The organism is Varibaculum vaginae (assembly GCF_900604285.1).
Classification (GTDB): domain Bacteria; phylum Actinomycetota; class Actinomycetes; order Actinomycetales; family Actinomycetaceae; genus Varibaculum; species Varibaculum vaginae.
In genome coordinates, this window is record NZ_UWNY01000001.1 from 1036918 (window position 1) to 1094588 (window position 57671).

53 protein-coding genes, 3 rRNA genes, 1 other RNA gene and 1 pseudogene (1 of these 58 running past the window's edge) are annotated in these 57671 nt (G+C 50.7%); 41 read left to right on the top strand and 17 right to left on the bottom strand.

Annotated features, from left to right (window positions below; translation table 11 throughout):
- Positions 1 to 55 precede the first annotated feature (55 nt).
- The 16 genes from mraZ to rrf all read left to right on the top strand — a co-directional run bounded on the left by mraZ (position 56) and on the right by rrf (position 22701).
- Complete coding sequence (gene mraZ / locus EFB02_RS04410) at positions 56 to 487, top strand: division/cell wall cluster transcriptional repressor MraZ (RefSeq protein ID WP_122820663.1); 432 nt, start codon at positions 56 to 58, stop codon at positions 485 to 487.
- Positions 488 to 609: 122 nt separating this feature from the next.
- On the top strand, positions 610 to 1596 hold the full coding sequence (rsmH, locus tag EFB02_RS04415; protein WP_122820355.1) for a 16S rRNA (cytosine(1402)-N(4))-methyltransferase RsmH: 987 nt from the start codon (positions 610 to 612) through the stop codon (positions 1594 to 1596).
- 1 nt (position 1597) lies between these two features.
- Positions 1598 to 2023 carry a cell division protein FtsL gene (gene ftsL / locus EFB02_RS04420; protein ID WP_122820356.1) on the top strand — a complete coding sequence of 142 codons (426 nt, stop codon included), beginning with the start codon at positions 1598 to 1600 and terminating at the stop codon, positions 2021 to 2023.
- Between the two features lie 6 nt (positions 2024 to 2029).
- Positions 2030 to 3976 (top strand): peptidoglycan D,D-transpeptidase FtsI family protein, encoded by a 1947-nt coding sequence (locus tag EFB02_RS04425; RefSeq protein WP_122820357.1) that lies wholly within the window; start codon positions 2030 to 2032, stop codon positions 3974 to 3976.
- A 42-nt stretch (positions 3977 to 4018) separates the two neighbouring features.
- Entirely contained in the window at positions 4019 to 5551 is a 1533-nt protein-coding gene (locus EFB02_RS04430) for a UDP-N-acetylmuramoyl-tripeptide--D-alanyl-D-alanine ligase (protein WP_122820358.1), read from the top strand.
- Positions 5551 to 6663 carry a phospho-N-acetylmuramoyl-pentapeptide-transferase gene (gene mraY / locus EFB02_RS04435; RefSeq protein ID WP_122820359.1) on the top strand — a complete coding sequence of 371 codons (1113 nt, stop codon included), beginning with the start codon at positions 5551 to 5553 and terminating at the stop codon, positions 6661 to 6663. Before EFB02_RS04430 ends, mraY begins: the two co-directional genes overlap by 1 nt.
- Entirely contained in the window at positions 6642 to 8099 is a 1458-nt protein-coding gene (murD, locus tag EFB02_RS04440) for a UDP-N-acetylmuramoyl-L-alanine--D-glutamate ligase (RefSeq protein WP_122820360.1), read from the top strand. Before mraY ends, murD begins: the two co-directional genes overlap by 22 nt.
- Before the next feature lies 1 nt (position 8100).
- Positions 8101 to 9447 (top strand): FtsW/RodA/SpoVE family cell cycle protein, encoded by a 1347-nt coding sequence (locus EFB02_RS04445; RefSeq protein ID WP_122820361.1) that lies wholly within the window; start codon positions 8101 to 8103, stop codon positions 9445 to 9447.
- The gene (murG, locus tag EFB02_RS04450; RefSeq protein ID WP_122820362.1) at positions 9437 to 10558 is read left to right on the top strand and encodes an undecaprenyldiphospho-muramoylpentapeptide beta-N-acetylglucosaminyltransferase; all 1122 of its coding nucleotides are present in this window, start codon (positions 9437 to 9439) and stop codon (positions 10556 to 10558) included. The genes EFB02_RS04445 and murG overlap by 11 nt, the downstream gene beginning before the upstream one ends.
- A complete protein-coding gene (gene murC / locus EFB02_RS04455) occupies positions 10555 to 11976 on the top strand; it encodes a UDP-N-acetylmuramate--L-alanine ligase (protein ID WP_122820363.1) in 1422 nt (473 codons plus the stop codon). Before murG ends, murC begins: the two co-directional genes overlap by 4 nt.
- Entirely contained in the window at positions 11963 to 12853 is an 891-nt protein-coding gene (locus EFB02_RS04460) for a cell division protein FtsQ/DivIB (protein WP_122820364.1), read from the top strand. Before murC ends, EFB02_RS04460 begins: the two co-directional genes overlap by 14 nt.
- A gap of 143 nt (positions 12854 to 12996) precedes the next feature.
- Positions 12997 to 15894 carry a leucine--tRNA ligase gene (locus EFB02_RS04465; RefSeq protein ID WP_122820365.1) on the top strand — a complete coding sequence of 966 codons (2898 nt, stop codon included), beginning with the start codon at positions 12997 to 12999 and terminating at the stop codon, positions 15892 to 15894.
- Between the two features lie 87 nt (positions 15895 to 15981).
- A complete protein-coding gene (locus EFB02_RS04470; RefSeq protein WP_122820366.1) occupies positions 15982 to 16989 on the top strand; it encodes an aldose 1-epimerase in 1008 nt (335 codons plus the stop codon).
- A gap of 533 nt (positions 16990 to 17522) precedes the next feature.
- Positions 17523 to 19062: ribosomal RNA gene (locus EFB02_RS04475) — 16S ribosomal RNA — on the top strand.
- Between the two features lie 285 nt (positions 19063 to 19347).
- A 23S ribosomal RNA gene (locus EFB02_RS04480) occupies positions 19348 to 22427 on the top strand.
- Positions 22428 to 22584: 157 nt separating this feature from the next.
- A 5S ribosomal RNA gene (gene rrf, locus EFB02_RS04485) occupies positions 22585 to 22701 on the top strand.
- Together the 16S, 23S and 5S rRNA genes form the textbook arrangement of a ribosomal RNA operon.
- Before the next feature lie 470 nt (positions 22702 to 23171).
- Here the strand turns inward: rrf and EFB02_RS04490 are convergent.
- The 5 genes from EFB02_RS04490 to glgX form a co-directional block, all read right to left on the bottom strand.
- Positions 23172 to 24380 (bottom strand): HRDC domain-containing protein, encoded by a 1209-nt coding sequence (locus EFB02_RS04490; RefSeq protein ID WP_122820367.1) that lies wholly within the window; start codon positions 24378 to 24380, stop codon positions 23172 to 23174.
- Positions 24377 to 24952, bottom strand: coding sequence for a DUF3000 family protein (locus EFB02_RS04495; RefSeq protein WP_122820368.1), 576 nt, complete (start codon positions 24950 to 24952; stop codon positions 24377 to 24379). The genes EFB02_RS04490 and EFB02_RS04495 overlap by 4 nt, the downstream gene beginning before the upstream one ends.
- Positions 24953 to 25132: 180 nt before the next feature.
- Positions 25133 to 26932: a malto-oligosyltrehalose trehalohydrolase gene (gene treZ / locus EFB02_RS04500; protein WP_122820369.1), complete on the bottom strand. Its 1800-nt coding sequence runs from the start codon at positions 26930 to 26932 to the stop codon at positions 25133 to 25135.
- Entirely contained in the window at positions 26933 to 29452 is a 2520-nt protein-coding gene (treY, locus tag EFB02_RS04505; RefSeq protein ID WP_122820370.1) for a malto-oligosyltrehalose synthase, read from the bottom strand. It abuts the gene before it with no gap.
- Positions 29453 to 29469: 17 nt separating this feature from the next.
- Positions 29470 to 31602 carry a glycogen debranching protein GlgX gene (gene glgX / locus EFB02_RS04510; protein WP_122820371.1) on the bottom strand — a complete coding sequence of 711 codons (2133 nt, stop codon included), beginning with the start codon at positions 31600 to 31602 and terminating at the stop codon, positions 29470 to 29472.
- Positions 31603 to 31784: 182 nt separating this feature from the next.
- On the opposite strand from glgX, the gene EFB02_RS04515 reads away from it, so the two are divergent.
- A complete protein-coding gene (locus EFB02_RS04515; RefSeq protein ID WP_122820372.1) occupies positions 31785 to 32450 on the top strand; it encodes a hypothetical protein in 666 nt (221 codons plus the stop codon).
- Positions 32451 to 32472: 22 nt separating this feature from the next.
- Positions 32473 to 33396, top strand: a complete 924-nt coding sequence (locus EFB02_RS04520) for a serine hydrolase (protein ID WP_122820373.1) — start codon at positions 32473 to 32475, stop codon at positions 33394 to 33396.
- A 30-nt stretch (positions 33397 to 33426) separates the two neighbouring features.
- Here EFB02_RS04520 and EFB02_RS04525 read toward each other — a convergent pair whose 3' ends face one another.
- Both EFB02_RS04525 and EFB02_RS04530 read right to left on the bottom strand, forming a co-directional pair.
- On the bottom strand, positions 33427 to 34002 hold the full coding sequence (locus EFB02_RS04525; protein ID WP_122820374.1) for a hypothetical protein: 576 nt from the start codon (positions 34000 to 34002) through the stop codon (positions 33427 to 33429).
- 123 nt (positions 34003 to 34125) lie between these two features.
- Positions 34126 to 34980, bottom strand: coding sequence for an ADP-ribosylglycohydrolase family protein (locus EFB02_RS04530; protein WP_122820375.1), 855 nt, complete (start codon positions 34978 to 34980; stop codon positions 34126 to 34128).
- A 267-nt stretch (positions 34981 to 35247) separates the two neighbouring features.
- On the opposite strand from EFB02_RS04530, the gene EFB02_RS04535 reads away from it, so the two are divergent.
- Entirely contained in the window at positions 35248 to 36402 is a 1155-nt protein-coding gene (locus EFB02_RS04535) for a pyridoxal phosphate-dependent aminotransferase (RefSeq protein ID WP_122820376.1), read from the top strand.
- Between the two features lie 63 nt (positions 36403 to 36465).
- On the opposite strand, the gene EFB02_RS04540 is transcribed toward EFB02_RS04535, so the two are convergent.
- Both EFB02_RS04540 and EFB02_RS04545 read right to left on the bottom strand, forming a co-directional pair.
- Complete coding sequence (locus EFB02_RS04540; protein WP_122820377.1) at positions 36466 to 36702, bottom strand: hypothetical protein; 237 nt, start codon at positions 36700 to 36702, stop codon at positions 36466 to 36468.
- Positions 36703 to 36902: 200 nt separating this feature from the next.
- Positions 36903 to 37487 carry a TetR/AcrR family transcriptional regulator gene (locus EFB02_RS04545; protein ID WP_122820378.1) on the bottom strand — a complete coding sequence of 195 codons (585 nt, stop codon included), beginning with the start codon at positions 37485 to 37487 and terminating at the stop codon, positions 36903 to 36905.
- A gap of 106 nt (positions 37488 to 37593) precedes the next feature.
- Between EFB02_RS04545 and EFB02_RS04550 the strand changes: the two genes are divergently transcribed.
- The 4 genes from EFB02_RS04550 (at position 37594) to EFB02_RS04565 (ending at position 41573) form a co-directional block, all read left to right on the top strand.
- Positions 37594 to 38358 carry an ABC transporter ATP-binding protein gene (locus EFB02_RS04550; protein WP_122820379.1) on the top strand — a complete coding sequence of 255 codons (765 nt, stop codon included), beginning with the start codon at positions 37594 to 37596 and terminating at the stop codon, positions 38356 to 38358.
- The gene (locus EFB02_RS04555) at positions 38355 to 39482 is read left to right on the top strand and encodes an ABC transporter permease (protein WP_122820380.1); all 1128 of its coding nucleotides are present in this window, start codon (positions 38355 to 38357) and stop codon (positions 39480 to 39482) included. Before EFB02_RS04550 ends, EFB02_RS04555 begins: the two co-directional genes overlap by 4 nt.
- A gap of 1124 nt (positions 39483 to 40606) precedes the next feature.
- Positions 40607 to 41140, top strand: a complete 534-nt coding sequence (locus EFB02_RS04560) for an RNA-dependent RNA polymerase family protein (protein WP_500466447.1) — start codon at positions 40607 to 40609, stop codon at positions 41138 to 41140.
- Positions 41141 to 41375: 235 nt separating this feature from the next.
- The gene (locus EFB02_RS04565) at positions 41376 to 41573 is read left to right on the top strand and encodes a hypothetical protein (protein WP_122820382.1); all 198 of its coding nucleotides are present in this window, start codon (positions 41376 to 41378) and stop codon (positions 41571 to 41573) included.
- Between the two features lie 224 nt (positions 41574 to 41797).
- Here the strand turns inward: EFB02_RS04565 and EFB02_RS04570 are convergent, their stop codons facing one another.
- A complete protein-coding gene (locus tag EFB02_RS04570; RefSeq protein WP_122820383.1) occupies positions 41798 to 43162 on the bottom strand; it encodes a sensor histidine kinase in 1365 nt (454 codons plus the stop codon).
- Positions 43163 to 43166: 4 nt separating this feature from the next.
- Positions 43167 to 43868 carry a response regulator transcription factor gene (locus EFB02_RS04575; RefSeq protein WP_122820384.1) on the bottom strand — a complete coding sequence of 234 codons (702 nt, stop codon included), beginning with the start codon at positions 43866 to 43868 and terminating at the stop codon, positions 43167 to 43169.
- 142 nt (positions 43869 to 44010) lie between these two features.
- Here EFB02_RS04575 and EFB02_RS04580 point away from each other — a divergent pair, with 142 nt between their 5' ends.
- The 9 genes from EFB02_RS04580 (at position 44011) to EFB02_RS04620 (ending at position 49523) form a co-directional block, all read left to right on the top strand.
- Positions 44011 to 44775 carry an ABC transporter ATP-binding protein gene (locus tag EFB02_RS04580; protein WP_060920723.1) on the top strand — a complete coding sequence of 255 codons (765 nt, stop codon included), beginning with the start codon at positions 44011 to 44013 and terminating at the stop codon, positions 44773 to 44775.
- On the top strand, positions 44772 to 45497 hold the full coding sequence (locus EFB02_RS04585) for an ABC transporter permease (RefSeq protein ID WP_122820385.1): 726 nt from the start codon (positions 44772 to 44774) through the stop codon (positions 45495 to 45497). Before EFB02_RS04580 ends, EFB02_RS04585 begins: the two co-directional genes overlap by 4 nt.
- 16 nt (positions 45498 to 45513) lie before the next feature.
- Positions 45514 to 46284, top strand: coding sequence for an ABC transporter permease (locus EFB02_RS04590; RefSeq protein ID WP_122820386.1), 771 nt, complete (start codon positions 45514 to 45516; stop codon positions 46282 to 46284).
- A 4-nt stretch (positions 46285 to 46288) separates the two neighbouring features.
- Entirely contained in the window at positions 46289 to 46585 is a 297-nt protein-coding gene (locus tag EFB02_RS04595) for a hypothetical protein (protein ID WP_122820387.1), read from the top strand.
- Positions 46586 to 46712: 127 nt separating this feature from the next.
- Positions 46713 to 46898: a hypothetical protein gene (locus tag EFB02_RS08745; protein ID WP_200831534.1), complete on the top strand. Its 186-nt coding sequence runs from the start codon at positions 46713 to 46715 to the stop codon at positions 46896 to 46898.
- Positions 46899 to 46997: 99 nt separating this feature from the next.
- Positions 46998 to 47459, top strand: coding sequence for a response regulator (locus tag EFB02_RS04605; RefSeq protein WP_200831535.1), 462 nt, complete (start codon positions 46998 to 47000; stop codon positions 47457 to 47459).
- A 389-nt stretch (positions 47460 to 47848) separates the two neighbouring features.
- A complete protein-coding gene (locus EFB02_RS08750) occupies positions 47849 to 48400 on the top strand; it encodes a glycoside hydrolase family 3 protein (protein ID WP_200831536.1) in 552 nt (183 codons plus the stop codon).
- A gap of 2 nt (positions 48401 to 48402) precedes the next feature.
- Positions 48403 to 48831 carry a fibronectin type III-like domain-contianing protein gene (locus EFB02_RS08755; RefSeq protein WP_200831537.1) on the top strand — a complete coding sequence of 143 codons (429 nt, stop codon included), beginning with the start codon at positions 48403 to 48405 and terminating at the stop codon, positions 48829 to 48831.
- Positions 48832 to 48935: 104 nt separating this feature from the next.
- The gene (locus EFB02_RS04620) at positions 48936 to 49523 is read left to right on the top strand and encodes an isochorismatase family protein (RefSeq protein WP_234992733.1); all 588 of its coding nucleotides are present in this window, start codon (positions 48936 to 48938) and stop codon (positions 49521 to 49523) included.
- A 74-nt stretch (positions 49524 to 49597) separates the two neighbouring features.
- On the opposite strand, the gene EFB02_RS04625 is transcribed toward EFB02_RS04620, so the two are convergent.
- On the bottom strand, positions 49598 to 49849 hold the full coding sequence (locus EFB02_RS04625; RefSeq protein ID WP_122820390.1) for a Txe/YoeB family addiction module toxin: 252 nt from the start codon (positions 49847 to 49849) through the stop codon (positions 49598 to 49600).
- On the bottom strand, positions 49846 to 50088 hold the full coding sequence (locus EFB02_RS04630; protein ID WP_122820391.1) for a type II toxin-antitoxin system Phd/YefM family antitoxin: 243 nt from the start codon (positions 50086 to 50088) through the stop codon (positions 49846 to 49848). Before EFB02_RS04630 ends, EFB02_RS04625 begins: the two co-directional genes overlap by 4 nt.
- A 323-nt stretch (positions 50089 to 50411) precedes the next feature.
- Here EFB02_RS04630 and EFB02_RS04635 point away from each other — a divergent pair, with 323 nt between their 5' ends.
- From EFB02_RS04635 to EFB02_RS04645, 4 genes and pseudogenes are all read left to right on the top strand, one after another.
- Entirely contained in the window at positions 50412 to 50648 is a 237-nt protein-coding gene (locus tag EFB02_RS04635; RefSeq protein ID WP_122820392.1) for a hypothetical protein, read from the top strand.
- A 118-nt stretch (positions 50649 to 50766) separates the two neighbouring features.
- A pseudogene (locus tag EFB02_RS08915) lies at positions 50767 to 50862 on the top strand (hypothetical protein); the annotation flags it as partial.
- 88 nt (positions 50863 to 50950) lie between these two features.
- Entirely contained in the window at positions 50951 to 51139 is a 189-nt protein-coding gene (locus tag EFB02_RS04640) for a hypothetical protein (RefSeq protein ID WP_122820393.1), read from the top strand.
- The gene (locus EFB02_RS04645; protein ID WP_122820394.1) at positions 51132 to 51338 is read left to right on the top strand and encodes a helix-turn-helix transcriptional regulator; all 207 of its coding nucleotides are present in this window, start codon (positions 51132 to 51134) and stop codon (positions 51336 to 51338) included. The genes EFB02_RS04640 and EFB02_RS04645 overlap by 8 nt, the downstream gene beginning before the upstream one ends.
- A gap of 319 nt (positions 51339 to 51657) precedes the next feature.
- Here the strand turns inward: EFB02_RS04645 and ssrA are convergent.
- Positions 51658 to 52036: a transfer-messenger RNA gene (gene ssrA, locus EFB02_RS04650) on the bottom strand.
- A gap of 185 nt (positions 52037 to 52221) precedes the next feature.
- On the opposite strand from ssrA, the gene EFB02_RS04655 reads away from it, so the two are divergent.
- Positions 52222 to 52530 (top strand): DUF3039 domain-containing protein, encoded by a 309-nt coding sequence (locus tag EFB02_RS04655; RefSeq protein WP_122820395.1) that lies wholly within the window; start codon positions 52222 to 52224, stop codon positions 52528 to 52530.
- Positions 52531 to 52659: 129 nt separating this feature from the next.
- On the opposite strand, the gene EFB02_RS04660 is transcribed toward EFB02_RS04655, so the two are convergent.
- Positions 52660 to 54054, bottom strand: coding sequence for a nicotinate phosphoribosyltransferase (locus EFB02_RS04660; protein ID WP_122820396.1), 1395 nt, complete (start codon positions 54052 to 54054; stop codon positions 52660 to 52662).
- Positions 54055 to 54196: 142 nt separating this feature from the next.
- On the opposite strand from EFB02_RS04660, the gene EFB02_RS04665 reads away from it, so the two are divergent.
- The 4 genes from EFB02_RS04665 to EFB02_RS04680 are packed head-to-tail and all read left to right on the top strand — an operon-like array spanning position 54197 to position 56693.
- A complete protein-coding gene (locus EFB02_RS04665; RefSeq protein WP_122820397.1) occupies positions 54197 to 54493 on the top strand; it encodes an ATP-dependent Clp protease adaptor ClpS in 297 nt (98 codons plus the stop codon).
- Positions 54490 to 55083: a DUF2017 family protein gene (locus EFB02_RS04670; RefSeq protein ID WP_122820398.1), complete on the top strand. Its 594-nt coding sequence runs from the start codon at positions 54490 to 54492 to the stop codon at positions 55081 to 55083. Before EFB02_RS04665 ends, EFB02_RS04670 begins: the two co-directional genes overlap by 4 nt.
- Before the next feature lie 9 nt (positions 55084 to 55092).
- Entirely contained in the window at positions 55093 to 55908 is an 816-nt protein-coding gene (gene murI, locus EFB02_RS04675) for a glutamate racemase (protein ID WP_200831538.1), read from the top strand.
- Positions 55893 to 56693 carry an MBL fold metallo-hydrolase gene (locus tag EFB02_RS04680; protein WP_234992734.1) on the top strand — a complete coding sequence of 267 codons (801 nt, stop codon included), beginning with the start codon at positions 55893 to 55895 and terminating at the stop codon, positions 56691 to 56693. Before murI ends, EFB02_RS04680 begins: the two co-directional genes overlap by 16 nt.
- Before the next feature lie 24 nt (positions 56694 to 56717).
- Here EFB02_RS04680 and rdgB read toward each other — a convergent pair whose 3' ends face one another.
- Both rdgB and rph read right to left on the bottom strand, forming a co-directional pair.
- Positions 56718 to 57377: an RdgB/HAM1 family non-canonical purine NTP pyrophosphatase gene (gene rdgB, locus EFB02_RS04685; RefSeq protein ID WP_122820401.1), complete on the bottom strand. Its 660-nt coding sequence runs from the start codon at positions 57375 to 57377 to the stop codon at positions 56718 to 56720.
- Positions 57374 to 57671, bottom strand: the 3' portion of a protein-coding gene (gene rph, locus EFB02_RS04690) for a ribonuclease PH (RefSeq protein WP_327395219.1). It continues 437 nt past the right edge of the window; 298 of the gene's 735 nt are visible here — the last part of the coding sequence; its start codon lies beyond the right edge, outside the window — the gene reads right to left on this strand; the stop codon is at positions 57374 to 57376. The genes rdgB and rph overlap by 4 nt, the downstream gene beginning before the upstream one ends.

Consider the following 57671-nt stretch of genomic DNA (forward strand, 5'->3'; position numbering starts at 1 on the left):
GGTGGGGGAAAGTGGGGTAAAGTGGAGTTATCTGGCTGGAAAGGAGGAAGTGCTTATGTTCTTAGGTACCTACGAACCTAAAATGGACGATAAAGGGCGCTTAATCCTTCCTGCTAAATTCCGGGAGCAGCTAGCCTCCGGTTTGGTGATTACCCGAGGTCAAGACCGTTGCCTCTATGTTTTTCCAGTGCGTGAGTTTGAAGAGATGTATCAAGAACTGCGCAGGGCTCCACTATCCTCCCGTCAGGGGCGCGACTATGTGCGGGTAATGCTTTCGGGGGCATCGGATGAAATCCCCGATAAACAAGGCCGCATAGTGATTCCTCCGCAGTTGCGTACCTATGCCGACTTGGGAAAACAGCTGGTGGTCATCGGTGCCGGTGCGCGAGTTGAAATCTGGAATTCCGCTTCCTGGAATCAGTACCTGGCTGAACAAGAGGAAGCTTTTTCACAAACGGGAGAGGAAGTGATTCCTGGAATGTTCTGACTTGGAGAGCCTGGTCTTTTCCCGAATGCTCTGATGCCTCTTCCCCGGTAGCAGATCTTCGGGGAAAGCCCTGGTTTTCCAAAATCTGCGTAGTAAAATCCCGAATCTCCCTAAGGAACAATATGTCGCAAAGCGTTAATTTCACTCACCAGCCGGTGCTGGCTGAGCGCTGCATTGCGCTCTTAGGGCAGGGGATTAAGCAGGTGGGAACCGAAGGGTGTGCCCTAGTCATTGATGCCACCTTGGGGCTGGGGGGACACAGTGAACTAATTTTACAGACCTATCCCCAGGTGCGCTTAGTTGGTATAGACCGAGATAAGCAGGCTTTAGCTAGGGCTTCAAAGCGTCTGCGGGAACACTCTGCGCGTTTCACGGCAGTGCACGCCACTTATGATGCTATTGATCAAGTTGCCGCGGCCTATAGCAGCGAAGAATATCCCCTTGCCGGTGTGTTAATGGATTTAGGGGTCTCCTCGATGCAGCTAGATGATACCGCTCGTGGTTTTAGCTATTCCCGCGAGGCTGACCTAGATATGCGTATGGATCAAAGTAGCGGGAAAACTGCTGCGGATTTACTAGCCGAGCTTTCAAGCTTGCAGCTGGCTGAGATCTTGCGTAAATGGGGAGAAGAAAGGTTTGCTTCCCGGATAGCTCGGGAAATAGTAAACGTACGCGAAAAAAAGCCCGTCACTTCCTCTGCGCAGTTAGTAGAAATTGTGCGGGCGGCTATTCCTGCGCCTGCCCGGCGCAGCGGGGGTAATCCGGCAAAAAGGACATTCCAAGCGCTACGGATAGCGGTTAACCAGGAGCTTAGCATCCTCGGTGATGCCTTGCCCAAAGCCTTACAGGTATTGGCGCCGGGGGGAGTCCTGGTGGTTGAGGCTTATCAATCTCTAGAGGATCGGATAGTCAAACGCGCCTTTCAGCAGGCAGTGGCACCGGCAACCCTGGACGGGATTCCACTAACTGATCCAAAAACTTTCCAATTGTTGATCAACGGAGCAGAAAAAGCCGGCGAGGCAGAAATGGAAAATAATCCTCGGGCTGCATCGGTGCGGTTGCGAGCGATTAGCAAATTAAAAGCGGAAGCAGAAAGGAACGGGGAATAAAATGGCTAATTCCGCCGCCATACGACCAGTATCGCCAATTCGCAGGAGGCCGGTTCATACCCCGGAGCTTCGTCGCCTGCAAGTAGTGGGGGAAACTCGCACTCATAACAAGCGTTCCCCGCTACTGGTGAAAATCTTCGCTGCTGCTTTGACTCTGCTGGCGTTAATCGTTTCCCCGTTACTTATCAATACGCAAATGGCGATTATTTCTTACCAAATTCATGATGATCAAGTGCAGTTGGCACAATTGCAAGAAGATAACCAAAAGTTAGAGTCCCAGGTTCAGGCAAAATCTAGCCCAGAAAAAGTCCGGGAAGCGGCTTTAGCTGACGGTTATGTGCCAGCTGGAGAAACCGGATACGTTACCCTAAAGACAGGTAAAATTGAGGGAGGCACCCCTCCGAAACAGGAAACTAAGGAACAATAGGTATCTATGACCGGGAAGAAGCGAAGCAATTCGCAGGCGAAGGGCGCTTCTTCGCAGGGTAAAAAAACTTGGTCTTTAGAGGCAGTAATCGCAAATAAAAGTGAGGGGCATTCCCCTGTGCAAGCCCCTATAAGTGCTGCTTTATCCAGCGGAGTGGCTAGGAAACGCGGACGTCTCTTGCTAGCAATGGTGTTATTTATACTGGCCATGTGTGGCGTAAGGCTCTTCGAATTGCAGGTAGTACAAGGACCAGCCTTAGCCGATGCTGCAACCGATGCGCGCACTAGTTCCACCCAGATTGTGGCCAAACGGGGCGACATTATTGACCGTAAAGGAACCGTGCTCGCCACCTCGATTGAGGTCTACAACATATCGGTGAATCAACTTCTAGTGAAGGACTATATTCATCGGGAGATAGTTGACCGTGACGGAAAAGTTGTTATCGATAAAACAAAACTGCGCGACCCCGGAAATCGCGAAAAAATCGTGGGAACAGGAGCTGCGGAAGCGGCTCGACAATTGGCGCCAATATTGGACATGAATCCTGCGGAACTGGGCGGGAAAATGGTAGGTAAAAAGGGCTTCGTTTATCTCGCAAAAAATGTTAGCGCGGAAAATTGGCGGAAAATTCGTAATCTAGCAATTGACGGTATCGACGGAGAACGACGCTATCAGCGGGAATATCCTAATGGGGCGACAGCTTCCTCAATTTTGGGCTTTACCGATTATGAGGGCGCGGGGCAGGCGGGAATCGAAGCTACCCAAAATAGTTTGCTGGAGGGAGTGCCCGGAAAAAGAACTACCGAGATATCACCTTCGGGACAAATTATTCCCGGTGGAACTGATACTTTGAAGGCTGCTAAGCCTGGGAAAACTCTGAGGTTAACTATCGATGCTGATTTGCAAAATATTGCCGAGGACGCCATCAATAGTAAAGTTTCAGAAGTTGGCGCGCAATGGGGAGCGGTAATAGTCCAACGGGTTGGAAATGGGCAGATTCTAGCGCTCGCAGATTCAGGAAATGAGCCTCCAGAACAGGTGCGTAGACGTACCTCGGGAACTACCGGTTCGCGGGCAGTGCAATATACCTACGAGCCAGGGTCAACTGGAAAATTGGTTACTTTTGCTACTGCTCTGGAACAAAAAAAGATAAATCCTTTAACTCCGATTGAGGTTCCCTACAAAATTACCATCGGAGGTCAGACTTTCCGTGATGCGGTGGAGCACCCAGCGCAAAGGATGACTGCCACCGGAGTGCTGGTGGAATCTTCAAACACCGGTACTGTCCAAATTGGGCAAATGGTTACTGATCAGCAACGCTATCAGATGATGAAGGCTTTAGGGTTGGGACAAAAAACCGGAGTCGAGATGCCGGGAGAGTCGGTAGGTGTGATTGGCAAACCCGAAGAATGGGACGGTCGCCAGCGCATGACTACTATGTTTGGTCAGGGCATGGCTTGTACCCCGATGCAGATGTCAATGACGATTTCAACTATCGCTAATCATGGAGTTTGGGTAAAACCACACCTGGTAGAGGGATATCAAGACTCCCAAGGAGTTTTGCATAAAAATAAGCAACCGGCAGCAAACCAGAAAATGGATCAAAACGTTGCCGCCACTTTAGTGCGGATGATGGAATCGGTTCCGGTTCATGAAAATGTGGCAAAGTCCGCGCAGATATCTGGGTATCGTGCTGCAGGCAAAACCGGTACCAGTGAAATTATTTCAAGTTCAGGTTCAGTAGAAGGGGTTATCGCTTCGTTTGTGGGACTGGCTCCCGCAGAAAATCCGCAAATATCAGTCTCAGTTGTCGTCTACAATCCCAAATCTGGTTTTTATGGGGGTGCGGTCGCTGGCCCGGTATTTTCGCAGGTAGCTTCGCGAGCTCTGACATTGTTAGATATTCCTCCTTCCACGGCTCAGCCGCAGTTATACCCCCTGAAAGCTTCCTAGGTATTCTGAGAAGGCATAGATCAATAACATAGGAGCGGTTAAATGTGGACACTGGGGTGGATTGCTCAGGCGCTAAACCAACCATGTAAGAATCCCGATATTAAAGTTACTGGACGGGTGGTAACCGATTCTCGTGTAGTTCAACCAGGGGATTTATATGTAGCTCGTCGCGGTGAAAACTCTGACGGACACCGCTACCTGGAAGCAGCCTTAAAAGCCGGAGCTGCGGGAGCCCTGGTTGAACGCGCAGAATTTGCCGAGCAAGCGGGGATTCCCTATGTGCAGGTTCCGGAAGCAACTCGCGCCTTAGGGTGGTTAGCGCATGCGCATCTAGCGAATTTACGTGCTAAAGGCGCAGGGAAAAAACCAGTTTGTGTGGGGATTACCGGTTCTGCGGGTAAAACTACTACCAAGGATTTATTGGCTACCTTATTGCAACTGCGCGGAGAAGTCGTAGCTCCTGAAAAGTCTTATAACAACGAGGTCGGGGTACCTTTAACTATTTTACGTGCGGATGAAACTACTGACTTCTTGGTGCTAGAGATGGGAGCATCCGGCCCAGGGCATTTGGCGCTATTAACCGCAATTGCTCCTCTGGATATGGCGATTGAATTGATGGTGGGTCACGCTCATCTGGGTGGATTCGGAAGTATAGAGGGGCTGGCACAGGCGAAGGCAGAACTGCTTTGGGGACTGCGCAACTTTCCGGGAAAGCGGTATTGGCCACTAAGTGATCCCGCTTGGCAGGAAAAACAAGTTTTTAAACAAGATGGTTATACCGATAGTTTTCCAAAAACTAACGCTATTCCCTCCCTAGCAATCCTTAATCTTAACGATGAAAGAGTACGTCAAATGGCTTCTGGGCAGGGGGTGCGCTATTTTGGGGAGTTAAAAAATGCTGCTGACCAGAAAGAAGCGAAAAATTTCGTTGGAGTATATGCTTCCCAAGTAGAGGTTGATGATCAAGGGCGAGCAGAGTTTTTAATTACTCGCGGGCATGAATCAATGAAAGTGAAATTAGGTCTGATAGGCCGGCATAATGTCACTAATGCTTTGGCGGCAGTAGCTGTTGCTACTGAACTGGGGGTTAGTTTTGCAGATGCCACTCGCGTCCTCGAAAAGGCTCATCCCTTATCGCGGCACCGCTTGGACGTACAGGAAATCGGAGACGAAATTACGGTAATCGACGATTCCTACAATGCGAATCTTGATTCGATGCGTGCCGGAATCAGAACTTTAAAGACAATAGTCCAGGCTAAGGGGCGAGGACGCGCGATTGCAGTACTGGGAGAGATGTTGGAACTAGGAGCAGATTCTGCTAGCCACCATCGTCTAGTTGGCCAGGCTTGTTTGGAAGCAAACTTGGAGCTAGTTGTAACTGTGGGCAACGCAGCAAAGCCTATTTACCAGACAGTTTTCGGCCACGCCGAGGTGCAACACTGTGAAAATGCCGAGCAGGCGCTTAAAGTAGTTAAGCAGGTTCTAGCTCCCGGCGATACGGTATTGATTAAAGGATCTAACGGATCTGGAGTCTGGAAAATCGCAGATGCCCTGACAGGAGGTGGCGAGGGCTAATGGTGCCTTTGGGGATAGCGCTTTTAACCTCTCTAGTTATCTCGTTGGCGGGGACGCCGGTGTTAATCCGGCTCCTCCGTAAATATCAATATGGTCAGTTCATCCGAAAAGATGGGCCTACCGCCCATTACACCAAACGGGGTACCCCCACGATGGGGGGAATCGTAATAATCCTAGCTACGCTTGGTGGTTGGGTTGGTGCACATATTGCCTCCTGGACCCTCCCTGGCCCATCAGGTTGGTTACTAATGCTCCTGATAGTGGGGCTGGGGTTCATCGGATTCTTAGATGATTACATTAAGATTTCCCGGCAGCGTTCACTAGGTTTAACCGCATGGGCGAAAATAGCTGGGCAATTGGCAATAGGTACCACTTTTGGGGTACTGGCTTTACTATTTCCCCGGCAGGAGGAAACCGGGATTTCGATTACTCCTGCTTCCACAAAAATTTCCCTGGTGCGCGACGTAAACGGGCTGGATCTTGCATTCGCGGGTGTCGTGGTGGCTTTTATCCTCTTTGCGTTATGGGCAAATTTTCTTATCGCTGCCTGGTCAAACGGAGTAAATCTGACCGATGGCTTAGATGGTTTAGCCGCAGGATCTTGCCTATTTGCTTTCGGGGCATATACCGGGGTAGCTACCTGGCAGTTCTACCAGCGTTGTCCGCTTAGGGAAGTAGCTCCGCAAGTGATGGACGCTTGCTACGAGGTACGCGATCCGGCAGATTTGGCCATAATCTCACTGTCAATAGTAGGAGCCTGTTTTGGATTCTTATGGTGGAACACTTCTCCTGCGCAAATTTTCATGGGGGACACCGGCTCTCTCGCCCTCGGCGGAGCTTTTGCCGGGTTATCGATTCTCACGCGTACCGAGTTTCTAGCCGTCATCATCGGTGGGTTGTTTGTGGTAATTGTGATGTCAGATGTTATCCAGGTGGGAGTATTTAAATTGACTCGGAAACGAGTGTTTAAAATGGCGCCCCTGCATCACCATTTCGAGTTAAAAGGGTGGAAAGAAGTAACCATCGTAGTTAGATTCTGGATTATTGCTGGCCTCTTTGCGATTGTGGGAGTTGCCCTGTTTTATGCCGAATGGGTGGTTGCGATCCGGTGAAAAATCAAATATGGGCAGACCGTCGAGTTTGCATTATCGGTTTAGGCTCCTCAGGTCGCGCCTGCGCGGAAGTATTAACTACTTTAGGGGCAAAGGTATCGGGGATTGACGCTCAGGAAGAGGTAGTATCACGTTGCTGTCAAGAATATCCGAGAGCACAGTTTTACCAGGGAGACCAGGATAGCTGCGAAGGCATCCTCGATAAGATCACGCCTTCGTTAATAGTAGTTAGTCCCGGGGTTTCTCCGCGTCACAGTGCTTTTTCTTGGGCGGCAGAGCACCAGGTGGAGCTGTGGGGGGAGGTAGAGTTAGCTTGGCAGATTCAAAAAACTGCAACATCGCGACCCGATACCCCCTGGCTCACTATTACTGGCACTAACGGTAAAACCACCACCGTGGGGATGACACGTTCAATTTTGGAAGCTGCCGGGTATGAAGCCCTGGCGGTGGGAAATGTCGGATCTCCGGTGGTTTTAGCAGCGGCTAACGCTAAAGCCCAGGTATTAGCAGTGGAGCTATCTAGTTTCCAGCTTCACACTATCAGGACACTGTCACCACTGGCAGCTGTATGTTTAAATATAGATGCCGATCATCTTGATTGGCATGGTAGTCAGCAGGCTTATGCGGCAGCGAAAGCGCGGGTTTATGAACGTACCCAGAAAGCCGCGATTTATAACCAGCAAGCTCCCCAAACTCTGCAAATGGTGTTGGATGCCGATGTAACCGAGGGATGCCGGGCAATCGGTTTTACTACCGGTACTCCTGATATCTTCCAACTGGGGATAGTCGAGGATATGTTGGTAGATCGGGCTTATAGCGCTAATCCTCATAAAGAGGCAATAGCGTTAGCTGGCCGGGGAGATTTCCACTACTACCAGGCAGAACCAGGGATTACTGTCCTTCAAGATGCGTTGGCTGCTGCTGCTCTGGCCAGGGCATTTGGAGTTGAGGCAGAAGCGGTACGTGATGGGATACGTTCCTTTGTCCCCCAGGCTCATCGTCGGGTAACGGTTGGTCGGGTAGCTGAAGTTACTTGGATTGATGATTCCAAAGCCACTAATACTCATGCGGCAGCGGCCTCCCTGTCTGGGAGTTCTCCTAATTCGGTAGTGTGGATTGCCGGTGGGGATGCCAAGGGACAATCATTTGACCATTTGGTTCAAGAAGTAGCCAAATATTTGCGTGGGGTAATTTTAATTGGAGAAGACCGCTCTGCCTTGCGCCAAGCGTTAGCTACGTATGCACCTAAGGTGCCGGTGGTTGAAGTTGTTTATCACGACGACATGATGTTTTCAGTGGTAAACGAAGCTGTAGCTCTTTCGCGCCCCGGGGATCAAGTAATTCTGGCTCCCGCGTGCGCATCTTGGGATCAGTTCGCTAGCTATTCCCAGCGAGGGGAAGCTTTTGCTAAGGCCGTGTCCCGCTTGGAGGCCTAGAATGGCCAAAGCTAAACCGGTTAACAATCAGCAGAAATCCCGCAACAGGGTTACCAGCGCAGTAACCGCAAAAATTCCTCGTATCAAAGTGGAACGAGCTCCTAGTTTTCGTTCGGATAACCCAGAGGATAAGCGTCGTTTGCTTACCTTGTGGCGTTCTCTGACCCGTAATCCGCTCTTCGACTACCAAATGCTATGGTTCCTGATTATCGCGCTGTCGCTCATCGGATTACTAATGCAGTTTTCGGCCTCAGTAATCCTGGAACTTTCAGCCGGAATTAATCCCTACTGGGGGATCATCCGTCCCTTCTTCATCATGGGGGCGGGATTTGTGGCCATGATTTTTATTTCGCGTTTATCTTCTGGCACCCTTGAGAACTATACTTTTTTCCCAATATTTCCCCTAGCCGTGGGGGGACAATTAGCTGTGTTCAGTGGCCTGGGACGTTCCCAGGGCGGTAACCGTAACTGGGTATACGTTCCTGGAATCAACCAGGTATTCCAGCCTTCCGAGTTCTTAAAAATTGCTTTTATTTTGCTGTTGATAACCGTGTTTATAAGCGGCCGCTGCCAAATTGATTCTCTTAGCTCCCTTGCAAAATGGGTGGGGCTACCGTTCCTGATTATCGTAGCCACGGTAATGGGTGGGCATGACATGGGAACCTTGTTGATTTTCGTTTCTGTTTTGCTGTGCGTATTGCTGGTGGCGGGAATCTCCATCCGTTGGTTGGGGATGGGAATCCTCCTGCTCGCCCTGGGGGCGGTAGGTGCGGTGTTGGCATCTTCGTCGCGTCGTCGTCGAGTGCTTTCCTTTTTGAATCCGTCACAGGCAGATCCCATGGGATCGGGACTGCAACCCCTGCGTGCAAAATGGGGGTTAGGAACCGGTGGATTGACCGGGGTGGGGCCTGGGGCTTCCAGGCAAAAATGGAACTACCTTCCGGAAGCACACACGGATTTTATCTACGCAATTTTGGGTGAAGAATTTGGTTTGGTGGGAACGCTGCTGGTGCTGCTACTGTTCGGACTACTGGCTTGGATACTTTGCCGCCTGATTATTCATTCCGCTAATCCGGCAACTCGAATCTGTGCCGCCGGAACCCTGGGGTGGATAATCGCCCAAGCGTTAATAAATATCCTGGTAGTAATTGGGTTCTTACCAGTAGTTGGGGTACCACTACCGCTAGTATCCTCGGGGGGGTCTACTGCTTTGGCAACCTTGATACAAATGGGAGTGCTCTTAAGCTACGTGCGTGCAGAGCCGGGGGTAGCAGAGATGGCGACGCGCAGGCCAAAATATCTACGTGCCACTAGAGCTGTGAGATTGGGGAAACGCAATGGAAAATAAGAAATCGATACTCTTAGCGGGAGGTGGAACCGCCGGTCACGTGAATCCTCTACTCGCGGCCGCCAGGTGCCTACGGGATAAGGGATGGCAGGTAACGATTGTTGGCACCAGGGAAGGTAAAGAAGCCGAACTAGTTCCAGCAGCGGGATTTGAGCTTAATACCATCCCGCGAATCCCGTTACCACGTCGACCCTCGCTGCAGTTTTTTACTATCCCCACTCGGATGCGCTCCACTGTGCGGAAAATAGAATCCCTAATCCGGGAGAAAAAAGTGGACATAGTGATTGGGTTTGGAGGCTACGTGTCTACTCCCGCTTATTTAGCTGCCCGGAGCATGAACGTTCCTTTGATTATCCATGAACAAAATGCCCGTCCCGGTCTTGCTAATCGCTTGGGAGCACGTTGGGCAAAAGTAGTGTCTTTGACTTTTCCCTCTACCAAACTGCAGGCTAAGCGGGGCAAAACTGTTTGTATTGGACTGCCCTTACGTCCAGAAATAGCGACCTTAGCGAAGGAGCGGCAAGATCCACAGGGACTAAAACGGGAGCGACAGAAGGCTCTAGAATCTTTCGATCTTGATCCTAAATTGCCAACGCTGCTGGTAACCGGGGGATCTCTGGGAGCGCTTTCCCTAAACCAAGCTATGCAAGCCGCACTGGAAGAGTTGCCAGAAAATGTTCAGGTGATTCACCTAACTGGCAAAGGTAAAGATGCTCCTGTGCGTCAGCTGCTGCCTGTAGGATTACAGTCCCGCTACCGGATTTTAGATTACCTAGTAGATATGGAACGAGCGTTAGCCGCTAGTGATTTGGTGGTTTGCCGTTCGGGGGCGGGAACGGTTGCGGAGATGACCGCGTTGCAGCTGCCCGCTATCTACGTGCCGCTCCCAATTGGAAACGGAGAGCAGCGGCTGAACGCGGCAGATGCGGTAAAAAGCGGGGGAGCTCTGATAATAGATAACGCCAGATTTGATGCCAATTTCGTAACTGAAAAGGTAATTCCGCTGCTTTTGGCTCCTGGACGGCGGGCAGAAATGGCACGGTCTCTGCCTAAAGAGGGTACCGATGCCGTTGAGAAGTTGGCAAAAATCGCTGAGGAAGTACTTAAATGAGCGAGAAAAAATATCATTTTATTGGGGTAGGCGGAGCCGGAATGTCGGTGGTAGCACAGCTATTTTTCGCTCGCGGTTGGGAACTGACTGGCTCGGATAAAAACGATTCCACCAATTTAAAGAAACTGAGGGAACTGGGGATTAAATGTTGGGTGGGTACCAGACCTCAGCTGATTACCCCGGATACGACTATTGTCTATTCCAGTGCGATACACCCGGATAATCCGGAATTCGCGGCCGCTAAAGCCGTGGGGTGTAAGGTCATGCACCGTTCCCAGGCGCTGGCGCTCGCGGCGGCAGATCGCAAGTTTGTAGCGGTGGCAGGGGCTCACGGTAAAACCACCACTTCGGGAATGTTGGCGCAAACTTTGTCACAACTAGGAGCCGACCCTTCCTTCGCGGTGGGTGGGGTAGTGCGCCACTATCAAACTGGCGCTCACCTAGGTAAAGGTGATTATTTTATTGCCGAAGCTGATGAATCTGACGCCTCATTTCTGAACTATTGCCCGCAGTTAGCAATCATTACTAATATCGAGCCTGATCATTTGGACAACTATGGTTCTCCAGAAAAATTCGAACAGGCATTTTTTGACTTTGCTAATTGTGTTAAACCTGGTGGAACCGTGATTCTATGTACTGATGATCCCGGTTGCTGCCGGTTAATCGAACGGCTTCGTTCCCCGGGGGCAGCGACAGAAAACAAGAAAAATAGCCTTCGGATTCTGGGGTATGGAATCGAAAATCCTCCTGCCGATCTCGATCTGTTCTGCTCGGTCAAGCCACAGGGAGAAAATCCCGGCTCCGTGTCTGCAGATTATATCGTCGGGGAGGAGACCACGGCGGTACGCCTCCCGATCCCCGGGCGTCACAATCTATTAAACGCGGCGGCAGTATTTTTAGCTGCGCGGGTAGCCGGTTTTTCTAATGTAAATATCGCTGCAGTTCTAGGAGAGTTTTCGGGAACTGCTCGTCGCTTTGAAACTAAAGGTGAGATTGGAAGAATCCGGGTCATTGACGACTATGCCCATCACCCCACCGAGGTGCAAGCGCTCATGCGCCAGGCACGTGAGGCGGCTGCCGGAGGGCGAGTGCTGGCGCTTTTCCAACCGCATTTATATTCACGCACCCGTAATTTCGCTTCCCGTTTTGCCTCTGCTTTGGATTTAGCAGATCAGGTAATAGTATGCGACATTTATGGGGCTCGCGAAGATCCGATCCCTGGAGTTACCTCTAGAATCATCACTGAAAAAATGAGGCGCGGCAGTTACCTGGGAGATCGAGATGAAGCTGCCCGTGTCCTCGCTAAAGCTGCGCAGCCAGGGGATTTAATCTTAACAGTGGGGGCCGGGGACGTCACAGCAGCCGGGGCAGTTATTTTGCAGGCCTTAGCGGTAAGGGTTTCCCGTGACCACCCGTAAATCTTCTTTTTCACGCCGCCCAAAATCCACTGACGTATCGAAAAAATCTGTCGTGGATAAAAATCGCAGGTACGACGGCAGTAGAACTCGTAATGCGGTTTCTAAGCTGCGGGTACGGCAAGTTACTTTAGCTTCGAAAGATCGGGTGGTAATTTCTAGCGGTCTCGCCCAGAGGCGGCAGGAAATAGCCCAGGTTAAACGACGGCGACAGCTACGCCGTTCCACTATCGGTGCTCTCATTGTAATAGTAGTAGCGGCATTGGGATACTTGTTTTGGTTTTCCCCAGTTTTTGCCTTTGATCCCGCGCAAGTTCGGGTGATGGGAACCAGCGCCCAAGCGCCTGCCAAACAGGTACAAGACAAAGTGGCCGGCTACGCAGGTACGCCGTTGTTGCGACTACCGACAGGGCAGGTGGCTACTTCCCTACAAAAAGAAAATCCTTGGATTAAAGAGATACAGGTTAAACGGGAATTCCCCCAAGGGCTCGCTGTCTATCTGACCTTGCGCAAACCGGTAGGTAAAACTACAGAAGGCGCGGTGGTTGATCAAGAAGGAAAGACGGTACCTGCGAACGGATTTGAGGCCGCAAATCTGGCGGAGGTGGGTACCAGTTGTCCGCTGGCACACGCACGTGATTGTTTGAAGTCGGTTGCCCAGGTACTGTTATCTCTTCCCCCAGATCTTAAGGAAAAAGTCGCTAGTGCCCAGGCGGCTCGACTAGATAATGTTGAGCTAAAGCTGAAATCGGGAGCGAAGGTTGTTTGGGGTGCCAGCAGCGATAACCGGAAAAAAGCACAGGTTCTCACGGTGCTTTTGCAACGTGGAGGTAGTGTCTACAACGTCACCGATTATGCCCACCCTACTATTACTGGTTAGGGCACGCTCTAGGTGCTCCGCTTGAAAATGAGTTAGCAAGGTGAAAGAGGAATTTATAGGCAGATTTCACCTAGAAACCTGGAGACAATAGCCTCGCATCATATGGGGTAGGCTTTGAGGGAGTACTGAAGGGAGAAAAGTCCATGAGCAACAACGCTAGTGACATACCGGCATATCGTTACACCGCCAAGATGGCAGGTGAAATCGAAGAGAAATGGCAAAAATACTGGTTAGAACAAGGTACTTTCAATGCCGATAACCCGGTGGGTTCCCTAGCCGGGCCGCTGGCAAAGAAAGAATCATTTTTCGTGATGGATATGTTCCCCTATCCATCGGGGAAGGGGCTACACGTTGGACATCCCCTCGGATATATTTCTACCGATGTCACTGGGCGTTTTCAGCGGATGCAGGATAAGAACGTCCTCTATACCATGGGATATGATGCTTTTGGCTTGCCCGCGGAACAGTATGCGGTGACTACGGGGCAGCATCCGCGTAAGACTACCCGGGAAAATATCGCTACTATGCAGCGCCAGTTAGCGCGTATCGGTCTTTCCCATGATCAACGGCGGTCTTTTGCCACTATTGATCAGGAATATTATCACTGGACGCAGTGGATTTTCTTGCAGATTTTTAACTCTTGGTATGACCCGGAAGCGAAGCGCCCAGATGGGGGACAAGGAGCGGCTCGTCCTATTCAAGAACTGATTGAAAAGTTTGCGAGTGGGGAAAAGCCTCTACCCGAGGGGGCAAAGTGGGATGAATTAACCGCGAAGCAGCGTGAGGATATCCTAGAGGATTACCGTTTAGCCTATTTATCCTATGCGCCGGTTAACTGGTGTCCAGGATTGGGGACGGTACTGGCTGACGAGGAAGTAACTTCCGAGGGGCGTTCCGAACGCGGAAACTTCCCAGTATTCCGCTCTCATCTGCGTCAATGGATGATGCGGATTACCGCCTATGGTGATCGACTGATTCAAGATCTAGCCACTTTGGACTGGCCGGAAAAAGTGCGCACTATGCAGGAAAATTGGATTGGACGCTCCCATGGAGCCACGGTTTCTTTCCAAACGGAGGGAGACAGCCTGCAGGTTTACACTACGCGCCCGGATACTCTATTTGGTGCCACCTTTATGGTGGTAGCGCCGGAGCACCCGCTACTTTCCGGGCTGGGACAGACAGAACTTCCCCAGGGAGCCGCACAGATTCCTGCGCAGTGGCCGCAAGGAACCCGTAAGGCATGGACTGGGGGATATGATAATCCTCAGCTAGCGGTGCGTGCTTACCAGGAACAAGCAGCTGCTCGCAGCGAGCTTGAACGTGGGGAAGATGCACGGGAAAAGACCGGGGTGTTTACTGGTTTATTTGCCACCAACCCGGTTAATAATCGCCAGATCCCTATTTTTACCGCTGATTACGTGATGATGGGATATGGTACTGGCGCGATTATGGCGGTTCCCGCCCACGACCAGCGCGACTGGGATTTTGCGAAGAAGTTCGACCTGGACATTATCTACACTATTACTCCGGCGCCCGATGCCGATAAAGATGTCGCGTGGATTGGGGATGGGGTTATCCAGAACTCGGCTAATGACCAGATTTCTCTTAACGGGTTGGGCAAAGCCGAGGCGATTAACAAGATAACTTCCTGGCTCGAAACTGCGGGACTGGGGGAAGCTACCACTACTTACCGTCTGCGTGATTGGTTGTTCTCGCGTCAACGTTACTGGGGAGAGCCATTCCCAGTGGTTTATGACGAGGACGGAGTAGTGCACGCTCTCCCAGAGTCTATGCTGCCTCTGGATTTGCCGGAAGTAGATAACTTCTCGCCGCGCACTTTTGCCCCCGATGATGCTGATTCCAAACCGGAAGCACCTTTGGGGCGTGCCGAGGATTGGATAAAAGTAGAACTCGACCTGGGACAGGGTAAACAAACCTATTACCGGGATACCAATGTGATGCCTAACTGGGCGGGTTCCTGCTGTTACGAGCTGCGTTACCTTGACCCAGGTGAAAAGGATTTTCTGGCTAACCCGGAAAATGAACGTTACTGGATGGGGCCGCGTGCGGGCGCATCCTCGGGCGGTACTGATCTTTATGTTGGCGGGGTAGAGCACGCAGTTTTGCATTTGCTGTATGCACGTTTTTGGCACAAAGTCCTTTACGACCTGGGGCATTTGTCCAGCCTAGAGCCTTTCCATAAGCTGTTCAATCAAGGTTACATTCAGGCCTACGCCTATACGGATAAGCGGGGAGCATACGTTCCTGCTTCCGAAGTAGAAGGTGATGAGGCTAGCGGGTTCACCTATCAGGGGGAGCCGGTAAATCGTGAATACGGCAAAATGGGTAAATCCCTGAAAAATATTGTCACTCCGGACGATATTTGCGCTGAATATGGGGCAGACACTTTTCGGGTTTATGAAATGTCGATGGGGCCGCTAGATATGTCACGGCCTTGGGAAACCCGGGCAGTGGTGGGCTCGCAGCGCTTCTTACAGCGTTTATGGCGGAATGTGATCGATGAAAACACAGGTGAAGTTACTGTCAGCGAGGACGTGCCGGATTTGGAAACTCAGCGCGCGCTAGCCAAGGCAATTGCGGCAGTAACCGAAGATTATCGGGAAATGCGCCTGAACCTAGTAGTTTCAGATCTGATTGTGCTCAATAATCATTTGACTGCGCTGAAAGCGGTTCCCCGGGAAGTAGCGGAGGCGCTGGTTTTGATGATTTCCCCGCTCGCCCCCCATATTGCCGAGGAATTATGGAGCCGGCTGGGACACTCTTCCTCACTGGCACGTGAACCTTTCCCGGTAGTAACCGATGAATCTTTGCTAGTAGAAGAGGAAATCACTGCGGTGGTACAGATTAACGGCAAGGTGAAATATCGTCTGCAAGTTCCGCAATCTATTTCTGCGGAGGATCTGGAAAAACAGGCATTGGAAACCGAAGTGGTCAAACGGAATCTAGACGGTGAGGAGCCCTTGAAAGTGATTGTCAGGGAGCCCAAATTGGTGAACGTAGTAATCAGAAAGAAGAAATAATTGCTAATGGAGACAAAGGGGAGTGAGCTTTTCGTTTCCAATAGCTTTAGAGTTTTAGCCTTTAGATATTTTTAAGGAGCAGCAAGCTTGAGCCAAGAAATCTGGACGCTAAAAGCGGGAAAAGATTCGGTATCGATAGCTAAAATCGGGGCAACGGTTTTAGATTGGCAGGTTAAAGACCTATTTGAGGAGCCCAGTGAGGATCATACGCCTTTAGATGCTCCGCGAGAGTTGGAAGAGCGTACCGCGCACGTCATTGATGGTTATCGTGACGAGGCTGAGGCGCGCGAGATGGACGGGTTCCGCAGTGCGGTGCTTGCGCCCTGGTCTAATCGCTTGCGGGACGGAAAATATACTTTCCAAGGGCGCGAATACGATTTTCAGGGCAAAACCGTTGGAGGGGTACAGGCCTTGCACGGACTGGTAGCTGATCAGCCTTTTGAATTGGTTGAGTCTGGCGCGGATTTCCTGCGGGCAAAAGTTCAAGTGACAAAGCTGGACGCCTATCCTTTCGACGTAGAGATAGAAGTTACATATCGCCTTACCTGCGATCCTCACCGTTTGTCACTAGATATATTGGCTCGGAATCTTGGCGAGGGCGCTGCCCCGATTACTTTAGGGTGGCATCCTTATATAGCTTGTCAGGGAGGCAGCGTAGAAAATACTAGAGTCACGGTGCCATCGCAGGTTCGCGTGCAAACTGATAAAAATCTGATTCCCGAGCCGGGAATCAGAGGATTTTCCACGCAGTCCTATCCAGTGACTTTAGTTAACCGCCGCGATATCGACTGGGGATTAACTTCGCTAGTTGCAGAATCGGGGATAGCTACCGCTGTAGTTGACCACGCCGACGGCTCACAAACTACCGTGGAGTTAAAAGATGCACGTCAGGGGTTAGGGTTGGCAACATTGCATGTCTACACCGCGCAAGATTTGGCATACCGTCGGGGTTTGTCAGTCGCTGTGGAGCCCCTCTTGGCAATGTCGGATTCCTTTAATCGCCCCGAGTGTGAAGATCTGATTACGGTTCCTGCCGGTGGCATTCAAGAAATGCATGCAGCGCTCGAACACCGTAGTCCCAGACAGCTTCTTTAGGGGGGGGGAGCTGACACAGCGACTAGCTGTCCCTTGCTTGGACATCCCGCCGTAACCGCTTAAAAATAAGCGGTTGCGGCGATTTTAATTCTTGATAAAAAATGAGTTTACGCAGGTAAACACAATAATATTTCCGATTTTCTGTGGCTTCGATTACTTTTCGGGGATCTGGTTTGACGCTACGGCTTTAGGGCGGTAACTTTGTATTCGTTGCCGAGCGCGGAGGCCGGCGGGAGAAAAACTTTCCCGCCGATTATTTTTTGCTCGCAACGAATCCTGACCGACTGGATTGGTTGGTTTGTGGTTTGGTTGTTTGTGTTCTCGATAGTGTGTTTTTTTGTTTTGTTTGTGTGGGATTGAACTGGGTTTGCTCTGTTTTGGGGTGGGTTTGGTTTTTTCTGTTTATTTTGTTTTTTTGATGCTGATGATTTTGGAACGTTTTGTTTTTTGATTGTTGGTGTTTGTTTTTGCTGGATTGTTTTCTGGCTTGAACCTTTTTTTGGCCTGCTTTTTTGGTGGGTTGTTTTTGGTTTTTGTTGGAGAGTTTGATCCTGGCTCAGGATGAACGCTGGCGGCGTGCTTAACACATGCAAGTCGAACGGGATCCAAGGGTGCTTGCACTTTTGGTGAGAGTGGCGAACGGGTGAGTAACACGTGAGTAACCTGTCCTTTTCTTTGGGATAAGCTTCCGAAAGGGTGTTTAATACCTTATGTTCTGTCTGCCTCGCATGGGGTGGGTGGGAAAGGCTTTTGGCCGGAATTGGGTGGGCTCGCGGTCTATCAGCTTGTTGGTGGGGTGATGGCTTACCAAGGCTTTGACGGGTAGCCGGCCTGAGAGGGTGGTCGGTCACATTGGGACTGAGATACGGCCCAGACTCCTGCGGGAGGCAGCAGTGGGGGATATTGCACAATGGGCGAAAGCCTGATGCAGCGACGCCGCGTGGGGGATGAAGGCCTTCGGGTTGTAAACTCCTTTTGCTCTGAACAAGGCATGCCAATGGGTGTGTTGAGTGTAGGGGTTGATTAGCGCCGGCTAACTACGTGCCAGCAGCCGCGGTAATACGTAGGGCGCGAGCGTTGTCCGGAATTATTGGGCGTAAAGGGCTTGTAGGTGGCTGGTTGCGTCTGTCGTGAAAGCTCATGGCTTAACTGTGGGTTTGCGGTGGGTACGGGCTGGCTTGAGTGCAGTAGGGGAGACTGGAATTCCTGGTGTAGCGGTGGAATGCGCAGATATCAGGAGGAATACCGGTGGCGAAGGCGGGTCTCTGGGCTGTTACTGACGCTGAGGAGCGAAAGCGTGGGGAGCGAACAGGATTAGATACCCTGGTAGTCCATGCTGTAAACGTTGGGAACTGGGTGTGGGGGGCTTTTTTGTCTTCTGCGTCGTAGCTAACGCGTTAAGTTCCCCGCCTGGGGAGTACGGTCGCAAGGCTAAAACTCAAAGGAATTGACGGGGGCCCGCACAAGCGGCGGAGCATGCGGATTAATTCGATGCAACGCGAAGAACCTTACCAAGGCTTGACATGCACTGGACCGATCCAGAGATGGGTTTTCCTTTTTGGCTGGTGTGCAGGTGGTGCATGGTTGTCGTCAGCTCGTGTCGTGAGATGTTGGGTTAAGTCCCGCAACGAGCGCAACCCTTGTCCTATGTTGCCAGCAAGTTGTGTTGGGGACTCGTGGGAGACTGCCGGGGTTAACTCGGAGGAAGGTGGGGATGACGTCAAATCATCATGCCCCTTATGTCTTGGGCTTCACGCATGCTACATTGGCGTCTACAAAGGGTTGCGATACCGTGAGGTGGTGCGAATCTCTTAAAGGGCGTCTTGGTTCGGATCGGGGTCTGCAACTCGGCCCCGTGAAGGTGGAGTCGCTAGTAATCGCAGATCAGCAACGCTGCGGTGAATACGTTCTCGGGCCTTGTACACACCGCCCGTCACGTCACGAAAGTTGGTAACACTCGAAGCTTGTGGCCTAACTCTTTTTGAGGGGGAGCGGGTGAAGGTGGGGCTAGCGATTGGGACGAAGTCGTAACAAGGTAGCCGTACCGGAAGGTGCGGCTGGATCACCTCCTTTCTAGGGAGTTTTGTTTTTTGCGCAAATGGAATGAGAAAACACTTTCCCCCCGGGGCTTTGCTTGTTTTGGGTTTGGTTTTGGGGGGCTGTCGGGTATAGGGACAATCAGGCCTTGTGGGTTTGTTTGTTTGGCTCATTGACTTTTGAGGCTTTTTTGGTTTTGGGGTTTTTTGGGTTGGTTGTTTGTTTTTTGGAGAGTGGATGTGAGTGTCTTTGTGATGCTTTGAGTGAGAATCTTGTTCGTTGGCCGCCCTTTTTGGGTGGTTGGTGTTTTTGTTTATTGGTTTGTTTTTTGTTTAGAGCGTTTGGTGGATGCCTTGGCATCGTGTGCCGATGAAGGACGTTGTGGCTGGCGATAGCCTCGGGGAGTTAGCGAGCGAGCGTTGATCCGGGGGTTTCCGAATGGGGTAACCTAACCATAGTTGTGTGTGGTTGGACCGTACTGAAGTTTTTGTAGGTATTGGTTTGGTAGGGTGGGAAGTGAAACATCTTAGTACCGCCTTTTGTGAGATAGTCCGTGTGTAGTGGTGAGCGATAGCGGGTGTTGGCTAAACCGTTTGCGTGTGATACTCGGCAGGGGTTGCGCGGGCGGTGTTGTGGGGCAAAGTCGTTGAGAATCTGCCGGTTCTTGGAGCGTTTTTGTGTGTGCGAGGTGAACAGGTTGGGATGCCTGGCCGTAGACCGTGATAGTCGGGTAGCTGGTTGTGCATGTGGGGCGTTGGGTTTTGTTCCCGAGTAGCGCGGGGCTCGTGGAATCTCGTGTGAATCTGCCCAGACCATTGGGTAAGCCTGGACGGGCGCGGTGACCGATAGTGGATTAGTACCGTGAGGGAATGGTGAAAAGTACCCCGGGAGGGGAGTGAAATAGTTCCTGAAACCAAGCGTTTTTAAGCCGTCAGAGCCATGGGGTCTTTCGGGGCTGGTGTGGTGGTGGCGTGCCTATTGAAGAATGAGCCTGCGAGTTATGTTGCGTGGCGAGGTTAACCCGTTGTGGGGTAGTCGTAGGGAAACCGAGTCCTGGGGGCGTTTTAGTTGCGTGGTATAGACCCGAAGCGGGGTGATCTACCCATGGCCAGGATGAAGCGGCGGTAGAACGTCGTGGAGGTCCGCACCCACCAGGGTTGAAAACCTGGGGGATGAGTTGTGGGTAGGGGTGAAAGGCCAATCAAACTCCGTGATAGCTGGTTCTCCCCGAAATATATTTAGGTATAGCGTCCGTTTTTTGCTTGCGTGTGGTAGAGCTACTGGTTGGTTGATGGGCCTTGTTGGTTACTGAGATCTGCTAAACTCCGAATGCGCGTTAAGTAGGGCGGGCAGTCAGACAGCGGGGGATAAGCTTCGTTGTCGAGAGGGAAACAGCCCTGATCATCGGTTAAGGTCCCTAAGTGTGTGCTGAGTGGGAAAGGATGTGTAGTTGCGTTGACAGCCAGGAGGTTGGCTTAGAAGCAGCCACCCTTGAAAGAGTGCGTAATAGCTTACTGGTCGAGTGATTGTGCGCCGATAATGTAGTGGGGCTTAAGCATGCCACCGAAACTGTGACTGCGATGCTTTTGTGTCGCGGGGTAGGGGAGCGTCCTGCACTGTTGAAGCGGTCTGGTAATGGGTCGTGTGTGGTGTGGGAGTGAGAATGCAGGCATGAGTAGCGAGTCCAGCGTGAGAATCGCTGGCGCCGATAAACTAAGGGTTCCAGGGGAAGGTTTATCCGCCCTGGGTTAGTCGGGTCCTAAGGCGAGGCCGTCAGGCGTAGTCGATGGTTGAGCAGTTGATATTCTGCTACCGGGATGGGACCGTTTATAGCGCTTATTCTTTTGAGCTTGACGCCCTTTTTGGTTTTTGTCTTCCTTCGGGTTGGCAGGGATCGTTGGGTTTTGGGTTTTTGGTTTGAGTGTTTTAGCTTCGTGGTGACACAGTGAGATTGCCTGGCGCGGTGGTGGTTTACCGTGTTCAAGCCTGCAGCCTGTCTTCTAGGTCAAATCCGGGAGGCGTTAAGGGTCAGAGGTGATGGTGGGATCCTTTTGGGTCGATAACAGGGTTGGTCTGTGCTGTCGAGAAAAGCTGCGTTGTGAGGTGTTATTCCGCCCGTACCCTAAACCGACTCTGGTAGTTGGGTAGAGAATACTAAGGCGAGCGAGTGAATCGTGGTTAAGGAATTCGGCAAATTGCCTCCGTAACTTCGGGAGAAGGAGGCCCTGCCCCTTGAAACCGCTTTGCGTGGTTAGGGGGTGTGGGGTGCAATAGCAAGATGGAAGCGACTGTTTATCAAAAACATAGGTGCGTGCGAAGCTGTAAGGCGATGTATACGCACTGACGCCTGCCCGGTGCCGGAAGGTTAAGAGGAACTGTTAGCATTTATGCGAAGCGGTGAATTTAAGCCCCGGTAAACGGCGGTGGTAACTATAACCATCCTAAGGTAGCGAAATTCCTTGTCGGGTAAGTTCCGACCTGCACGAATGGCGTAACGACTTCTGTGCTGTCTTGACCGCGAACTCGGCGAAATTGCATTACGAGTAAAGATGCTCGTTACGCGCAGCAGGACGGAAAGACCCCGGGACCTTTACTATAGCTTGGTATTGGTAGCTGGTTGTGTTTGTGTAGGATAGGTGGGAGACGTTGAAGCAGGAACGCTAGTTTTTGTGGAGTCGGCAAGTGAAATACCACTCTGATGTTGCTGGTTATCTGAACCTCGGCCCATTATCTGGGTTAGGGACAGTGCCTGGTGGGTAGTTTAACTGGGGCGGTTGCCTCCTAAATGGTAACGGAGGCGCTCAAAGGTTTCCTCATCCTGGTTGGTAATCAGGGTTCGAGTGTAAGTGCACAAGGAAGCTTGACTGTGACACTGACGGGTGGAGCAGGTACGAAAGTAGGAACTAGTGATCCGGCAATGGCTTATGGAAGCGTTGTCGCTCAACGGATAAAAGGTACCCCGGGGATAACAGGCTGATCTTGCCCAAGAGTCCATATCGACGGCATGGTTTGGCACCTCGATGTCGGCTCGTCGCATCCTGGGGCTGGAGTTGGTCCCAAGGGTTGGGCTGTTCGCCCATTAAAGCGGTACGCGAGCTGGGTTCAGAACGTCGTGAGACAGTTCGGTCCCTATCCGCTGCGCGCGTTAAGACTTGAAGAAGGCCTGTCCCTAGTACGAGAGGACCGGGATGGACGAACCTCTGGTGTGCCAGTTGTACCGCCAGGTGCATGGCTGGTTGGCTATGTTCGGAAAGGATAACCGCTGAAAGCATCTAAGCGGGAAGCCTGCTTTAAGATAAGGTCTTTTAGGTTCCCAGTAGATCACTGGGTTGATAGGCCAGAAGTGTACACGTTGTAAAACGCAAAGCTGACTGGTACTAAATAACCATAAAAAAACAAGCAGTTAAAACACTTTCAGTGTTCAAGGCTTACTTAAACGTCACGAAGACGCTCACACTCACTCTCAAACCGTTAAACAAGACGGAATCCCGGGGAACCTGTTAAAAGGGATAGCAGCAAAACTCAAAAGGTATGAAACACGGGATTAAACAAAAGTCTTGTGGTGGTCATAGCGCCGGGGACACGCCCAGTCCCATCCCGAACCTGGAAGCTAAGCCCGGCAGCGCTGATGGTACTACGCCCCAACGAGCGCGGGAGAGTAAGACACCACCACAACCATTTCAAAAGGAGGCCAAACCCCAAAAAAAGGGGCTTGGCCTCCTTCATATAATAACTGCAGCTAGACGCGGATCGCAGATTCTAAACCACATAAAAGGCAATAACCACTAGCGGGGTCAGAACTCAAGAAATCAAAGACAGGCAGAGTATANCCTGGAAGCTAAGCCCGGCAGCGCTGATGGTACTACGCCCCAACGAGCGCGGGAGAGTAAGACACCACCACAACCATTTCAAAAGGAGGCCAAACCCCAAAAAAAGGGGCTTGGCCTCCTTCATATAATAACTGCAGCTAGACGCGGATCGCAGATTCTAAACCACATAAAAGGCAATAACCACTAGCGGGGTCAGAACTCAAGAAATCAAAGACAGGCAGAGTATAGAAGCGATTTGCTTTTGTACCCCGCCTTTTCCAATTTACTTTCAGGTAAGCATTTCGGGTACGGGCATTAACTGCGGGTAGATAGACTTTAGATTGTTATTTTTTTAACCCATTTGGTGCAAGTATCTTCAAATCTGGGGACAAAAATGTCTCTTTGCCAGGCTCTTGCTTTAGCTACCTCTAATAGGGGTGTGCTGTTCCCGCGGGTTTCCCAATAGGCAGCCACTTGTCGGATGGCACTAGGAGAAAGCGCGAATTCTGCCCAAATCTGATTTTCCTGCGCCCAGGTGGATACAATACCTTTAAGCTGGCGGTAAAGCTCGGCCCGTGCGGGATCTATTTTTTCCCAGGTTGCAATAGAGGTTATTTCATGCAACTTATGCTGTGGTGCTTTGCTCGGCAGCTGTTCGCTGGTTAAATCTTGCACTTTTTTTATTACCTGCCACCACAGTCGGCAGTTACGGCGCAGCTGGCGGCGTTTCATAAAGGGACGTTGAGATAATTCTTGGTAACTACGGGGTGTTTGCAGGACTAAGTCAACGAGGTCGCTATTGGGTAGTACCCGGGAAGGGGATATATCACGACCCTTAGCGACCTGTTCACGTTGATAATAGAGTTCTCGTAATAAACCTAACTGCCGCGGGGACTTAGCTTTCCCAGCTCCCTTCAGATGCCTCCAAGGATCGGTATCTGCCGGTCGGCGAATAGTTTCTAGGACATAGGAGAACTCTTGCTCTGCCCAAGTCATCCGGCCCGCTGCTTCCAGTTGCTTTTTGAGCACAATTGCTAGTTCTACCAGGTATTCCACATCGAGCGCAGCATAATCGAGCCAAGATTGTTTGAGGGGACGCAATGACCAGTTTTCGCGAGTATGGTTCTTTGCCAGTTTTACCCCCAGCACTTGCTCAGTTACCGCTCCTAGTCCCACGTGTTCATAGCCCAATAATTTCGCCGCGATTTGGGTGTCAAACAGGTGGGGAGCTCGTAAGCCTGCCCACTCCATGCACTGTAAATCTTCTCTTGCTGCATGCAGTACCCAGGTGCTGTTTTTACAGGCAAGGCTAAAATCAGATAAATCCGGTAAGGCTAGTGGGTCGAGTAACACCAGGGGAGCGCTTTGGCCCTTCGCCTGAATCAAATAGGCCTTGTCTTGGTAACGAATTCCACTGGCCCGTTCTGTATCAAAAGCTACGTATTGTCCAGGATCATGATATTCCCGCAGACAATCCCGGTATTGCTGTTTGGTATCGGTTAGAGGAATCGAGCCTTGACGAGGACGGTAAAGGGTCTCACTCATACCAGTTTTACCTGTCCCAGCAGCGATATTCCGGCGCTAACTTCCACTGGGTGTCCCGATATCATAGCCAAAAGCCGCGAGATTGCTCCCGCATGGGGAGCCAGGTCATTTTCTAGGGGTGTCCAGGAAGCACGTAGCTCCATTTCTGCCGACTCTGAGCGTTTTTCTAACTCACCGAAGCTGGCGGAATGGGAGCGGGTAACCGATCCGGCAGCCTGGAAAAAACTGGCATCTGCCTGGGTCAAAAAATCGCTAAACCAAGACCAACAAACCTGGTCAGCCAGTGGTTCGGTGACTAAATCTACATCTACATGCGCACTTAGCATCGTTACTAGGCGAAAACGTCCCTGCCATCCAGGCTGCTCCTGGGGGTCATAAAGAATCACGAGCCGCCCTGAACCCCCGCTATGGGAGTTCTCCTCCAAAGCGCCACAATCCATGCGAATTGCCGCAGAAAAAGGAGCAATTCCATGGGGAGCAGGAATCTCACTCACTTCCACATGAGAATCATAGGCGGCGTGGCGCAAGGTAAGCAGAGCATCGGTAAACTCTGCAGGCGTCTTCTGATTCACTCCTTCAGCGTAGGCAGGAAACTTCTGCTAAAGTCGCTGCCACGCCGATAACCAGTCGAGCAGTAACCCCAGAGATAGTAACTGTTCCTGGATAATCAGTCAGTCCTCTAATCAGCGCTTAGGAACGCTTCGTTTAGATTTGTATTAGAGATTCGGGGATTAAAATGCCCCTATTTCCGGTCAAATAGTGAACAATAGGGTGTCCTCACCTGCGATTTTTGAGGGCGGATTCTCTAGCTTTCCAAAGGTAAAGGAAAAGCAATTACCTTCTGGCATCTGCGTGAATAGGTCAGCGATATTACGGGAGAGGGGATGTAAGTTTACTATTACCTGAGCGTGCCTCGTTTTTAGAATTAGTAGTTTTCGCCGGCGCTGAAGATCAATAAAATCAGCAAAAACGCCCTCGCTGCGTAGCGAGATTAGATGTCGATACCAGGCGAATATCTTTTTGTTCTGGGACTGTGAGAGCTCCTGCCAGAGTAGCTTAGAATTTAGGAAAGTGGAAAGGTCTTGGGGGGAAGGTACCTCCACCTTGTCACCATAAATTTGCTCCCAATCATGGGAGGCGAACTCCTGTTTTCGTCCCTCATCGACTGCTTTACCAATACTTTGATCCGCATAGTCGGTAAAGAACTGGAAACGCGAATGACTGCCCCATTCTTCGCCCTGGAACAGCATCGGAGTAAAAGGAGAAGCTAAAATTAAAGCGGCCTGACCAGCCAGGAGCTCGGGGGAAAGTTTTTCGCTGGGACGATCCCCTAAAGCCCGGTTGCCTATCTGATCGTGATTGGAAGTAAAGCCGAAGAAACGGTTACGGTTCATATCTGCCGGAACCGGAGCCCCCCAGTTTTTCCCTCGGAAACTTGAGTAAGTTCCGTTATGGTAAAAAACCTGCGAATATATCTTGCTCAAGGCTTCCGGATCAGAGAAATCCTGGTAGTACCCCTGGGTTTCTCCGGTAAAAGCTACGTGAATACCGTGGTGGATATCGTCATCCCATTGCCCGTCCATTCCGTATCCACCCTCATCAACGGCCGTAACCATTAGAGGATCGTTAAGATCAGATTCGGCCACTAAAGTTAACGGCCGGCACAACTCTTCCGAAAGATCATCAACTGCCTGCGAAAGCTCAGCCAAAAGATGTAGTTCAGAATCATCCTGGATTTCGTGCACTGCATCTAAACGCAGGCCATCAAACCCGTAATCAGCAAGCAAAGCCACTGCCGCGCCAATTAAGAAATCTCGTACCGGGCCGCTATCGGAGCCATCGAGATTGTAGCCATCACCCCAGGGGGTTACATGGTTATTGGAAAAATACGGAGCAAACTGACTCAAATAGTTTCCGGAGGGACCCAAATGATTCAAAACCAAATCTTGGGCAACCGCAATTTCTAGCTTATGTGCCTCATCGATAAAAGCCACCAGATCTTCTGGGGTTCCATAGGGGTTAAAGAGGGCGTACAAACCCACCCCGTCATAGCCCCATCCACGCTCTCCCGGGAAAACTGCGGTGGGCATTAGTTCGATTACCTCAACTCCCAAATCAGCAAGGTAGGGGAGTTTTTCTATGGCTGCCCGCAGGGTTCCTTGGGCAGTAAAAGTCCCTATATGCAGTTCGTACCAGACCCTCCCCAAAAGTTTTCCATCGGGTTGCCAGTTAGAACTCCGTTTAAGAGCAGCAATATCGGCAGTTTTTACCCACCGTTCACTACCGGGGACATACACGCGTGCCCTGGGATCAGGGAACGGACCGTTTCCTTCTACCTCAAAAGCATAGACGGTGCCGTTTGGCAGTGGCCGGGGAGCCAGCCACCACTGACCATGCTTAATCATTGGAGTTTTTCGAGGATTATCTGGTGAACCAACCAGCAGATTAACCTGCTCTTTGTCGGGAGCCCACAGGGGTACTCGCTCGCAGCCAGCGGTAAGCTCCCAGGGAGGAACCCCTTCGAAATCCCAGTCATAGGAATCTTGAATCATTTATTCCACCCGCTCCAGTATCCGCGCGCCACGTCTGGCTAGAAGCTCCTCCAGACTCTGAAGTCCTCCCGAGAATACCTCATTGGAACAAATATCTTTCCAGGTGCCTTCTGGTAAAACCACGGTATGCTCTGGTCGGAAATCTCCTTGATAACGGGCGAGGACGCCGGCCAGACGCCGGGCGAGGGTTACGATTTGCGCTCCCTCGTTTTCGGTTCCCCGCGCAAAAGCTACCGCATAACCAGTAGAGAGGGCGAGAGCCTGATAGCTGGCAGTGGCAGAAACGAAACATTCGGGGCGGCGGCGGCGCAGCCTTAAAATTGCCGCTGTCAAGTTTAGCTTCAAAGCATCTATTGCATAGTCTCCAGCAGGATCTAGCCCTTCTTGGTCAAGCCTAGACAGTGCTTGTGCTAAAGCTGTGAAATCTACCGGACGCCGATTATCCGGGTCTACCAGTGAGGTCTGGGTAATCTCTGAGCCTTGATAAACATCGGCAACTCCTGGCATGGTTAGTTGCAAGGCCTTATTAGCTACGATGGTGTAGCGGGTGGCTGGGTCGGTTTCGTTGTGCCAACGGGTAACAATCTCGACTACGTGCGGATCATCCAGAATCTTTTCTGCATAATCCAGTAATTCATTTTCTCGAGCGAGATTTGGGGTCGTCCAGGTAGTCCAAGTTTTTTGTTCCCTAATCGCCTTGACTAGATAATTGCGCAGCCTGGAGGGTGGGATCGGGCCTTTATCATCCCAAGTACCGATAAGGGTCTGCCACAGCATATTTTCACTGCGGCCATCTAGGTCATTAGGACAATACGGTTGGGTCACCGCCCGCAGGTCGGAAACTATTTCCGCCCACAGTGTGGGGTATTGGCTGATCACGGCCAGACGCATCCGTACGTCCTCGCAACGCTTGGTGTCATGGGTGGAGTTGGTGGTCATGGTAGCTGGCCAGTTGGCTTGAATATCACGGGCAAAGATATGCAGACTATCAGAAGAAATTCCGAATGCTTGCGGGTTAGAACCCACTTCATTTAGGCACAGTAAGTGGGTCCAACGATAGAAAGTGGTATCTTCCACCCCTTTAGCCATAACCGCTCCGCAAACCTGCTGGAAGCGTACCAGAAACTCTTTTCGATCCCGGTCTATTTCTTGTAAAGCAGCAGATCCAATTTCGTCCCCTAGTACCAGGGCAATGATCACTGCCATGCTGTCAGTATGTTCCGGTTCCAGCTGGCACAGTGCCCGTTTCCCGGCTGCTTCAACAATTTCTCGCGAGAGGGCGGGGGCGGGTTGCCCGCTAGTGACATAGACGCGGTAACAGGGCATTTCAATAATCAGTTCCCGTAAACAATCGACTAGGTAACGGAAAGTGTAATCTCGTAAGCGGAAATCATTTTGACAGATATTCCACACTAGTTGCCCGATACGCCTCAACTCCGCAGCTAGGGAGGTATCAATTATTTGTCCCTTGGCTTCGCGTTGCATTTGTGGATAGGAGGAGGGTGAATCTGCGGTTAAAGTTTGCATTAGGGTTCCCAGTGGTAGGGAAGCACGCGGGTCTATCTGCAAGGCGGTTAGCCGCCAGGAAGTGTCATAACCGGTAGTTCCGGCAATCTGCCAATCACTAGGGAGTCGTTCAGCGTCCTCGAGAATCTTTTCCCCTGCGATCCAGGCGCCGCCGGTAGCCTCAGATAACCAGCTAAAATAACCGGCAGGGTCAGCCAATCCGTCGGGGTGATCCACCCGGAATGCGTCAATGTATCCCTGGTCAAATAACTCCAGTAGTAAGGCGTGGGTAGAATCGAACACATCGCGATCCTCTACCCGCAGCGCCGCCAGGGTATCTACATCAAAGAAACGGCGATAGTTGAGTTCTTCATCGGCCACTTTCCAATGTGCCAGGCGGTAATGTTGACGTTCCACCAAGACCTCTAAGGGCAAGGCTTCGGTACCGGCCGCTACCGGGAAATAGTGGTCATAGTAGCGTAGGATCCACTGTTTACCGCGTTCCGGCTCGGTAGGAATCACCAGCTGCTCGAGTTTTAGTTCTTGATCAGCTAAAACTTGCCCAATCCGTTTACCAAGGATTGGCATGAGAATTGGCTGGTCAATATCAATATCGAACCAGTGTGCATAGGGGGAATCTTTCCCCCTTTTTAGTACGGACCACATAGGGCGGTTAATCCATACCGGGGTCGGCACCGCCATATGATTAGGTACCACGTCAACTACAATTCCCAAGCCCGCCTGGTGGGCAGCAGTGGCCAATTTTTCAAACTGTTCGCGCCCCCCAAGGTCTTTAGAAATCTGTTTATGATCAACTACGTCGTAGCCGTGCATGGAGCCGGGAACCGCTTGCAAAATGGGGGAAAGGAATAAATCAGTTATCCCCAGATTATGCCAATAGCCCAGGTGCTGCCGCGCTTGTTCGAAAGTGAATTCCGAATTGAGCTGGAGGCGATAGGTACTGATAGGAAGGTGTCTATCGCCTGCCGGCAGGTGGGGGTGTTGGCTTTTCATACGGGGATCTCCTTTGATTATTCCTCCGCTACTTCATGGATTAGCACCACTACCGAGCGATCTAGGATCTCTAGGTAGTCATTTTCACTGTACTCATTTTCGCTGTTAGGGTCATCCTCCATAGTGGAGATCGCGATCTTCCAACCTTTACCGTAACCTTGTGGGATCTGGAAGGTACAAGCCTGCGGATCGGCGTTAAAAAGCAAGAGGAAAGAATCATCCACAATGCGTTGTCCGCGAGAATTTGGTTCCCGGATGGCCTCCCCGTTTAGGAAAATCATTAAGGAGCGCGCTTCTTCGTTATTCCAAGCTTCCTCGGTCATTTTTTGCCCATTGGGAGCGAACCACTCGATCTCACCTAGTTCGGACTGCCCGCCCCGCGAAGGAGCACCCGCAAAAAAACGGCGGCGGTGGAACACCGGATGTTCGTTGCGGAACTTAATCAAGTGTTTAGTAAAATCTAAAAGTTTAAGTCGGTAGTCATCCTCGTCAGCAGCTTCGAATGACCAATCCATCCAGGAAAGTTCATTGTCTTGGCAGTAGGTGTTGTTGTTCCCTTTTTGGGTACGAGCTACCTCGTCTCCCATGAGTAGCATTGGTACTCCTTGGGATAGGAAGAGGGTAGTTAGGAAGTTCCGGTGCTGGCGTGCCCGTAGTTTATGAATCTGGGGGTCATCGGTGGGGCCTTCCACCCCGCAGTTCCAGGAGCGGTTATGAGACTCTCCGTCGCCTCCGCCCTCTCCGTTGGCCTCGTTGTGTTTCTCGTTATAGGAAACCAGGTCGTGCATAGTGAAGCCGTCATGGGCAGTTACAAAATTGATAGAAGCATTCGGTCGACGCCCGCTTTGTTCATACAAATCGGCGCTGCCGCAAAATCGAGAGGCGAACTCGGGTAAGGTGGCGTAGTTGCCGCGCCAAAAATCGCGAACCGTATCCCGATATTTGCCGTTCCATTCACTCCACATGGAGGGGAAACCACCCACCTGGTATCCGCCATCGCCTACATCCCAGGGCTCAGCGATTAGTTTCAGCTGCGAAAGTACCGGGTCTTGGTGAATGATATCGAAAAATGCTGATAGTTTGTCTACATCATGGAGTTCGCGCGCCAAGGTAGACGCCAGATCAAAGCGGAAGCCATCTACATGCATCTCAATTGCCCAATAGCGCAGAGAATCCATAATTAGTTGCAGCACTGCTGGCGACCGCATCAATAGAGAATTTCCGGTTCCGGTAGTGTCGAAATAATGCTCCTTATCGTCCTCTACTAGCCGGTAATAGGAAGCGTTATCCAAGCCTTTAAAAGAGAGAGTCGGTCCCATATGGTTACCTTCAGCAGTGTGGTTATATACCACGTCCAGGATTACTTCAATCCCCGCCTGGTGTAGGTTTTTCACCATTTGTTTGAACTCTTGAACTTGCCCATCAACTACTTCTTGAGAGCGGTATTCGGCATGGGGCGCGAAAAATCCGATGGTGTTGTATCCCCAATAATTCGATAGGCCACGTTCTTGCAGGGTGGAGTCATTAACAAACTGGTGCACAGGCATCAGTTCGATAGCATTTACCCCTAGGTTCTTTAGATATTCGATAGTCGCTGGGTTGGCGATCCCCGCATAGGTGCCGCGTTCCCTTTCTGGAATCTGTTCGTTTAATTTAGTGAAGCCCTTTACATGTGCCTCATAAATAACCAATTTATGGAGGTCGTGTCCGGGCGGGCGATCATTTCCCCAATCGAAATAAGGGGTGGTGACTACCGAAACCGCCATATCGGGCAAGGAATCATCATGGTTGGCTTGGCTGGGGTCGTTCCAGTCGTAAGAGTACAAAGACTGTTTGGCCCCCACCACGCCATCGGTTGCTCGCGCATAGGGGTCAAGCAAAAACTTGTTGATGTCACAGCGGTGTCCTTGCTTTGGGTCGTAGGGTCCTTCCACGCGGAATCCGTACCGCTGTTCATCACGTAGTCCTGGAATATAACAATGCCATACATGGTGGTCCACTTCGCGTAGTTCGATGCGTTCTTCCCTGCCATCCTGAGCGATCAAACAAAGATAAACTTTGGTAGCTACCTCGCTGAATACTGCGAAATTTACCCCGGAACCGTCATAGGTGGCGCCGAGCGGATACGGTTTTCCTGGCCAAATTTCCATGCTTCTAGGTTGTCATAAAACGCGTCAATTAGCACTTACTCGTGCCTAATAACTTTTTCAGGGGTAATTCCCACATTCAAATATTGATTTGGTGGCCATATAAACTCGGTTCTATCCTCCAAGTTAGTCCCGGCTTTGCTACACTTTACAGGAATTATCTATTTCGCTGAAAAGGATAAATAATGGCCGATACTCCCACAAATCCGTTTCCTGCGGTTTCGCCGTTGCCGAATGCTTGGTCGCCAGATGCCGGCGGAGATCCTGTGTCTCCTTATCCACCCCAGGGAACTGTAAGCCCCATGCCTGGGGGATTTTATCCGGTAAATACCCCATATCCAGGATCTCCATTACCAGTGGAGATGCCCCAAGAGCAGAAAAGTTCTACCCCCATTATGATTGGCCTGATAGCCGGAGTTTTAGTGGTGGTTTTAGCAACTTTAGGATTCCTAGTTTGGTATATAACTGGGAATAACAAGGGTGCGGCGCAGAGCCCCGCTACTCCACAAACTACGACCCAAACCAGTACTATCACCAAAGAAGCGCAGCCGCAGCGGTCAGCACCTCCGGTTCGTACCCGGGAATCCTGGGCTCCTCCGGCGGGATTTGCCGCTTGTTCCGGTATGGGGGGCGCTGTTTTAGTTAATGGGGTTACTAGCTGCGATTTCGCTGAAAATGTCACTTCCGACTACTTTTCTTCTGGGGGATCATCTGTAATTCATGATGTTTACTCCCCGGTAACGGGAAAATATTACGATATGAGCTGTTCTGGTGTAGGAACAGACTCTAGTGGGAATTCCTGGGCGCTGTGCACCGGCGGAAATGATGCCCAAGTATACATTCGTCGTTGAGTATTCAGGGCAGTGACTTCTAATGTTTGATCCGGAACCTCCCCAGCGCTGGCACTCCCTAAAAGTCGGTGTTGCGGCCGCTTTAACGGTTATTGCAGCAGCAATATTAATTTTCGCCTTGGTAGTTTCGGTTCGTGCCTACATTAATTTGATTTCCCCTGCTAGCTCCCTGCCATCTGCTTCCTCTAAGCCCTCCGGTACCAGTACTAACCCCCCGATGTCTGCAAATGCTGCCCCCACCAATAGTGCTGCCGCGGATACCGCCAGTAAAGAAAAAGATAAAATAGCGGCCGAGGTTTTACGGATTGAACAAAGCAAGGGGGCGCAAGTTCAACTATCCTGGCTGGCAGGAGGGAAAATTCAAACAGTGGGAAGCCTACAAGATTTACCGGCTTGGTCTACTTCGAAAGTACCGCTGGCAATGGCAATCTATGCACAGGGGAAAGCTGATGCTAATAGCGCAAATATCAGTGCTGCTATCCGGGCTTCCGATAACGCAGCGGCCGAGGCATTATGGCAGGGGTTAGGCACATCTGATTCCCAGCGAGCGCAGGCGGTTACCGCGATTTTGCGGCAGGCCGGAGACGACCACACTACGGTTCCCGCTACCCGCTTGCGTAATGGTTTCACTATTTTTGGGCAAACTCAATGGACTACCACTGATCAGTTGCAATTTCTGCAAAACTTTAGTTCCTTGCCGGGGGCTGCGCAGCTAAAGTCCCATATGTATGCGGCCGATGGTAATCAACGTTGGGGGATAGGACGTCTGCCGAATTCTGCAGTTAAAGGAGGCTGGGGGCCGACTCTGAGTGGTGGTTACACTGCCCGGCAGATAGGTTGGTTCCAGACAGATGGGCGGGAAACTCCGATTGCGATTGCCGCGCAGGCAAGTTCTTTTGGAGCCGCAACCGCGGTGGTTGACGAAGTTGCCAGACTGTTCTACTAGTTGACTGCTACCAGTGGCTGCTAGCAGTTATTAGATTTCTTCAAGATCAGTGAAATCACTGTCTGAATCTATAACTTCCTGCAAGCCCAACTCTGGATCTTTTAATAGAAGATCTTCAATAATCCCCCGTTTATCTTTATATTTATCTTTGTGAGCATTGAAAAAAACGAGAATCTTTTCAATCAATGCCAGCAGCTCCCCGGTGCGGGCAGCACTGGCGATCACTCCTTCCTTAGCCCGTTCCAGATGCCATAAAGCTAATAACTCCGAAAACACCCAATTGGCATCCGCCTCTTCGACGGGTACTTTCTTTCCATGTAGAGCTTCTTGGAAATGTTCTTTGTAATCCGCGTCTAGCTCATCTGCCAGGAAATCGAGAGTGTCGACTACTCCCTGATAAAGCCACAGAGAATCTTTAGGGGGAAAGATTAATAACGAGCCGTCATCTTCTCGTTGCCGGGAACGTAAATCACCAAAATCCCCGGCTATCAGCCGGTCGCGAAATTTTGTCACTGCCCGGCGTCTATTTCTCCAATTCCGGTCATCTTTAAACCCTTCAAGGGTTTTTACTCGGGTAGCCGCAGCATCTTTCGGCCAGTTCCCCACCCAGGTGGCATGGACAAAATCATCAAAGTTGAGAGAAAGTTTTTGTACGCTACCATAGTATTTTTTAACTACCAGGAACTTGCAGGTTTCTATCCAAGTCAGGTCGCCACCGTAAAAAATCCGCTAGTTATTCGGCCACTCAAAACTGGTATCAAACCTTGCTTCATAAGAGGCAACGTACGCATGTAAGTCTTCGGGGAAATACCGGAGTGCTGATTGCGCCATAAACTTCATGCGTTCATCGATCCCGTAGCGGGTGGAATAGTATGCCCAGGCGATAGCGCCGGTGATTGCCCCCATCGTGTCTGCATCACCACCCAGCCAAATGGTATTGCGAATAGCGTCCTCGAAACTAATCGACTCCGTAAACGCCCTGACAGCTTGAGGTACCGTACCTTGGCAGGATTCATCAAAATGATAGTTAGCCTTGATTTCAGCGAGCGATTGCTTAAGAGGATAGAAATGCTCCGAAATATAGTATTCGATTTCCTGCTTGCTTCGGCTATTGCGCGCTAGGTAGATTGCCGCGGCCACTGCCTGTGCGCCTTTAATACCTTCGGGGTGGTTGTGAGTGACTGCCGCACTTATTTCCGCAAATTTGAGGGCTTCCTCTAGGGTTTTCGCACATTCAGCGGCAGCCGATACCCGCATGGCGCTGCCATTTCCCCAGGAGTTGTAGGGGCAGGGATTATCTTCATCTAGCCAAGCTGCAAAACGGCCTCCGTAGTATCCCATCGGTTCGGGGAAGCGCCGCCCTATTTCCTGCATACGCTGCACCAGAAGCTGGGAGAGACGCTGCTCAGAGCGCTCGGAATCTTTAAGGTTTAGCCACCTCAAAAATGCCATTCCCTGAGCGATAGTCATTAAGGAGTCATCAGTGTAGTTGGTGCTATAGGGAAACAGTTCAAAATCACGGCGGTCTACCGGTGAGAACTCCCGGGTTGAGCCGATAATATCCCCAATAATCGCGCCAATCATGACGATTCCTCCTGTAAGTGGATTACTGCTTTATTTACTATTATGTGCTCCTGTCGCAGATACCGGCAGTAAACTTCCGTTTTTTGTTAATTCGAGAGGTTAAGTTGACGATCCTGCATACTGTGTTCAGCGCTTAGCTATAGCTGCTGGAGCTAAGCGCGCTGTCTAGAGGATGCTGTCTTCCCGGTTTTTCAGATTTCCGGGTGGGAAAACGCGGAAACCTAGCGGCGATGCACCGGAGCTGCTAGCCGTCATAGAGTGGGAGCGATGCATTTTTCACAGCGAGTAAGCCTTTCGCAGCCCAACGCCATCACTGTGGCGGCGGGGGAAAGGCGCGCCCAGGGGCAGAAACTGGTAAATATCTCTGACTCGAATCCCACTCGGCATGGGCTGGGGGAAGCAGACATCCCCTACCAGGCGGATCCGCGCGGATCCCGCTCAGCCCGCCGCGCCCTCGCAGATTTTCTTTCCCAGAGGGACGGGCGCAGCGTCAATCCCGATAATCTGTATTTGCTTAGTTCCACTTCGCAAGGCTACTCCTGGCTGATGAAGCTGCTTTGCGATCCCGGCGAGGCAGTGCTGGCACCTACCCCTGGATATCCGCTGATAGAGGCTTTGGCTAACTTAGAAAATGTGCAGGTGGCGTCTTATAGTTTTGCTTGGCTAGGGCGAAACTGGGAACTAGATCCGTTTTCGCTACCAGCTGTTGGTGTTTCCCCGCGTCCACGAGCCCTAGTGGTTATCAATCCGGGTAACCCCACCGGCGCCTATTTAGATAGGGGAGAGCGCCAGTTGGTGCAAAAATACTGCGCCGAAAATAATCTGCCCCTGATAGCCGATGAAGTGTTTTATGACTTTCCCATGGACGAGGCGCCGGAATCTCGAGCCCGACTGGCCGGTTGCCCCGAAATCCTCACTTTTGCTCTAGACGGTTTATCGAAGAATCTCTGTGCTCCTGGGGTGAAAATTGCTTGGCTGGAGGTATCGGGTCCGGAGGCGTTAGCGAAGGAGGCAAAAGCGCGGTTAGATATCATCGCGGATGCGTTCTTGCCGTTTAGTGATATTTTGGCCGCGCACCTTCCTGGTTTCTTGGAAAAAATCCCGCGTCAGTTGGAGGAAACTCGCGGGCGCTGCGCCGACAACCTGGCCACGTTGCAAAGTTTAGTAGAGGAGGACCCGGCCAGCCCGGTTACGGTGATGCACCCGCAAGGAGGCTGGAACGTGCTCTTGCGTTTTCCCTCCCATATTGACGAGGACGAGCTGGTGGAAAAACTATTAAACGACTATGGAATTTATTGCCAGCCCGGCTACTTTTTTGACTTGCCCTTCAGTGGCACTATCAGCCTGTCCCTGCTGCTAGAGCCAGATTCTTTCCGAGAAAATGCCGCTAAAGTGCTGCGTTCCATCACGGCCTTGAGCTAGGGGAGCGACCGGTTTCTCGTCCTCTCCCAAGCGATTAGCGGGCGTATATTGATTAATTTTCAATTACTCGAATGCTTCTAGGGCTTCTGGTTCCAGATCGCCACCAGCAACTAACTCCCGCGCTAATTTCTCTATTTCATCAGATAGGGAGATACCGGCGGCGCTTGCCCAATCAAGTGCCAGATCAAGATCGGGGCCATCGTGGATTTCCAGCTCTATTAGGTTTTCTAGTAGGTCAGTGCGACCCGCCTTGCTAATGGTGGCAAGAACCATGTCCCAGGCGTCTAGGTACCCCATCATTGGTGCTGCTCCTTAACATCGGGCGCGGTTAATAATCGTGTAGATTCTTAGCTAGATACGCACTTGTAGCTACTCTACAGCGGCCGCTCTCCTGACTGAGAAAAGTCCCGATAGTTTTAGCTTGACTGTTCGCTTAAAAGATTCTCGTCTCGCAGGGCTGGTAGCGACCGTTTGAGTTTCGCAAAGGTATTAGAGCCTATTCAGCAAGTTTTTAGAGCTGGAATCACAATCGTGTCGATCAGGTTTACCAGTGTTTTAGCATCGGCCTCTCCGCGGGTGAGGATTTCTCCCATCAGGAGTACCAGCGGGAAACGGATGAAGTTTTCGTTAAGTACGCCCTCGTCTAAGCGTCCGGCTGCAACTTCCTGCTGGTAGAGCTGTTCGAGCAGTGCCAGACCCGGATGAGTGGTGGCGGAAGCAAAAATCGCTCTTGTCTCGGGGGTGAGTTCACTCATTAAGGCGATAATGTTTGCCACGCCGACCGCTTGGGCACGGGCAGCTAAGGTACGTGCCGCTGCGTGTAACCCGGCTTCCAAACCTTGGTTGGTAGGAATCTGAGAGATCAGCGGTTTTGCGACATCGAATAACGCGAAAATCACCATATGTGCGCGGCTAGGGAAACGGCGATACAGCACCGGTTTGCTGGTACGCGCCCGGCGTGCCACCCCCTCGAAGGTGACGCCCTGATAACCGCCTTCAGTAAACTCTGCCAGCACCGCTTCTGCGATCGCCTGTCGCAGTTCTTCGTTGCTGCGACGCGCTCGGCGTTCTTTCATTGGGGTCATATTTATATTGTAACTTAGTTTAGATACGCTCCGTATCTAAATGGGGTTATAATGATGCTCAGAAAGCAACTTTTTGTGACTAAACGATGACCTGGAGGTGGTAGCGATGCCTGCAGCGGTATCAATCAATTCCGTTTCCATGCGCTACGGCAAAAAACAAGCATTACGCGAGGTAAGCCTGAATATACCGGAAGCGAGTATTTTTGCGCTGATCGGCCCCTCGGGATGTGGGAAAACGACTTTAGTGAAAATCCTTATGGGGCTACTCAAACCCACCGCGGGCAGCGTAAATATCTTTGATGAGGGCGCGCCAAATTGCGTTAGCGCCAGGCAAACTGGCTATATGGCTCAGGCGGCTGCCCTATATCCGCTACTTACCGGCAGGGAGAATCTCGAGTTTTTTGGCAAACTCTATGGGCTGCGCGGCCAGCAACTAAAAGAGCGGATCAGCGTTATGGCGCAGTTAGTGCGCTTGAGCGAAGACTTAGATACCCAGACGCAAAACTATTCTGGAGGAATGCTGCAACGGCTTTCGCTGGCTGTCGCCCTCTTGCATAACCCGCGCCTGCTGGTACTAGATGAACCCACGATGGGAATCGACCCCCTGCTTCGCAGCGAAATCTGGAAGGAGCTGCGTTCCTTGGCTACCGCGGGGATTACCGTGCTAATCACCACCCATGTGATGGATGAAGCCGAAAAATGCGACCAGCTCGCGATGATGCGCGATGGGCAGGTGCTTGCCGTAGGCGGCGCCTCAGAACTTATTAAGCGGGCGGGTACCTCTACCTTTGAGCAAGCATTCATAAAGTTTGCATCCGGTGAAGAAGCTGTGAGCAGCCCAGATACTAGCCGCCAGGAGGCCGTGAAATGAACGCTTTTACCCTCGCCCAGCGGGTACTTTCCGGTCTGCGTCACGACCGCCGCACCATGGCGCTAGTACTGGTCGCCCCACTGCTGATACTGGGACTGCTGTACCTGATCCTGACCGGTGCCGGATCCACCTGCATAGTAGCGGTAGGAAACGCGCCGCAAGGCTTTGTAAAAACTCTGGAAAATAGCGACAAAGTAGATATCGCCGTCACCAATTTGAAGGGTGATGATTGGAAGGAGCCAGCAGCGGACGCTCCCGCCGCCACTAATGCCCAGTTACGTGCCGCCGTTACCGAAGAGGGCGCCCTCGCCGCGGTTAATGTAGGTAGTGACCTGTCGAAAATAGATATTTATCTAGACGGCACTTCCGCTGCAGACGCGGCAAAAGTACAGGCAGCGATCGCCTCCGCCTTACAGGAGGAGACCCAACAAGCCATAAAAGACCGGCTGTCTGCCCTACCTATCCACTTGCCTGCCGGAGCGATCGCCAGCCCGGAAGTCAGCACCAACTATGTTTACGGGCAGGAGGACGCTAGTATTTTCGATTCCTATGGAGCAGCCCTGGTGGGGCTGATCGTGTTTTTCCTGGTGTTCCTGATTGCCGGAATTAACTTTCTAACCGAACGTACTTCCGGCACGTTGGGGCGAATGCTGGCAACCCCCATTAGGCGCTGGGAGATTGTAGCTGGCTACACGCTTGGCTTTTCCCTGTTGGCGCTGATCCAGACGGTGCTAGTTACCCTATTTGTTATTTACGTAATCGGCATGAAGGTAGTGGGCAGCATCTGGCTGGTGCTGCTAATAAACGCCCTTACTGCCCTGTGTGCACTCACCATGGGGATTCTTATTTCCAACTTGGCGTCCAGCGAATTTCAGATGGTGCAATTTATCCCCATCGTGGTAATTCCCCAGATTTTCTTATGCGGTATCTTTTCCCTTAATCCGGTGTGGGATGCAATCGGTCATGCCGTGCCGCTGTACTACACGGCGAACGCGCTGCAAGGGGTAATTATTCGAGGTAGCGGAATCAGTGACATTTGGCTGCCTATCCTGGTGTTGTCGGGATTTTCCCTGGTGTTTATCTCAGCCAATATCGCGGTATTGCGTCGCCGGCGAGCCTGGTGAAACCCTGAAATCCAGTGGGGTGTAACTCGTCCGGACGCGGTATACCCAAAACTGCAGATGACTGCCGAGAATCATAAACCCACATGGTCCGATATCGATAGCCGGAGTTCTGGGGTCTTTAAAAATCTTGGTCGCAAAGCAACCGCAGCTACCATAATTCTGCCAAAAGAGTTGCGGAAGATATCTTCCGGCTAAGATTCCCGCCCGGTATCTTTACAATTACGGCAAAAAGATCCGCATCGAGATCTAATATAAATGCCAGGGTTGAAAGGAGAGAGTCACCGACGGCTCTAGTGATGAAGGCTCGCGATTCGCGTGCCTCTGTCAATCAGGACAGTAGGGGATTACCCTGCCATTGGTTCACAGATTGACATGGAATTTGACACGTCGTGGCAAAAGAAAGCCCTAGGCTCACAGTAGATCGTTACGGAACTCCCTCCCTTCAACCCGATAGTGAAACCAGCAAAAGTCGCGCCCGCGCAGATTAACTCGCTTAGGCATCTTCTGCGTTTGCCTAACCTAGAGAATCCAGAAGAATCGATTTTATATCCCTCTGCACATGTAGCAATCAGCAGCCACAATACGGCAGAAATCTGGCTCGATCACGATAAAACTACCCCGCTGCGCAAAGTACCGTTGTACTACAAGTATCGAAGTGTCCCAAAGCATTCTGGTGGCAGGCGGATATTGTCGGAACCAAGTTCCAGTTTGAAAAGTTTACAGAGATGGATACTGCGGCATTGCTTCACCGACGATATGGTTTCACCTGCCGCCTATGCGTATCGCCCAGGGCGTTCAATTGAAGACTGTGCCGCCGTACATATAGGCGCTAAATGGGCTTCTCAAGTTCGATCTCAAAGATTTCTTTGGGGGAATTTCCGAGGCTCGAGTATATGAACTCTTTAAAGCTATTGGATATAAAGAGCTTGTCGCGTTTGAACTAGCGCGTCTGACGACTTTTCTGCCGGATAAGAATCTAGGACGTAATATTCAGGCACTTATATAACGAAAAGTTCGAAATAACCCCGGCGGCGCGGAACTACACAAAGCTCGAATTATCAATAGATAGCAGCGATGGTCCCTACCCGAGGTATCGAGACAGCGCGGGGAAGATCATTCGCGGAGTGCTTCCGCAAGGAGCCCCTACCTCGGGGATTATCGCCAATATTTGTGCGGGTGAACTCGATAAAGAGCTTGCGTCTTTAGCCCTGTGTAACGGTTTAAGATATTCGCGGTACTGTGATTATTTATTTTTCTCCCCGTGCCCTGATCATGAACATTTTGACCGCGGTTTCGCAGGTTTAATGATCCGTGACGTCAATCGAGCCGTACTAAAACATGGTTTTCGGATAAACCAAGGCAAAACCAGGGTAGTACCACCTGGGTCTAAGAAGCTGATTTTGGGTCTGCAAGTGGACGATAGCGTTCGTCTGGATACCGCGTTTAAGAAAAATATTGACTACCACATACGCGGAATTGCTAAATTTGGGCTCCAGCAACACGTGGCGCACGCTAAAGGCACCCCGCCCCCAGTATTGAGTTTCCTAAACCATCTGCAAGGATTAATCGCTTTTGCGAAAGGAATCGAGCATTGGTACGGGGAAACACGGGAAACAAACTTGAGAAGGGCATTATCGATTGGTGAAGTAACGCAATAATTCCCGCGTTGCTTTCCGAAGACCGCTGCGACAACTACACGTGATCCCGATTTTGGTAGAAGCTCAATAAATTTGGCAATAACCGCAAAAATCCTACTGGCGAGGGCGAACGCGCAGCCCGCGTTCGCTGCCTTCCCGCGCCAGCCCTTAAAGGTTCGATTCCCCGCGGCTCCACTACGAGCACACTGAATTGATACAATTGCGCAAAACTTGAATTTGTTGAGGATAAGGTTTTATGAATAATAAATACGAAAGCGTAAGAAAATTTTTATTATATCCAGATAATATTGATGACTTTTGGGAAAGTAATGTTTTAATTTGGATTGATTGGAGAGAAGAATGCGAATCTGTAATCAATTACTTTAATAGTGAAATAGGAAATCTTATAGAAGTAGATTTTATAAAAAATAATAAAAATATGGTGATGACATAAAATTAAAATACAGAGCTAAAGAAATAGTTATTCCTTAAATCTTTTCGTGCAAGGTTCTTCGCCTTCCGTGCTTCTTTTACATCCGCACCGAAGCTTTCAAATCCAGGGCAGTCTTTAACTTTTGCCATTTAGCATCACCCACATACATTCTATATTTCATAGATTGTCCGTGGAATGATGCCATATGCAGTTTTCTTAAACTTTATAATTCATATTTCTGTGAACTAATCAGAATTCGGAAATGTCAATAGCGTCTTACATCCATGTGGCACTACGTTTTCGATTTGCATTGTGCCTTTATGTGCCGCCACAATCTGCTGAACAATCAAAAGCCCCAATCCATGCCGCAAGTCCAGACGCTCATCTATACTTTCCATGTAGTGCGGCTTTTCTTCTAGCTCTTGTCGCTTTTCAGGAGACAGACCTACTCCGTTATCTGCAACAGAGAGCGTAAGACCATCATGTGCATTTTCCAGATCAAGCCGAATTTCGCAGCCTCCTGGATTATGTTTGATGCTGTTCTGCACAAGGTTGTTGATTGCCCGTGAAATCAAGCGGGCATCACATTCCAGCCTGGCATTTTCTACTTCTGGCGCAAGTTCAATTTCAACCGTATAGGCATCCGAAATCCCGGAATTGAGCAGTTCCGCCACATAGGAACGAAGGAGTTTGGACAGGCGTATTTTCTCCTTGTGAAGCGGCTGTATTTCATATTCCAGTTGAGACACTAAATTCAAATCCTGCACGAGTTCTTTGATTTTGGCGCTTTGCTTTTGCACGATCACAGCCTGCTCTTTTACCCCCTCACTGGCTATTTTGTCTGCGGCGATCCGGTCTGCATAGCCCATAATCATAGAAAGCGGAGTTCGGATGTCATGAGAGACCCCGCTGATCCAGTTGGCTCTGGCTTCGTTTTGCCTGCTTAATATCAGAGAGGCTTTATTTACGCTGTTCGCAATTTCGGATAACTCTCTATCAATATGGAGAGAAACGGGTTTGCCATCGGCCAATGTTTCAATGGCATCTACAATCGGTTCCGTGTTCTGGATGATCCTGCGTTTTGAAAAATAGTAGGCCAAAAACAGGCACAGCACATCCATGCCCAACGTTCCTATCACATAGAGAGGAATTTTCTGAATAGTCTCCATGGAATAGTAGTTGCTGGTGAGCTTCATATAGCTATTCTTTGGATACCCTAAAACTAACAATCCATCCTCTGTACTCCAGACAAAAACAGGATAATTCTCCAGATAGCCTTTGGAAAATAAAGCTACCTCTTGAATGCTGTAATGTTGCGGCACTTCTTGTGGCACATCGAGCCGCCAGAAGCATTCGCCCGTTGACGTTAGATACATGGCCCAGATATTGTACTGGCGCAATTTCTGCTCTGCGTAATCGGGCAAACCTTCTGTGGTAGCCGCAGTAGAGGTCAGCTCAAGCATGGCGCGCGGGGACGCTTCTCCGTAATCCTCTGAAACTGTGTGATAGAAAGTCACGCCATACAGAACGACATTGACAATTACCAGGATCAAAAGAAATGCAGCGAAAGACGCCAAGTGCTTTGAAATATAGGTTCCAAAAGATTTCAAGGCGTCACTTCCTTGTAATCAGTTTATAACCCAGCCCCTTGATCGTAATCAGGGAAACGGGCTTTGAGGGATCGGCTTCAATTTTTTCCCGAATCCGCCGTACATGGGCATTCAGGCTATTTTCATAGCCGAAAGGATTGTCGCCCCATAATGCTTCACAAAGAGCGTCAACCGTAACGATCTTTCCCTCGTTGCGGGCCAGCGTTCCCAGCAGGGTATGCTCTTTTGCGGTCAGGGGGATAATCTCGCCGCCCTTGTTGACCTCTGCCCGGCTAAAATCAATCGTACATCCATCCAGGAAAACCCGCGGGCTGTCCTCTTTATAAGTTCGGCGCAAAATCGCATAGACACGCAGTAATAGCTCCTGCGGCATAAACGGCTTTGAAATATAATCGTCTGCTCCAAGGCCAAGACCGGCCAACTTGTCTGCTGCTTCGTCTTTTGCGGTCAGAAAGATGATTGGCACATTTGTAAAAGTGCGGAGCTGCTTCATCAGGGAAAAGCCGTCCCCATCTGGCAGCATGACATCCAAAACCATCAAGTCGGGTTTTTCTTTTTCTGCCGCTATTATAGCCTCTTTTACCGTTGCGGCAGTAAGTACCGTTTCAAAACCAGCATCGCTTAAAATATCGGATACCATTTTCAGCAAATCTGGCTCATCGTCTACAAGCAAGAGCTTCTTCCGATGCAGAAAAGAGTTGTCCATAGCGTCACCTCCCGAAAGTATTATAAAAAAGGATTTAAAGTCTGCGGAGGGCATCCTCAAAAAGTAAGGTAAAAGTAAGGACGGGAGAATGTAGATGTCAGGTTGAACTTGTACCGTAGAAGCATCGAAAGGAGATGCTTCTATGGACTACATCATTACAACGGAACATTTGACCAAGAAATATAAGAACTTCACTTCGGTCAATCATGTTTCGCTTCATATTCGCAAGGGCAGCATTTATGGTTTTCTTGGCCCGAACGGGGCAGGCAAATCCACTACCATGAAAATGCTGTTGGGGTTGACCGCTCCCACAAAAGGCAGCTTTACCATTGATGGGAAACAGTTTCCGCAGGATCGGATTGCCATTCTCAAAGAGATCGGCTCTTTCATCGAAGCGCCATCTTTCTACGCAAATCTCACCGGGCGGGAAAATCTTGACATTATCCGCCGCATTTTGGGACTGCCGAAAGCTGATGTGGAAGATGCTCTGGAACTGGTAGGGCTGACCGAGTTTGGCGACCGGCTGGCAAAACAGTATTCGCTGGGAATGAAGCAACGCTTGGGCCTTGCCGGGGCGCTCTTGGGGCGTCCGCCGATTCTGATTCTGGACGAACCCACAAACGGTCTTGACCCGTCTGGTATCCACGAAATCCGCAATCTGGTAAAATCCTTGCCCAGCCTTTACGACTGCACGGTGCTGATCTCGTCCCATATGCTGTCTGAAATCGAATTGATTGCAGATGACATTGGGATTCTCAACCACGGGCGGCTGCTGTTTGAGGGAAGCATGAATGATCTGCGTCAATACGCCCTGCAATCCGGCTTCGCTGCGGACAATCTGGAAGATGTGTTCCTTTCTATGGTTGAGAAAGATAACAGGGACAGAAAGCAGAGGGCAAAATTATGAAAACGCTGGCAATCGAACTTCGGAAAGAAAAGCGAACCGGCGTGATTCCCGTGCTGCTGGCCGTTGGTGTCTTGGGAGCCGCCTACGCATTTGTCAATTTCATTGTGCGGAAAGACATACTTCTGAATCTGCCGCTTGCCCCGATGGATGTCTTGTTGACCCAGCTCTACGGCATGATTATGGTGCTGAATCTGTTCGGTATCGTAATTGCTACCTGCATGATCTACAACATGGAATTTAAGGGAAGTGCCGTAAAGAAGATGTATATGCTTCCCGTCAGCGTCCCGGCCATGTATCTGTGCAAATTTCTGATTCTGACGGTCATGTTTTTGATTGCAATCGTGCTGCAAAACCTGGCACTTGCACAGATCGGAATGACGGACTTGCCGAATGGAGCATTTGAGATGGGTACTCTGGTACGCTTTGCCGGATACTCTTTTCTCACATCCATGCCGGTACTGTCGTTTATGCTGCTGATTTCCTCGCGCTTTGAAAATATGTGGGTGCCGCTTGGAATTGGTGTTGCCGGTTTTCTGAGTGCTATGGCCCTTGCAAATTCGGGGCTGACGCTTTTGCTGGTGCATCCTTTTGTGATTATTCTGAAACCAGCAGTAGCCAAGAGCGCCCAGCCTGATTCGACGGTTGCCCTTGTCGCTTTGGTGGAAACACTGTTGTTCCTTGCTGTGGGCTTGTGGCTGGCGAAGTACAGACGCTACGAGTAAGGAGGGATAATAAGAAATGAGCTTTTTGGATTTACTCAAAATCGAGTTTATGAAAGTAAAACGCTCCAAAATCGTACCCCTGATTTTCATTGCACCTTTATTGGTGGTGGTTTTCGGGGTTGCGAATTTGAGCAACTACTTTACACCGGAATACACCAATGCGTGGCCTGCCATGTTTATTCAAAGTGCGCTTGTTTACGCCTACTATCTGCTTCCATTCAGCATGATCGTGGTTTGCGTGATGATCGCAGGACGAGAAACAGGAAATAACGGGATTCTGAAAATGCTGGCGCTACCGGTCAGCCGCTGCGCATTATCCATTGCCAAATTCTGTGTGCTTACCTTTTATCTGTTTATGGAGATGGTGGTGTTTCTTGTCGTATTTGTAATCGCTGGGCTGATTGCGACACAGACAATGGGAGTAACAGAAACCCTGCCGATCCTATATCTTCTGAAATGGTGCTTGGCGCTGTTTCTGACTATGCTGCCGTGCATTGCGGCTATGTGGGCCATCACTGTGCTGTTTGAAAAACCGCTTCTTTCTGTGGGATTAAATCTGCTGCTTGTGATTCCCGGTGTATTGGTTGCGAATACGCCGCTGTGGATCGCCTACCCGTACTGTTACAGCGGTTATCTCGTTTCCTGCTCTCTCCATGACTTTACAGCAGAAACTTCCGACGCCGCTTTTTCGTTTTCGGTGTTTCCGTTCCTGCCGTGCGCGATTGTAGTGTTCGGCCTGTTTATCGCGCTGGCTGTCACCCAATTTGGGAAAAAAGAAATGAGATAAAACTATGGAAAAGAAAAAACTTCAACCAGTTAGTATCGCTGCGCTCATTGTGAGCATCATACCGCTGGCGGCTCTTGCCCCATCGCTTCTGCACCTTTCGCTGTCGGATGGAGTCCGAACCGCTTGGACCGGAGCCAATATCGCTTTTGTCCTGCTGGGTCTGATTCTTTCGGTGGTATGTGTGCGGAGCAGGGAAAGCCGCAGCATAATCAATATTGTATCAACTGCAATCAGCGTTTTTTGGCTGCTGCTGATGGTGGGAACTGTCGCACTTGCCATGTTCCTTACTTTCGTTCAGTGAAGAAACAGTTATGCGTAGAGTTGGGAAATTTATTGGATGATGCCTGATCGCGGTTTCTTTGCTGGCTTGTACTGCCTGCTCCGGCCTCGATAGGTTAAGTGATAACCTAAAAGACGGAGCAGAGCAGTTGAGCGATGATGCGGTGATTGGGAAAAGCAACGCTCTTGTCACCCCATATCAGTCCTTTGAGGGCAGCCGGACTTCGGACAACGATGCTTTTCTGTCCACCTATGACGCTTCTGTAACTGGAGTTAATGGACAGGATATTTTCGTTGTAGACACCGACCTCAAAGAAAATGAGTGCCGTGAATAGTGATCCGATACCAGTTTGATTCCCTCGACGGAGAATGTCAGCTCATTTACATCTCACCGGATTTAGAGGAACAAGTGCTTTCTGAATCTGCCAGAGGAAATGTTACTGTTCAGCTTCAAGAAGGCGCAAACTACATCGGGATTACCGGCACATATTATTCAGGCACGATCCAGGTTACCGTGGAATAAGCGACAGAATGATATGAAGCGAATGCTGATAGTAGACGACAACACGGAATTTCTGGAAACCCTGTCAACCGTGCTATCCAGTGATTTTGATACGATTACGGCCACAGGCGTCAAGGACGCATGGAATATTCTTCAAGCAATTACCGTAGATGCAATATGTTCCGATTTCAATATGAAAGCTGGCACAGGATTGGATTTGCTTGAAGATATTCGTCAAAAAGGAATCTCTGTTCCTTTCCTGCTTATGTCTAGCAACGACGATTCCCTGCTTGAAACGCAGACAAAATTTTATGGCGGCGTTTTCTGCTGTAAAACAGATTGTGATTTGATTGCAAAAATAAAGGCACTAAATAAATCTATCTTCTTCATGTAAAAAATAAAGGAAACTATAGTTGACGAGAAGTCTTTTTATGACCTATATGCTTATGTTAGTAAATTGGAAAGTATAACTCATGCAGAATTAAGAGATTTATATTTTATTCAAAATCAAGTAATGAGGCATATTGTTTACCACTTTGATCAAAATGATATGAGTGAAATTCTAAACTTTCCGACAGAATACTGGAAGTATATTGACCTTTTAGATCATGCTATAAATAATATTTGTTCTATTGTTATATAGTTAACTCCCAGTTTGTCGAGGTAATACTTTTTAACGATAGCCTTAAGCTATCGTTAAAAAGTTCATGGATATGTTCCTAAATACGAACGTAGCTACTTGACATACTTAGTGTTCACTCGTTTCATGTGGAAATATGAGCAGTGTCTGAAGGCGGAGGTTCGTCCAAGGTCGACCCGCTGTACACCGTCGACCCGGCTCCGGGCATGGAGGACGTGCTCAAGGAGATGGGCTCGGAAGCCAAGGTCAACCTGGTTGTCGTTGTCAACGACCTGTCCAACCTGGACGAGGCCAAGGCGGCCGCCAAGGAAGCCGATCTGGTTGTTCTGATGGCTGGCCTGGTGGCCACCGAGGGCGCTGACATGAAGAACGCCAACATGTTCAACGACCAGAACAAGATGCTCGACGAGCTGCTTGGCCTCAACGACAAGACCGTCGTTGTGATGAAGGACTCCGCTCCCGTGCTCATGCCTTGGCAGGACAAGGCCCCGACCATCCTTGAGGTTTGGAACCAGGGCACTGAGGACGGCCACGTCGTCGCCGATCTTCTCTTCGGCCGCATCAACCCGTCCGGCAAGGTTTCGACCACCTACCCGGCTCGCGAAGAGGACACCATCTACTCCAACCATCCCGAGCGCCACCCAGGCGTGGAAGAGGATGCCGGCTACCCGGTTATTTGCTACTCCGAGGGTTGAATATGGGCTACCGCTGGTGGCAGTCGCAGGGCATCAAGCCGCTGTTCGCTTTCGGGCACGGCCTGTCCTACACCACCTTCGAGCTCAGCGATGTTGCGGTAGACACGAAGAAGCTCACCGACGCCCCCGTCACCGTGACCGCCAAGGTGACCAACACCGGCGATCGTGCTGGCGCTGAGGTCGTCCAGGTCTACCTGGGCATCCCCGAGGACGGTCAGCCGCCGAAGCGTCTGGTTGGTTTCCAGAAGGTTCAGCTCGAGCCCGGCGAGAGCAAGACCGCGACCATCGTCATCGACCCGGCCGCCACCAACCACCCGTTCGGTGTCTGGTGCAAGGCTGCGGAAGATTTCGTTATCCGCGATGGCGAATACAAGGTTTACGTGGGCACCTCCAGCGAGGACACCCCGTTCATCAAAACCATCACGCGCTAAGCTCGCGTTAATCGGAGGAGCACCTTTATGGGTGCTCCTCCTTTTATGTTTCCGGGAGATCCGCTTCCCTTTTAATAACAACGCGGTTGTCTAGAATGACTGTTGTGACTACCTCTCGTGATTCTTCGGTTTTGGTGTTGGTTGATCTACAGAACGATTTTCTTCCCGGTGGATCGCTCGGCACTAAGATGGGCAATGTTGCTGCCGCCGCCGTCGCGGACTATGTGCGCGAGCATGGCAATGACTACGCCTACATCGTGGCTACCAAAGACTGGCACATCGACCCGGGCACGCACTTCTCGGATAACCCGGATTTCGTGGACTCCTGGCCCCCGCACTGCGTGAAGAGCACCACGGGCGCTGACTTTGGCCCCCAGATCGACGCATCTGAGGTTGACGAGGTCTTTTACAAGGGCGAATACGAGGCCGCCTACTCTGGCTTCGAGGGCCACGCATCTTCGGGCGAAACGATGTCAGCATGGCTTAAGGATCGCAACATCACCCACCTGGACGTGGTCGGCATCGCCACGGATCACTGCGTGCGGGCAACCGCCCTGGATGCCCTTGACGACGGCTTCACCGTGACGGTATTCGCGGACAAGACCGCCCCGGTCTCCCAAGAACGAGCGGCAGAATCGCTGAGGGAAATTGAAGCCGCGGGCGGAAGGGTGCGAGAAAAAGTCCCGGCTTAAAGGCCTGCCACGACACCACGCTGCGTACGCTCCAGGAGGGTTATTTTGTTCCATGCGTTTTATTCATAGTGTGTCTACATCCGCAACACGAGAACTGTTTTTTGTTCTGGTAATACTTTGTAGACCAGATGGTGTTGGATATTGATTCTTCGTGAATAGTAGCCGGATAGGTTTCCGACAAGCTTTTCGTAGCGTGGCGGATTAGTGAATGGATCTTGAGCTAAAACGTTTAATGGTTTTTGTGTTTTTGGTTTAAGACCGCTACTGGCAAGTTTTTTGGCGTCTTTTTGTGCGGCTTTTGAGTAGACGATTTTCCAGTTACTCACCAGTCCAGCCTATTGCTAGCAGCTTCAATACCTTCTTGGTCGGCCTCGATGACCGATTGGCTCATACCTGGGATCGAGTTTAGGTAAAGGGTTTCTTGGATTGCGCTCCAATCGTCTTCACCTATTAATACTGCGTTGCCACGTTTGCCGGTGATGGTGATGGTTTGAGATTCTTCGTTGGCTTGATCTACGAGTCGGTATAGGTTGGCTCGGGCTTTGGTGACACTTATGGCAGTCATTTTTCTTCCTTCTTTAGCTAGTACGGTTTAACGTACATGAATGAGCATAGCTGTAATTTAGGTGAAAAATAACCACCTGTTTTCAGGTGGGTTTTGGGTATTAACCCATAAACAAGCCTATTTTCGCCCATTGGTGGATAGAAATACTTTTTGGCGCTTGTTTATCGGAACCTTCCGTCAGCCTAGGAATCTGACAAACTGTGCCGAGCCAGCGACGTTTCCAACAGTTAACCAGCACAGCCACCTAAATCGATAAAACAACCCCGACAAGGCAAAACGCCAGGTTTTAGGGCATAAAAATAGGACGCTCACTTTGTATCAAAATGAGCGTCCTAATGGTGCAGGTAATCCCTGACGGGATTACGCACTATTTCCTCACTCTCACTAACAAGCAAACTTGCTTGCCGTTCGAGTTCGTCATGGTGGAGCCGCGGGGAATCGGCGGTGCTGCGCACCAGCAAGGGTTTTCGGAGCACAGCCTCCAAAAATCACTGGCGCGGGCGAACGCTCAGCCCGCGTTCGCGACCTTCCCGCGCCTGCTGGATTGGCTTGGTATCTAATGCCTGTGTTTGTTGTTCTGGTTCTACAAATTCTGTTTTCAGTATGCTAAACGTATACCGTGTAATGGTAAGTTAATTTGCGGTTAGAGGAGAGTAGAAAACGAAAGGAGGGTGCGGTTGCAGGACTACAGATAAAACTGACCTGGGGAACCTGTTAGCCCTAGCCGGTCTACTACTTGCCTTGTGGGATCACTTCCATAAAGACGAAAACTAGCCGGTAAGGTCTGGCGGGGTCGAAATAGAAAGTAGCTACTTCGACCCCGCCTAGGTCAGATTCTACCAGCCAACACCGCTAAAGAAACATGAATCGAAAAAAGTTTAAGGGACATCTCGGAACCTTAGGGTGTCTTATCGCTATTGGTGGCGCTAACTTAGCCATCACTGACCTGCAGGCTGCCACCTGGAAGACGGTAACCATGTGGGTTATTTGGGTCATCGCCATGGGAGTATGTCTATATGATCTGAGCGCTGGAGGTAAAGGCGATGAATGAGACTTTCTTGGCGTTGCGTGATGTAGCGCGCCTAATCGGTGTCACTCGCGGTACGGCGGCATCTTATAAAGCTAAGGGGATGCTTCCAGCCCCTGACGTAGTGATTGGTCTTGACGACCGGGCGGTCGCTGGGTGGCGTAGGGAAGCAATCGTTAAATGGAATGAGGGGCGTCCTGGGAAAGGCAACCATAGTCGATAGATAGCGTTTTTGGGTATGCGAAACCACTCCTTCCGGGTGACGGTTCGGCATGTTTTTCTTCCATAGGATGGGTGGGAGTTGATATCTACCCGAGCGATGCTGTTAATCAGTAACAAAAGCGGGTGATTTTTGGGTCAAGAGAACAACGAAAAAGCGATATTGATGCCCAACTGATACGTTCGAGTGGAGGAAAATAAAATAGGACGCTCACTTTGTATCAAAATGAGCGTCCTAGTGGTGCTGGTAATCCCTGACGGGATTACGCACTATTTCCTCACTCTCACTAACAAGCAAACTTGCTTGCCGTTCGAGCTCGTCATAGTGGAGCCGCGGGGAATCGAACCCCGGTCCAACTGGTACTCCTGCATTCTTCTCCGTGCGCAGTTTGCCTGAGCTTTTTCTCAGCCTGAATCTACTTGGCAAACTAGAGATTCTATAGGCTCAGTCACTGTAAAGTGTCGCTGCAATCCCATTGACGAAAACTGCAGCCAGTGGCTCCTGAAAAACGACGCCAGGAACCGAGGTAGAAGCACCCTCGGAGCTGACGGACTTTTAAAGGCTCTGCTTAAGCAGCTAGAGCGAAGTCAGTGCGGTTATGTTTAGCACTTATTGTTTTGTGAAGGACGTTAGCGAGATGACTCCACATTCTCGGCACGCTTCTCTGCAACCAATACCAGCTGTCGAAACCGATCGACCCCTATTAAGTTAAAAAAACAACCGGCGCGAACGCCGTCTTTCATTCTCAAAGATTTTTCCCTAATAGTCAATACTTACGGTGACACTTTCCGTTTCGCGCTCAGCAAATATCTGTGTTAGCACCTATTAAAACCTTAGGTATGCAAACATTTTTGCCTTATTAGCCGCTAAGATGGGGGATATGCAAATGCGTAACGGCTTATCAGATCCAGACGGCGTACAAAGAGAGGGCGGCCTAGGAGTTCTGGAGCGTCCAGAAACTCGCCGCCAAGAACCCGGTGACAAAGACCGTTACGCGCATTATGTCTCGGCGCACCGCTTGGCGGCTTCACGCCTTACCGGACAGCCGGTAGTGGCTCTTTGTGGCAAGGTGTGGGTACCCACTCGCGAGGTGCGAAATCATCCGATCTGCCCCCGTTGCGTAGAAATTAAAAAGGAAATGGATGCCTCCGGTGGACCCGACTGGCCATTCCGCACCCCGGGGGGACCGCGTTAAAACTGACTTGACCAGGTGAAATTACCCAGCAAAACTATCTTTTTTTCAATAGGGAGCGGCTGCAGCTTATAGCTAGCTAACTGGTAGCCGCTCCCTAATCGTTTTAGTTAACTGTCCAATAAAAATCTTCTAGCGACGAGGATCTGGATTGTCGCTAGGAGCCTCGACCTCGTCCTCGCGATCGGTTAGATCGACAATTTCGGTAGGAATCGCTGCTTCCCCTGCTGAAAGCCGCCAGCCCTGGTAGGGGAGTTCGTTACGTGCCTGTAAGTGATGGTTTTGAGCATCTTGCAAAGCCTGTTTACCTACGTAACGCGAATTGGGTTGCCCGTCGGTAACTAGATCAACTAAAAGCGGGCGGGCATTGCGGCGCGCGAACTCGGCCTGCGCCTGCTCGGCATTATCTGCTACTACCACCAGTTCTGCATTGGCGTATCCGTCCTCGCCGCGGGCGCGGCCTGCGAACTTGCGTCCCCCCAAAGTGGATTTAGAGATAGAGCGTTTCGCCACATCGTGAATGGAGCCATCCTCATTGACCCGCTGCACCAGTTTGTAAACTAAGGCGGCAGTCGGAATTCCGGAACCAGTTACCATTTTGGTGCCCACTCCATAGGAATCAACTGGAGCGGCACCGAGGGCGGCAATCGCGTATTCGTCCAGGTCATTGGTGACTGTAATCTTGGTGCTTTGTGCGTCCAAAGAATCTAGCAAAGCCCTAACTTTGAAAGCTTCGGCTACCAGGTCTCCCGAATCTAAACGGACGCATCCCAGTTCTCCGCCAGCTTCCCGTGCCAGTTTTACCCCGCGCTTTACCGCCCGCGGAACATCAAAGGTGTCTACTAGTAAGGTAGTGCCCGGTCCTAGGTTAGCCAGTTGCGCCCGGAAGGCGTCCTCTTCGCTGTCGTGAATCAAAGTGAACGAGTGTGCGGCCGTCCCGATAGTAGGGATTCCGTAACGTTTGCCAGCTTCTAGGCAGGAAGTTCCCTTAAAACCGGCAATATAGGAGGCGCGCGCGGCAGAAACCGCACTGCGTTCATGGGTGCGCCGCGCTCCCATATCTACACACGGCCTTCCGTGGGCGGCGATAGTCATCCGCGAGGCCGCGCTGGCGACCGCGCAGTCATGATTAAGGATCGACAGTAGCAGTGTTTCTAGTAAAACACATTCCGCAAAACTACCTTCAACCTGTAGTAGGGGAGAGGATTCAAAATAACATTCCCCCTCGGTGTAGCCGCGAATACTACCCTTAAATTTATAAGTTTTTAGGAAGTCAAGGCAGTCGTCGCTAACTATCTTTTCTCGGGAAAGATAGTCGATTTCATCAGCTGAAAATTCGAAACGTTCGAGAGCCTCGATAATACGGGCATTGCCGGCCATCACCCCGAAACGACGGGCTGGCGGCAGTCGGCGACCAAATAGTTCAAAAATGGCACCCCGATTCCAAGTGCCAGACTGCAGGGCGGCATCCACCATGGTCAGTTCATACATGTCCGTTAACAAAGCGGTGTTTACTGAAGAACTCATATTTTCAGCATACTCAAAAATAGCTAATATTCCAGTTTTCGACTCGCGGGCGAAAACAAAATTTGGTAGGTAAATACCCGCCTAAAGAAAATCATCTTCCAAAACCCCCCATTCTGTGCATCCTTTTTAATACCCTGAATGTATGGTTAATCATCTGGTTTCCGGTTCGGGGACTCCTTCATACTCGGGAAGTGCCTGTCGGCGGCAATGGCGGGTCACCATCTCGCGAGATCCAGTTAACCAGCCGCGATATGTGGAAAGGGTTTTAGCTCACCAGTTTTCCATGTCCAGCGAAAAAGCGCGGCGTACTCGACTTGAAATCTTTAACCAGGGGCAAACTGAAGTAGCCTCGGGTACCCGCGAGAGAATGGAAGCCCTGGTGCAGGCGCTACACAGTTATGGTTTATGCGCCACCCTTGACAGGTCGGACGCAAAATGAACGCTTTCCGTCCCGTTCCCGGGGGATGGGAATGTTCGATTGGGGAAGTTGAGCGCAGCCTCTTCTTAAAAGCGATTTCCGAAGTGCGTACCTTGCTTGACCCTCCGATATTACCTTTTGAAATCACTACTATGCTCGGAGAGGATGATCATGAGGAATCGGGCGCCGATATTCATCTCCCGAATGCTTCTCTAGATCGGCTCTTGCCTCCAGGATCAGTTGATGAGGAAACCGCGCAAACTATGCGGGATCTGACTGATTCCCAACTGCGCACTCAAAAATATGAACGGCTAGACCGTCTCTATCAGCTTCTTTCCGATCAGTCCGGTTCAGTGCTGGTCGTAAAAAGCGGAGAAGAATGGGATTGGCTTGGCGGTATAAACGATGTGCGTCTGGCCATATCTGGCAAACTTGAACCCGAAGATTTATGGGTTGATTCTCAGACCAATGGAGAAACGTCTGCGCAGTTAAAACCCAAAACAGGGAATGAACAATTTGAGAAAGTCCTGGTTATTTCCTTCTATAAATGGCTCTCCGGGTGGCAAGATTCACTCTTGCAAGCGATAGATAGCTGGCCGCAGCCTAGCTAGGCTATTTTTGTGAGTAACGAATCCGCTATCGGTATTTTCGACTCGGGAGTCGGTGGGCTAACGGTTGCGCGCGCAGTTTTAGATGTGTTGCCCCGCGAAGAGATCCGTTACGTGGGGGATACTGCCCACACCCCCTACGGGGAAAAGGATCTCGACACTGTGCGTCGTTATTCCCTATCCATTATGGATTCCCTGGTGGAATCGGGAGTGAAAATGCTGGTCATAGCTTGCAATACTGCCTCGTGTGCAGTACTGGATGAAGCGCGGTTTCGCTACCAGGGTCAGCAGGGGATTCCGGTAGTGGAAGTGGTGCAGCCGGCAGTTGAAAATGCAGTTACCCGTTCTCGTAACGGTAAAATTGGGGTAATCGGTACCAGAGCTACGATTGACTCCCAGGTTTACCAGCGTAAACTCTCTGGGATGGGGGCGGAAGTTTTCACTCAAGCTTGTCCGCGTTTTGTAGAGTTTGCCGAGGAAGGTATTACTGCCTCTCCGGAATTATTCGATGTCACTGAAGAATATTTAACTCCCCTAAAAGCCGCGGGAATAGATACGTTAGTGCTCGGTTGTACTCACTATCCGCTGCTAGTCGGGCCGATTTCTTATTTCATGGGAGAAAACGTATCCCTGATTTCATCATCGTCGGCAGCAGCACGAAAAGTCTATGGGGAATTGGTAAAGGCTAAAATGCTACGTCCTTTCGGGGTTGAAAAAGCTGATCACCATTTTATTTGTACCGAAGCTAAAAATAGTTTTACCGCTCTTGCCTCCCGGATAATGGGGGCAAATTTTAACGGAATCAAAGAGGAGTGCATTACAAACTAATGATGGTCACAGTAGTAGGGGTAACTGGCTCCATGTCCGGACCGACCTCCCCGGCTTCCTGCTACCTAGTGCAGGCGGAAGGAACCGATGCTCTCGGGCTACCCCACACCTACTCGGTAGTTTTTGATTTAGGGCCAGGGTCTTTCGGACAGCTTTGGAACTATACGGATCCCACGAAACTAGATGCAGTGGTACTCTCGCATCTGCACGCCGATCACTGTTCAGATATTGTTTCTATGCAGGTGCATCGACGTTGGCATCCAGGCGGTTCTCTCGGGCCTATCCCGGTCTACGCACCCAAGGGGGTCAAAGACCGGGTGCGTGGCTTGGACGGTTTTAGTCCCCGCGATGACTTCAGTGGTGAATTCGATTTTCATCATATTAAGCAGGGACGAGCATTTACTGTTGGTCCTTTGCAGATTAAGCCTTTTGCGGCCTGGCATTCAGTTCCTGCGTTTTCTTTCCGGGTAGAAGGCCCCGGTAAAAATGGTCAGGCAGTCTTCACTTACTCGGGGGATTCAGATGAGTGCGATACTTTAGTGCAGGCTGCTGCGAACTCTGATCTGTTTTTTTCCGAATGTGGTTTTACCAGTGATGACGAGGTTCGTGGGATTCATATGTCGGGGGATCGTGCCGGGCGGGTTGCCCAAAACTCGGGAACTAAGAAACTGGTACTTACCCATATTCAACCTTGGACCGACCCCGAAGTTCCGCTTCAGGAAGCAAAAACTACCTGGCGAGGGGAACTGGAAATCGCCCGTTCCGGGATGCAGTTCGAGCTTTAGTAGACCATTCAATCAGAGGCGTCATTAGGGGCGTGCCTGTGCGGGAGTAACGCGTCCTCCTAGCTTGATAGTGGCCGCAATCGCGGGGGCAAGGGCGCGGAAAGCTTTGCCCCGATGTGACAGAGCGTTCTTTTCCTCTGGGCTCAGTTCTGCGTTAGTGCGCTGTTGCCCTTCAGCAAGGAAAATTGGGTCGTAACCAAAGCCGCTTTCACCTCGCGGAGCTTTAAGTATCATCCCGTTCATCTTCCCGAGGCAGTGCCGCTCTAAACCTGCTGGCGACACTAGCACCGCCGCACACACAAAGCTGGCTCTCCGGTTCTCTTCGGGAACGTCACGAAGCTGGTTCAGCAATAACTGCAGGTTTGCGTGATCATTCCCATGGTGTCCGCACCAGCGTGCCGAGAAAATTCCCGGTGCTCCTCCCATAATGTCCACGCATAGTCCCGAGTCATCCGCAACTGTGGGTATCCCGGTTCTTTGCGCCACTAAACGTGCCTTAATCAGGGCATTTTCAGTAAAACTCACCCCGTCCTCGCATGGTTCTTCGATTCCAAGGCCTTCGGCTCCCACGATCATTTCCGGATAAAAATCAGGGATTAGAGGGGAGAGAATATCGGATAGTTCACGCACTTTATGGGGATTATGGGTGGCAAGAATCAACCGGACAGTAGGAGGTATCTTCATGAAAGTGTCTCCGTCTGGAGAGCTGAAATCTCTTTAATTCCTTTGTCTGCTAGTTTCAGTAGCTCATCCAACTGGGAGCGGTCGAAAGTTTGTCCTTCGGCGGTTCCTTGGATTTCCACAAACTTGCCTGAGCCGGTTGCTACGATGTTCATATCTACATCGGCACGTGAATCCTCTTCGTAAGGTAAATCTAACAGCGCGTTTCCCTCGATAAAACCTACCGAAACCGCGCACAGGGAATCAGCAAGCACCTTACCGGGGCTTATCCATCCCTTTTCTTGTCCCACTTTAATC

Bases quoted from the DNA above. Each gene is read 5' to 3' on its own strand.
- mraZ (WP_122820663.1), top strand. From the start codon at position 56: ATGTTCTTAGGTACCTACGAACCTAAAATGGACGATAAAGGGCGCTTA.
- rsmH (WP_122820355.1), top strand. From the start codon at position 610: ATGTCGCAAAGCGTTAATTTCACTCACCAGCCGGTGCTGGCTGAGCGC.
- ftsL (WP_122820356.1), top strand. From the start codon at position 1,598: ATGGCTAATTCCGCCGCCATACGACCAGTATCGCCAATTCGCAGGAGG.
- EFB02_RS04425 (WP_122820357.1), top strand. From the start codon at position 2,030: ATGACCGGGAAGAAGCGAAGCAATTCGCAGGCGAAGGGCGCTTCTTCG.
- EFB02_RS04430 (WP_122820358.1), top strand. From the start codon at position 4,019: ATGTGGACACTGGGGTGGATTGCTCAGGCGCTAAACCAACCATGTAAG.
- mraY (WP_122820359.1), top strand. From the start codon at position 5,551: ATGGTGCCTTTGGGGATAGCGCTTTTAACCTCTCTAGTTATCTCGTTG.
- murD (WP_122820360.1), top strand. From the start codon at position 6,642: ATGGGTGGTTGCGATCCGGTGAAAAATCAAATATGGGCAGACCGTCGA.
- EFB02_RS04445 (WP_122820361.1), top strand. From the start codon at position 8,101: ATGGCCAAAGCTAAACCGGTTAACAATCAGCAGAAATCCCGCAACAGG.
- murG (WP_122820362.1), top strand. From the start codon at position 9,437: ATGGAAAATAAGAAATCGATACTCTTAGCGGGAGGTGGAACCGCCGGT.
- murC (WP_122820363.1), top strand. From the start codon at position 10,555: ATGAGCGAGAAAAAATATCATTTTATTGGGGTAGGCGGAGCCGGAATG.
- EFB02_RS04465 (WP_122820365.1), top strand. From the start codon at position 12,997: ATGAGCAACAACGCTAGTGACATACCGGCATATCGTTACACCGCCAAG.
- EFB02_RS04490 (WP_122820367.1), bottom strand. From the start codon at position 24,380: ATGAGTGAGACCCTTTACCGTCCTCGTCAAGGCTCGATTCCTCTAACC.
- treZ (WP_122820369.1), bottom strand. From the start codon at position 26,932: ATGATTCAAGATTCCTATGACTGGGATTTCGAAGGGGTTCCTCCCTGG.
- treY (WP_122820370.1), bottom strand. From the start codon at position 29,452: ATGAAAAGCCAACACCCCCACCTGCCGGCAGGCGATAGACACCTTCCT.
- glgX (WP_122820371.1), bottom strand. From the start codon at position 31,602: ATGGAAATTTGGCCAGGAAAACCGTATCCGCTCGGCGCCACCTATGAC.
- EFB02_RS04515 (WP_122820372.1), top strand. From the start codon at position 31,785: ATGGCCGATACTCCCACAAATCCGTTTCCTGCGGTTTCGCCGTTGCCG.
- EFB02_RS04520 (WP_122820373.1), top strand. From the start codon at position 32,473: ATGTTTGATCCGGAACCTCCCCAGCGCTGGCACTCCCTAAAAGTCGGT.
- EFB02_RS04530 (WP_122820375.1), bottom strand. From the start codon at position 34,980: ATGATTGGCGCGATTATTGGGGATATTATCGGCTCAACCCGGGAGTTC.
- EFB02_RS04535 (WP_122820376.1), top strand. From the start codon at position 35,248: ATGCATTTTTCACAGCGAGTAAGCCTTTCGCAGCCCAACGCCATCACT.
- EFB02_RS04540 (WP_122820377.1), bottom strand. From the start codon at position 36,702: ATGATGGGGTACCTAGACGCCTGGGACATGGTTCTTGCCACCATTAGC.
- EFB02_RS04545 (WP_122820378.1), bottom strand. From the start codon at position 37,487: ATGACCCCAATGAAAGAACGCCGAGCGCGTCGCAGCAACGAAGAACTG.
- EFB02_RS04550 (WP_122820379.1), top strand. From the start codon at position 37,594: ATGCCTGCAGCGGTATCAATCAATTCCGTTTCCATGCGCTACGGCAAA.
- EFB02_RS04555 (WP_122820380.1), top strand. From the start codon at position 38,355: ATGAACGCTTTTACCCTCGCCCAGCGGGTACTTTCCGGTCTGCGTCAC.
- EFB02_RS04565 (WP_122820382.1), top strand. From the start codon at position 41,376: ATGAATAATAAATACGAAAGCGTAAGAAAATTTTTATTATATCCAGAT.
- EFB02_RS04575 (WP_122820384.1), bottom strand. From the start codon at position 43,868: ATGGACAACTCTTTTCTGCATCGGAAGAAGCTCTTGCTTGTAGACGAT.
- EFB02_RS04580 (WP_060920723.1), top strand. From the start codon at position 44,011: ATGGACTACATCATTACAACGGAACATTTGACCAAGAAATATAAGAAC.
- EFB02_RS04585 (WP_122820385.1), top strand. From the start codon at position 44,772: ATGAAAACGCTGGCAATCGAACTTCGGAAAGAAAAGCGAACCGGCGTG.
- EFB02_RS04590 (WP_122820386.1), top strand. From the start codon at position 45,514: ATGAGCTTTTTGGATTTACTCAAAATCGAGTTTATGAAAGTAAAACGC.
- EFB02_RS04595 (WP_122820387.1), top strand. From the start codon at position 46,289: ATGGAAAAGAAAAAACTTCAACCAGTTAGTATCGCTGCGCTCATTGTG.
- EFB02_RS04605 (WP_200831535.1), top strand. From the start codon at position 46,998: ATGTTACTGTTCAGCTTCAAGAAGGCGCAAACTACATCGGGATTACCG.
- EFB02_RS08755 (WP_200831537.1), top strand. From the start codon at position 48,403: ATGGGCTACCGCTGGTGGCAGTCGCAGGGCATCAAGCCGCTGTTCGCT.
- EFB02_RS04630 (WP_122820391.1), bottom strand. From the start codon at position 50,088: ATGACTGCCATAAGTGTCACCAAAGCCCGAGCCAACCTATACCGACTC.
- EFB02_RS04635 (WP_122820392.1), top strand. From the start codon at position 50,412: ATGAGCGTCCTAATGGTGCAGGTAATCCCTGACGGGATTACGCACTAT.
- EFB02_RS04640 (WP_122820393.1), top strand. From the start codon at position 50,951: ATGAATCGAAAAAAGTTTAAGGGACATCTCGGAACCTTAGGGTGTCTT.
- EFB02_RS04645 (WP_122820394.1), top strand. From the start codon at position 51,132: ATGAATGAGACTTTCTTGGCGTTGCGTGATGTAGCGCGCCTAATCGGT.
- EFB02_RS04655 (WP_122820395.1), top strand. From the start codon at position 52,222: ATGCGTAACGGCTTATCAGATCCAGACGGCGTACAAAGAGAGGGCGGC.
- EFB02_RS04660 (WP_122820396.1), bottom strand. From the start codon at position 54,054: ATGAGTTCTTCAGTAAACACCGCTTTGTTAACGGACATGTATGAACTG.
- EFB02_RS04665 (WP_122820397.1), top strand. From the start codon at position 54,197: ATGGTTAATCATCTGGTTTCCGGTTCGGGGACTCCTTCATACTCGGGA.
- EFB02_RS04670 (WP_122820398.1), top strand. From the start codon at position 54,490: ATGAACGCTTTCCGTCCCGTTCCCGGGGGATGGGAATGTTCGATTGGG.
- rdgB (WP_122820401.1), bottom strand. From the start codon at position 57,377: ATGAAGATACCTCCTACTGTCCGGTTGATTCTTGCCACCCATAATCCC.